Source organism: Streptomyces sp. NPDC037013 (genome assembly GCF_055607265.1).
On record NZ_JBVJRV010000001.1, the window covers coordinates 675,741 to 730,700 of the forward strand.

55 protein-coding genes and 3 pseudogenes (2 of these 58 running past the window's edge) are annotated in these 54,960 nt (G+C 71.6%); 38 read left to right on the plus strand and 20 right to left on the minus strand.

The genetic code is table 11. The features are described 5' to 3' along the window. Positions 1-21 carry the start of a hypothetical protein gene (locus ACZ7DY_RS02725; RefSeq protein WP_471129085.1) on the minus strand. Its footprint begins 192 nt before the window's first position, so only the first 21 of its 213 coding nucleotides appear in the window; the start codon lies at positions 19-21; the stop codon falls past the left edge of the window. Between the two features lie 249 nt (positions 22-270). Between ACZ7DY_RS02725 and ACZ7DY_RS02730 the strand changes: the two genes are divergently transcribed. The 4 genes and pseudogenes from ACZ7DY_RS02730 to ACZ7DY_RS02745 all read left to right on the plus strand — a co-directional run. Next, a complete protein-coding gene (locus ACZ7DY_RS02730; protein ID WP_471129088.1) occupies positions 271-1,266 on the plus strand; it encodes an acyl-CoA dehydrogenase family protein in 996 nt (331 codons plus the stop codon). Then, complete coding sequence (locus ACZ7DY_RS02735; protein ID WP_471129090.1) at positions 1,263-2,042, plus strand: PIG-L deacetylase family protein; 780 nt, start codon at positions 1,263-1,265, stop codon at positions 2,040-2,042. The genes ACZ7DY_RS02730 and ACZ7DY_RS02735 overlap by 4 nt, the downstream gene beginning before the upstream one ends. Continuing rightward, positions 2,039-2,653, plus strand: coding sequence for an SAM-dependent methyltransferase (locus tag ACZ7DY_RS02740; protein WP_471129092.1), 615 nt, complete (start codon positions 2,039-2,041; stop codon positions 2,651-2,653). The genes ACZ7DY_RS02735 and ACZ7DY_RS02740 overlap by 4 nt, the downstream gene beginning before the upstream one ends. Then, positions 2,650-3,258, plus strand: a pseudogene (locus tag ACZ7DY_RS02745) (glycosyltransferase family 2 protein); the annotation flags it as partial. The gene ACZ7DY_RS02740 and the pseudogene ACZ7DY_RS02745, both read left to right, overlap by 4 nt. Before the next feature lie 170 nt (positions 3,259-3,428). On the opposite strand, the gene ACZ7DY_RS02750 reads toward ACZ7DY_RS02745, so the two are convergent. The 4 genes from ACZ7DY_RS02750 to ACZ7DY_RS02765 all read right to left on the minus strand — a co-directional run bounded on the left by ACZ7DY_RS02750 (position 3,429) and on the right by ACZ7DY_RS02765 (position 6,899). Next, on the minus strand, positions 3,429-4,343 hold the full coding sequence (locus ACZ7DY_RS02750; protein WP_471129094.1) for a DUF6891 domain-containing protein: 915 nt from the start codon (positions 4,341-4,343) through the stop codon (positions 3,429-3,431). A gap of 114 nt (positions 4,344-4,457) precedes the next feature. Next, a complete protein-coding gene (locus ACZ7DY_RS02755) occupies positions 4,458-4,685 on the minus strand; it encodes a DUF5133 domain-containing protein (protein ID WP_471129097.1) in 228 nt (75 codons plus the stop codon). Positions 4,686-4,782: 97 nt separating this feature from the next. Further along, positions 4,783-5,691 carry a hypothetical protein gene (locus tag ACZ7DY_RS02760; RefSeq protein WP_471129099.1) on the minus strand — a complete coding sequence of 303 codons (909 nt, stop codon included), beginning with the start codon at positions 5,689-5,691 and terminating at the stop codon, positions 4,783-4,785. A 158-nt stretch (positions 5,692-5,849) separates the two neighbouring features. Continuing rightward, complete coding sequence (locus ACZ7DY_RS02765) at positions 5,850-6,899, minus strand: S1 family peptidase (protein ID WP_471129101.1); 1,050 nt, start codon at positions 6,897-6,899, stop codon at positions 5,850-5,852. A gap of 448 nt (positions 6,900-7,347) precedes the next feature. Here ACZ7DY_RS02765 and ACZ7DY_RS02770 point away from each other — a divergent pair, with 448 nt between their 5' ends. After that, a complete protein-coding gene (locus ACZ7DY_RS02770) occupies positions 7,348-8,130 on the plus strand; it encodes a phosphotransferase (RefSeq protein ID WP_471129103.1) in 783 nt (260 codons plus the stop codon). 27 nt (positions 8,131-8,157) lie between these two features. Here ACZ7DY_RS02770 and ACZ7DY_RS02775 read toward each other — a convergent pair whose 3' ends face one another. Then, positions 8,158-8,511, minus strand: coding sequence for a PRC-barrel domain-containing protein (locus ACZ7DY_RS02775; RefSeq protein ID WP_471129105.1), 354 nt, complete (start codon positions 8,509-8,511; stop codon positions 8,158-8,160). Between the two features lie 214 nt (positions 8,512-8,725). On the opposite strand from ACZ7DY_RS02775, the gene ACZ7DY_RS02780 reads away from it, so the two are divergent. The 6 genes from ACZ7DY_RS02780 (at position 8,726) to ACZ7DY_RS02805 (ending at position 13,002) form a co-directional block, all read left to right on the plus strand. Next, positions 8,726-8,944: a hypothetical protein gene (locus ACZ7DY_RS02780; RefSeq protein ID WP_471129106.1), complete on the plus strand. Its 219-nt coding sequence runs from the start codon at positions 8,726-8,728 to the stop codon at positions 8,942-8,944. 219 nt (positions 8,945-9,163) lie between these two features. Continuing rightward, entirely contained in the window at positions 9,164-9,667 is a 504-nt protein-coding gene (locus ACZ7DY_RS02785; protein WP_471129107.1) for a nucleoside deaminase, read from the plus strand. Next, positions 9,664-10,302 (plus strand): hypothetical protein, encoded by a 639-nt coding sequence (locus ACZ7DY_RS02790; RefSeq protein WP_471129109.1) that lies wholly within the window; start codon positions 9,664-9,666, stop codon positions 10,300-10,302. The genes ACZ7DY_RS02785 and ACZ7DY_RS02790 overlap by 4 nt, the downstream gene beginning before the upstream one ends. An 86-nt stretch (positions 10,303-10,388) precedes the next feature. Further along, on the plus strand, positions 10,389-11,330 hold the full coding sequence (locus ACZ7DY_RS02795; RefSeq protein ID WP_471129111.1) for a helix-turn-helix domain-containing protein: 942 nt from the start codon (positions 10,389-10,391) through the stop codon (positions 11,328-11,330). A gap of 180 nt (positions 11,331-11,510) precedes the next feature. Continuing rightward, on the plus strand, positions 11,511-12,029 hold the full coding sequence (locus ACZ7DY_RS02800) for an SRPBCC family protein (RefSeq protein ID WP_471129114.1): 519 nt from the start codon (positions 11,511-11,513) through the stop codon (positions 12,027-12,029). A gap of 115 nt (positions 12,030-12,144) precedes the next feature. Then, positions 12,145-13,002 (plus strand): ATP nucleotide 3'-pyrophosphokinase, encoded by an 858-nt coding sequence (locus ACZ7DY_RS02805; RefSeq protein ID WP_471129116.1) that lies wholly within the window; start codon positions 12,145-12,147, stop codon positions 13,000-13,002. A gap of 8 nt (positions 13,003-13,010) precedes the next feature. Here the strand turns inward: ACZ7DY_RS02805 and ACZ7DY_RS02810 are convergent, their stop codons facing one another. Next, positions 13,011-13,370, minus strand: coding sequence for a winged helix-turn-helix transcriptional regulator (locus ACZ7DY_RS02810; RefSeq protein WP_471129117.1), 360 nt, complete (start codon positions 13,368-13,370; stop codon positions 13,011-13,013). Positions 13,371-13,436: 66 nt separating this feature from the next. Here ACZ7DY_RS02810 and ACZ7DY_RS02815 point away from each other — a divergent pair, with 66 nt between their 5' ends. From ACZ7DY_RS02815 to ACZ7DY_RS02825, 3 genes are all read left to right on the plus strand, one after another. Then, complete coding sequence (locus tag ACZ7DY_RS02815) at positions 13,437-13,997, plus strand: carboxymuconolactone decarboxylase family protein (protein ID WP_471129120.1); 561 nt, start codon at positions 13,437-13,439, stop codon at positions 13,995-13,997. A gap of 107 nt (positions 13,998-14,104) precedes the next feature. Beyond that, entirely contained in the window at positions 14,105-14,842 is a 738-nt protein-coding gene (locus tag ACZ7DY_RS02820) for a DUF998 domain-containing protein (protein WP_471129123.1), read from the plus strand. A gap of 161 nt (positions 14,843-15,003) precedes the next feature. Then, on the plus strand, positions 15,004-15,888 hold the full coding sequence (locus ACZ7DY_RS02825) for a DMT family transporter (protein WP_471129125.1): 885 nt from the start codon (positions 15,004-15,006) through the stop codon (positions 15,886-15,888). Positions 15,889-16,071: 183 nt separating this feature from the next. Here the strand turns inward: ACZ7DY_RS02825 and ACZ7DY_RS02830 are convergent, their stop codons facing one another. Continuing rightward, positions 16,072-17,427 (minus strand): NAD(P)-binding domain-containing protein, encoded by a 1,356-nt coding sequence (locus ACZ7DY_RS02830; protein ID WP_471129128.1) that lies wholly within the window; start codon positions 17,425-17,427, stop codon positions 16,072-16,074. A gap of 153 nt (positions 17,428-17,580) precedes the next feature. Here ACZ7DY_RS02830 and ACZ7DY_RS02835 point away from each other — a divergent pair, with 153 nt between their 5' ends. After that, a complete protein-coding gene (locus ACZ7DY_RS02835) occupies positions 17,581-17,985 on the plus strand; it encodes an ArsR/SmtB family transcription factor (RefSeq protein ID WP_471129131.1) in 405 nt (134 codons plus the stop codon). Positions 17,986-18,002: 17 nt separating this feature from the next. Here the strand turns inward: ACZ7DY_RS02835 and arsB are convergent, their stop codons facing one another. Together arsB and ACZ7DY_RS02845 are read right to left on the minus strand one after the other, a co-directional pair. Then, on the minus strand, positions 18,003-19,097 hold the full coding sequence (arsB, locus tag ACZ7DY_RS02840) for an ACR3 family arsenite efflux transporter (RefSeq protein WP_471129134.1): 1,095 nt from the start codon (positions 19,095-19,097) through the stop codon (positions 18,003-18,005). Further along, positions 19,097-19,408 (minus strand): ArsR/SmtB family transcription factor, encoded by a 312-nt coding sequence (locus tag ACZ7DY_RS02845; protein WP_471129137.1) that lies wholly within the window; start codon positions 19,406-19,408, stop codon positions 19,097-19,099. The genes arsB and ACZ7DY_RS02845 overlap by 1 nt, the downstream gene beginning before the upstream one ends. A gap of 117 nt (positions 19,409-19,525) precedes the next feature. On the opposite strand from ACZ7DY_RS02845, the gene ACZ7DY_RS02850 reads away from it, so the two are divergent. The 7 genes and pseudogenes from ACZ7DY_RS02850 to ACZ7DY_RS02880 all read left to right on the plus strand — a co-directional run bounded on the left by ACZ7DY_RS02850 (position 19,526) and on the right by ACZ7DY_RS02880 (position 26,981). Next, entirely contained in the window at positions 19,526-19,933 is a 408-nt protein-coding gene (locus ACZ7DY_RS02850) for an arsenate reductase ArsC (protein WP_471129139.1), read from the plus strand. Positions 19,934-20,068: 135 nt separating this feature from the next. After that, complete coding sequence (locus tag ACZ7DY_RS02855; RefSeq protein ID WP_471129142.1) at positions 20,069-21,082, plus strand: NADPH:quinone reductase; 1,014 nt, start codon at positions 20,069-20,071, stop codon at positions 21,080-21,082. Between the two features lie 189 nt (positions 21,083-21,271). Continuing rightward, a complete protein-coding gene (locus tag ACZ7DY_RS02860; protein ID WP_471129143.1) occupies positions 21,272-21,700 on the plus strand; it encodes an effector-associated constant component EACC1 in 429 nt (142 codons plus the stop codon). Beyond that, positions 21,697-22,368: a caspase, EACC1-associated type gene (locus tag ACZ7DY_RS02865; protein ID WP_471129146.1), complete on the plus strand. Its 672-nt coding sequence runs from the start codon at positions 21,697-21,699 to the stop codon at positions 22,366-22,368. The genes ACZ7DY_RS02860 and ACZ7DY_RS02865 overlap by 4 nt, the downstream gene beginning before the upstream one ends. A gap of 114 nt (positions 22,369-22,482) precedes the next feature. Further along, a pseudogene (locus ACZ7DY_RS02870) lies at positions 22,483-24,545 on the plus strand (nSTAND1 domain-containing NTPase); the annotation flags it as partial. A gap of 201 nt (positions 24,546-24,746) precedes the next feature. Then, on the plus strand, positions 24,747-26,159 hold the full coding sequence (locus ACZ7DY_RS02875; RefSeq protein ID WP_471130202.1) for a WD40 repeat domain-containing protein: 1,413 nt from the start codon (positions 24,747-24,749) through the stop codon (positions 26,157-26,159). A 93-nt stretch (positions 26,160-26,252) separates the two neighbouring features. Then, a complete protein-coding gene (locus ACZ7DY_RS02880) occupies positions 26,253-26,981 on the plus strand; it encodes a DUF2625 domain-containing protein (protein WP_471129149.1) in 729 nt (242 codons plus the stop codon). 41 nt (positions 26,982-27,022) lie between these two features. On the opposite strand, the pseudogene ACZ7DY_RS02885 reads toward ACZ7DY_RS02880, so the two are convergent. Next, positions 27,023-27,369, minus strand: a pseudogene (locus ACZ7DY_RS02885) (transposase family protein); the annotation flags it as partial. Between the two features lie 253 nt (positions 27,370-27,622). Between ACZ7DY_RS02885 and panD the strand changes: the two are divergent. The 5 genes from panD (at position 27,623) to ACZ7DY_RS02910 (ending at position 32,060) form a co-directional block, all read left to right on the plus strand. Beyond that, positions 27,623-28,051 carry an aspartate 1-decarboxylase gene (panD, locus tag ACZ7DY_RS02890; protein ID WP_471129152.1) on the plus strand — a complete coding sequence of 143 codons (429 nt, stop codon included), beginning with the start codon at positions 27,623-27,625 and terminating at the stop codon, positions 28,049-28,051. A gap of 44 nt (positions 28,052-28,095) precedes the next feature. Beyond that, positions 28,096-28,440: a GNAT family N-acetyltransferase gene (locus tag ACZ7DY_RS02895; RefSeq protein ID WP_471129154.1), complete on the plus strand. Its 345-nt coding sequence runs from the start codon at positions 28,096-28,098 to the stop codon at positions 28,438-28,440. Beyond that, the gene (locus ACZ7DY_RS02900) at positions 28,434-29,087 is read left to right on the plus strand and encodes an aspartate/glutamate racemase family protein (protein ID WP_471129157.1); all 654 of its coding nucleotides are present in this window, start codon (positions 28,434-28,436) and stop codon (positions 29,085-29,087) included. Before ACZ7DY_RS02895 ends, ACZ7DY_RS02900 begins: the two co-directional genes overlap by 7 nt. 539 nt (positions 29,088-29,626) lie before the next feature. Beyond that, positions 29,627-30,607 carry an acetylxylan esterase gene (locus ACZ7DY_RS02905; protein WP_471129159.1) on the plus strand — a complete coding sequence of 327 codons (981 nt, stop codon included), beginning with the start codon at positions 29,627-29,629 and terminating at the stop codon, positions 30,605-30,607. A gap of 121 nt (positions 30,608-30,728) precedes the next feature. Next, on the plus strand, positions 30,729-32,060 hold the full coding sequence (locus ACZ7DY_RS02910) for a transglycosylase family protein (RefSeq protein WP_471129161.1): 1,332 nt from the start codon (positions 30,729-30,731) through the stop codon (positions 32,058-32,060). A gap of 402 nt (positions 32,061-32,462) precedes the next feature. On the opposite strand, the gene ACZ7DY_RS02915 is transcribed toward ACZ7DY_RS02910, so the two are convergent. The 4 genes from ACZ7DY_RS02915 to ACZ7DY_RS02930 all read right to left on the minus strand — a co-directional run bounded on the left by ACZ7DY_RS02915 (position 32,463) and on the right by ACZ7DY_RS02930 (position 37,489). Beyond that, positions 32,463-33,644, minus strand: a complete 1,182-nt coding sequence (locus ACZ7DY_RS02915; protein ID WP_471129163.1) for a DMT family transporter — start codon at positions 33,642-33,644, stop codon at positions 32,463-32,465. Positions 33,645-33,829: 185 nt separating this feature from the next. Beyond that, positions 33,830-33,958: a hypothetical protein gene (locus tag ACZ7DY_RS02920; protein ID WP_471129166.1), complete on the minus strand. Its 129-nt coding sequence runs from the start codon at positions 33,956-33,958 to the stop codon at positions 33,830-33,832. Between the two features lie 41 nt (positions 33,959-33,999). Then, complete coding sequence (locus ACZ7DY_RS02925; protein WP_471129169.1) at positions 34,000-35,838, minus strand: carbamoyltransferase family protein; 1,839 nt, start codon at positions 35,836-35,838, stop codon at positions 34,000-34,002. After that, complete coding sequence (locus ACZ7DY_RS02930; protein WP_471129172.1) at positions 35,831-37,489, minus strand: iron-containing redox enzyme family protein; 1,659 nt, start codon at positions 37,487-37,489, stop codon at positions 35,831-35,833. The genes ACZ7DY_RS02925 and ACZ7DY_RS02930 overlap by 8 nt, the downstream gene beginning before the upstream one ends. Positions 37,490-38,286: 797 nt before the next feature. Here ACZ7DY_RS02930 and ACZ7DY_RS02935 point away from each other — a divergent pair. From ACZ7DY_RS02935 to glgC, 10 genes are all read left to right on the plus strand, one after another. Continuing rightward, a complete protein-coding gene (locus ACZ7DY_RS02935) occupies positions 38,287-39,177 on the plus strand; it encodes a dTMP kinase (RefSeq protein WP_471129173.1) in 891 nt (296 codons plus the stop codon). A 101-nt stretch (positions 39,178-39,278) separates the two neighbouring features. Then, positions 39,279-39,734, plus strand: coding sequence for a hypothetical protein (locus ACZ7DY_RS02940; RefSeq protein WP_471129174.1), 456 nt, complete (start codon positions 39,279-39,281; stop codon positions 39,732-39,734). Positions 39,735-39,745: 11 nt separating this feature from the next. Next, a complete protein-coding gene (locus ACZ7DY_RS02945) occupies positions 39,746-40,783 on the plus strand; it encodes a diiron oxygenase (protein WP_471129176.1) in 1,038 nt (345 codons plus the stop codon). Beyond that, positions 40,780-42,036: an MFS transporter gene (locus ACZ7DY_RS02950; protein WP_471129179.1), complete on the plus strand. Its 1,257-nt coding sequence runs from the start codon at positions 40,780-40,782 to the stop codon at positions 42,034-42,036. Before ACZ7DY_RS02945 ends, ACZ7DY_RS02950 begins: the two co-directional genes overlap by 4 nt. Then, positions 42,029-42,307, plus strand: a complete 279-nt coding sequence (locus ACZ7DY_RS02955; protein ID WP_471129181.1) for a PqqD family protein — start codon at positions 42,029-42,031, stop codon at positions 42,305-42,307. The genes ACZ7DY_RS02950 and ACZ7DY_RS02955 overlap by 8 nt, the downstream gene beginning before the upstream one ends. 40 nt (positions 42,308-42,347) lie before the next feature. After that, on the plus strand, positions 42,348-43,136 hold the full coding sequence (locus tag ACZ7DY_RS02960; RefSeq protein WP_471129184.1) for a nucleotidyltransferase domain-containing protein: 789 nt from the start codon (positions 42,348-42,350) through the stop codon (positions 43,134-43,136). Between the two features lie 105 nt (positions 43,137-43,241). Next, complete coding sequence (locus tag ACZ7DY_RS02965; RefSeq protein ID WP_471129186.1) at positions 43,242-44,156, plus strand: ArsR/SmtB family transcription factor; 915 nt, start codon at positions 43,242-43,244, stop codon at positions 44,154-44,156. A gap of 78 nt (positions 44,157-44,234) precedes the next feature. Next, positions 44,235-44,975 (plus strand): (2Fe-2S)-binding protein, encoded by a 741-nt coding sequence (locus tag ACZ7DY_RS02970; protein ID WP_471129188.1) that lies wholly within the window; start codon positions 44,235-44,237, stop codon positions 44,973-44,975. Positions 44,976-45,021: 46 nt separating this feature from the next. Beyond that, entirely contained in the window at positions 45,022-46,188 is a 1,167-nt protein-coding gene (glgA, locus tag ACZ7DY_RS02975) for a glycogen synthase (protein ID WP_471129190.1), read from the plus strand. 20 nt (positions 46,189-46,208) lie between these two features. Next, the gene (glgC, locus tag ACZ7DY_RS02980) at positions 46,209-47,429 is read left to right on the plus strand and encodes a glucose-1-phosphate adenylyltransferase (RefSeq protein ID WP_471129192.1); all 1,221 of its coding nucleotides are present in this window, start codon (positions 46,209-46,211) and stop codon (positions 47,427-47,429) included. 25 nt (positions 47,430-47,454) lie between these two features. On the opposite strand, the gene ACZ7DY_RS02985 is transcribed toward glgC, so the two are convergent. The 5 genes from ACZ7DY_RS02985 to ACZ7DY_RS03005 all read right to left on the minus strand — a co-directional run bounded on the left by ACZ7DY_RS02985 (position 47,455) and on the right by ACZ7DY_RS03005 (position 53,286). After that, a complete protein-coding gene (locus tag ACZ7DY_RS02985) occupies positions 47,455-48,486 on the minus strand; it encodes an ABC transporter permease (RefSeq protein ID WP_471129194.1) in 1,032 nt (343 codons plus the stop codon). Then, positions 48,483-49,484 carry an ABC transporter permease gene (locus ACZ7DY_RS02990; RefSeq protein ID WP_471129197.1) on the minus strand — a complete coding sequence of 334 codons (1,002 nt, stop codon included), beginning with the start codon at positions 49,482-49,484 and terminating at the stop codon, positions 48,483-48,485. The genes ACZ7DY_RS02985 and ACZ7DY_RS02990 overlap by 4 nt, the downstream gene beginning before the upstream one ends. Then, positions 49,477-51,003 (minus strand): sugar ABC transporter ATP-binding protein, encoded by a 1,527-nt coding sequence (locus tag ACZ7DY_RS02995; protein WP_471129200.1) that lies wholly within the window; start codon positions 51,001-51,003, stop codon positions 49,477-49,479. The genes ACZ7DY_RS02990 and ACZ7DY_RS02995 overlap by 8 nt, the downstream gene beginning before the upstream one ends. Position 51,004: 1 nt before the next feature. Next, on the minus strand, positions 51,005-52,105 hold the full coding sequence (locus tag ACZ7DY_RS03000) for an ABC transporter substrate-binding protein (RefSeq protein WP_471129202.1): 1,101 nt from the start codon (positions 52,103-52,105) through the stop codon (positions 51,005-51,007). A 167-nt stretch (positions 52,106-52,272) separates the two neighbouring features. Beyond that, entirely contained in the window at positions 52,273-53,286 is a 1,014-nt protein-coding gene (locus ACZ7DY_RS03005; RefSeq protein ID WP_471129205.1) for a LacI family DNA-binding transcriptional regulator, read from the minus strand. Between the two features lie 172 nt (positions 53,287-53,458). Between ACZ7DY_RS03005 and ACZ7DY_RS03010 the strand changes: the two genes are divergently transcribed. Then, positions 53,459-54,960: the 5' portion of a PA14 domain-containing protein gene (locus tag ACZ7DY_RS03010; protein ID WP_471129207.1), read on the plus strand. Its footprint extends 1,129 nt past the window's final position; the window shows 1,502 of its 2,631 coding nt (coding positions 1-1,502); the start codon lies at positions 53,459-53,461; the stop codon falls past the right edge of the window.

Consider the following 54,960-nt stretch of genomic DNA (forward strand, 5'->3'; position numbering starts at 1 on the left):
GACTATCGGGGCCGGTGCCATGTCTCCAGGGTGCGACGCGCGGGGGCGGGGCGCAGCACGGGCTCATCCTGGGGCGCGCGCGGTCCGAAGTGGCGGCCGCCCGCGTGCTGCCCGATGCTGTGACTGCACCCGGGCACGTCCACGCTCTGTCCCCCTCACCTGCCTGTCTGATGTCTGCCGGCCCGCGCGCGGTGGTTTTGGGTGCAAGTCTCCGGTTAACAGACGCATGTCGATGGTGTCGGTGTTGTTGCGGATGCACAGGAGGTCCTTGTGATCACCACGCCCCCCGAGCTGTTCGCGCGCTTCGTCGAGCAGGAGGCCGCCGCCGTACCGCTGCCGGGCCGGTCGACGGCCCGCCGATTCGCGGCGCTCACGGCTCTGGCGCGGCGTGACCTGTCCCTGGCCAGGCTCGCGGAGGGGCACCTGGACGCGGTGGCCATCCTGCACGAGCTGGAGGGCTCCGCACCCGGCCAGGGGGAGCGGTGGGGGGTCTGGGCGGCGCGCCCGCCGGGCCCCGGCGTACGGGCGACACGGACCGGTCAGGGATGGACGCTCAGCGGCGTCAAGCCGTACTGCTCCGGCGCCCACGCCTGTACATACGCGCTGGTGAGCGCGGACGCGGACGACGGCTACCGGCTCTTCGCGGTGGAACTGGCCCATCCCGGCGTGACGCCGGTGCCCGGCACCTGGCCCGCCGTCGGGATGGCCGGCAGCGACAGCCCGGACGTCTCCTTCACCGACGTACCCGCACGTGCTGTCGGCGGGGTTGACGCCTATCTGGACCGGCCGGGCTTCCTGCACGGCGGCGTCGGTGTCGCGGCCTGCTGGCTCGGCGGAGCCCACGCCGTCGCCGCGCCGCTGTACGAGCGGGCGGCCGCCGGCCGGCTGAACGACCACGCGGCGGCCCACCTCGGCGCCGTCGACGTACTCCTGCACACCGCGGACACCCTGCTGCGGCAGGCCGGCGACGACATCGACGCCGATCCGCTCGACGAACGCGCGGAAGCACGGGTGCGCGGACTGCGGGTGCGGGCCCTGGTCGAGAAGGTCTGTACGGAGGTGCTAGACCGGGTCGGGCGTGCCACGGGAGCCGGCCCGCTCTGCCACGACGAGCGGCACGCCCGCGCGGTGGCGGATCTGACGGTCTACATACGCCAGCACCACGCCGAGGCGGACCTGGCCCAGCTCGGTCGTCTCGCCACCCCTGACGCCCCCGGGGCGAGCGCGGATCTCGGAGCCGTCGGGGCGGTCGGGGCGGCGCGATGAGCGCCCCGAGGACCGACCACGGGACGCGTACGCGGCGGGCGGCGGCCGCGGCGATCGACGCACCCGGCACCGACGAGACCCGGTGGCAGGACGCGGGGCTCCTCGAGAGCCTCCCGCGCGTGGACCTGCCGACGGGACCGGTCGTCGTCGTGGCGGCGCACCCGGACGACGAGGTCCTGGGGTTCGGGGGCACCATCACCACCCTGCTCGCCGCGGGCACCCCGGTGCACACCGTCTGCCTCACCGACGGCGAGGCGTCCCACGGCCCCGCGCCCGCCTCCGCCCAGGCCGCCCTCGCCGCCCGGCGCCGCACAGAACTGGCCGCCGCACTGGGCGAGCTGGGTGTCCGGCACCGACCGGTGTACGCCGGACTGCCCGACACCGCACTCGACGAACACGAGGACGCCGCCGCCACCCTGATCGGCGACGTTCTCGACAGGGTCGGCGCGGCCGTCTGCGTGGCGCCGTGGGACGGCGATCTGCACAGCGATCACGAGGCGGCGGGCCGGGCGGCCCGGCGGGCGTGCCGGCGCACCGCGCGTCCTCTGTGGTCGTACCCGGTGTGGATGTGGCACTGGGCCCGCCCCCACGACCCGCGCATCCCCTGGCACCGGCTCGGCACCCTGCCGCTCTCCCCGGCGGCGGTCGGCCGCAAGAAGGCGGCTCTGGCCCGCTTCGCCAGCCAGCTGGAGCCGCGCGGAGCACAGGGCCCGCCCGTGCTGCCGCCCGAGGAGATCGCCCACCACACCCGCGCCTTCGAGACGGTACTGCGATGAACACCCCCGCCACCTACTTCGACGACCAGTACGCCCACTCCGTCGACCCCTGGCACCTCGGCGAACGGTGGTACGACCGCCGCAAGTACCGGCTGACCGTGGCGGCGCTGCCCCGACCGCACTACACGCGGGCCTTCGAACCCGGCTGTTCGGTGGGTGTGCTGACCGAACTCCTGGCCTCCCGCTGCGACCACCTGCTCGCCACCGACCGCGTCGCCTCCGCCGTCGACACGGCCGCGCGGCGCACCGCAGGAGCGGATCAGGTGAGCGTGCGGCGGATGACCGTGCCCGAGGAGTGGCCCGAGGGCTCCTTCGACCTCGTCGTCCTCTCGGAACTCCTCTACTACTTCGACGCCGACACCCGCACACGTCTCCTCCGGCGGAGCGTGGAGAGCCTCAGCGCGGGCGGCCACCTGGTCGCGGTGCACTGGAACCACCCCGTCGCCGAACACACCTGCACGGGCCGGGACATCGCCGACCACCTCGACACCCTGCCCGGCCTCGGCCGACTGGCCCGCTACGACGACCCCGACTTCACCCTCACCGTCCACGAGCACGGTCCGGACGGCGGCCCCGCGCTCTCACCGGCCCGCGCGGAAGGACTCGCGTGACCCCCGCGGCCCTCGCCGTGGTGGTCCCCGCGCACGACGAGGAGCACCGTGTCGCGGCCTGTCTGCGCAGCGTGCACCGGGCCGCGGCGCGAGTGGCGCCGCTGCCCGTCCTCATCGTGGTGGCGGCGGACGCCTGTACGGATGCCACGGCGGCCGTCGCCGCCGACTGCGGGGCCCGCGTCGTCACGGTCGACGGACACAACGTCGGGGCCGCCCGGGCGGCCGGCGCCGACCTCGCGATGGAACTGCTCTCGGGCGCCGGGCCTGATGTGTGGCTGGCGATGACCGACGCCGACACCACGGTGCCGGAGGGCTGGCTCGCCCATCAGGTCACCTGGGCGCGACGCGGTTACGACGCCGTACTGGGCACCATCCGGCTCGCCCCCGGACCCGCCGGCCGTCTCCTGGTGGCCCGCCATGACGCCGCGTACTTCCGCACCCGGCGGCTCGCCGGGACGGATACGAGGTGGCACAGGTGGGAGCACCCGCATGTCCACGGCGCGAACATGGGCGTGTCGGCGTCGGCCTACCGGCGGGTGGGCGGCTTCGCCGCGCTGCGCACCGGCGAGGACCGGGACCTCGTGCGCCGGCTCACCGCGACCGGTCACCGCGTGGCCCGTACGGACCGCCACCCGGTCCACACCGCGGCCCGCCTGCACGGACGGGCCCCCGGCGGCCTCGCCGACCTCCTCGCGACCCTGCGTACGACAGGCCCCACGGGCCCCATGAGCCCCACAGGATGGCCCAGGACCGACACGGCCCGCGGGCGGGAGGGTCACCCCACGAGCCGCTTGCGCCAGTCCAGCTCCGCTATCTCTATGGTTTCGTCCGGCGAGCCGTTCCACCCCGGGGAGAGCCCGGCCAGGGCCAGCGCCTCGGACACCTCCCTGCCGATCCGCGCCGTGCGCTCGGCGGAGCCGTCGAACCCGCCGTAGTAGAGCGAGAGCCCACCGCCCTCGGCCGCGCCCTCGGTGCCCTGCGCGTGGAAGAACACGAAGCCGCGCGCGTCCCGCGCGCCGCTCGCACCGATCTCCGCGAGGCCGCAGTCGCGGCAGCAGGTGAAGTTCTCCCGGGCCGTGATGCCCGTCGACTCCAGCGCATCGAAGGCCTCCTGGAGCCGGTCCGGATCGGTGGGGCCGGTCCACTGCCGCTGCTCGGCGACCCGCTCCAGCCAGAGCCGGTCCGCCAACTGCCGTGCCTGAGCCCGGGACACCGGCCGGTCCTCGCCGTCCACCAGCCACTCCTCGGCGGCTTCGGCGAGCGTGCGCCGGTCGACGTACCCACCGCGCAAAAGTGTCCGCACCCGCTTCTCGACCTGCTCCCGCACCCGCGGATCGAGCTCGGGCACGGCTTCGCGCGGCGGGTCGTCGAGGCGTCGCCAGTCGATGCCCGTGTCCCAGCCGTCCGCTTCCCGCGCCCAGCGGATCATCGTGTCCGCGACGGCGTCCGGGTCCGCGACTTCGGTGGTGAACAGGTGGCGGGCCCCCGCACCGGTGCGGTGCTGGAGGTCGAAGGACCCGCCGAGGTCGCGGGCGACCTGGATGACCACATCCGGCAGGTCCGGGACGCGCTGCACGACGAGGAAGTGGTCGCCGTCACCGCCGATGCGACGCACCAGCTCGCGCAGGCGCTCGGCGGAGATCCGCGTGTGCGTCCGCCCGTTCTCCGTCTCGACCTTGATCTCCAGCATGGTCCCGAGCCTGCCACGCACCACTGACAGCGGCGCCGACGGAGTGGACCGTCGGCGCCGCTGTCATTGGTGCATCAGATAATGGGAGTAATAGGAATTAAATGGGGGGCGCGGTCAGCCGGTCAGGAGGGAGTCGTCCTCCACGCGGGCACCGGGCAGCTGATTGCGGGCGGCGATGAGAGCGGCGTCGATGTCGCTGGTGCCCGTCGACACGCAGAGCGTGTAGGCGATGTCATCCATGCGCTGACGTGCCTGCGGGCTGCCTTCCTCGGCGTGCAGGACGCGCAGCGTCTCGTACTCCGCGATCAGGTCGTTCAGTACTGCGGGGTGCGCCATCAGCATCGGAGTCTCCCTTTCACCAGCATTCACTTGCTCACCGGTACTCACTTCGGTGACACATCCATCCGTCTGCCCCGACTCCTCACCTCCATGCAGGCGTTTACTCCGGCCATTTCCATTCGATGCCGTAGACGCCCGGCGAGCAGTGCGCCGGCAGCAGGTGGGTCGTGTGGAAGGCGTCGAGGGTCGAGCGGTGGCGGTGCCGGGGCTCGGCGCCGATCTGCTTGCGGTAATAGCTCCAGCAGCTGACGGGGACCGCCCGGGGATGGAAGCGCACATGCAGCAGATACGTGCGCAGCGGCGTGGTGACGCGGCGCTCGTGCTGGTGGGAGACGTCCGACGCGGAGCGGAGCGTGTAGGCGACCACGGCCGTCTCGGTGCGGGCCAGTCGGCGGCCGAGGGGGATGTCGGCCGCCACGCACCCCAGCTCCGGGAGGAAGCGGATGCGCGGCGGCGGACCGCCGGGAACGGTGAGGTCGACCGTCCCCGCCTTCGGGGAGTCGAGGAAGTGGACGACGGTCAGATGCTGCACGCCGTCCCGCACGGCCTGCACCACGGTGACGATCGACGTCTCGTGGATGGATCGGTGCTCGTCCAGGCTCACCGTCTCGTGGATGGTCAGGGGACGCAGCCCCTCGTTGAAGCGCGGGAACGCGTCACCGAGGGCCTGTTCCACGTCGGAGTTCTCGCCGAGGACCTTGCGGGCGGCGGCCGGATCGTGGGGCGGTGGCCCGCCGCGCGGCCGGTGCGGGCCGAGCAGGGAACGCAGGGTGCCCGCGGGCAGGTTGAGCAGCGGCTCCAGCGCGTCGACGGCGAGCAGGGACTGGGCCCGTTCCGGCTGGCTGCGTCCGCGCTGCCAGTGGCTGAGGGTGGCGAGGCTGACGGTGATCTGCTGGGCCCGCAGGTGGTCGCGTATGCGTTCCAGCGGCAGGCCGCGCCGTCGCAGGGCCTCGCGGAACACGGTCGCGAAGGTCGTCTCGGGCCCGGCGGCGTGGGGGTTGTTCGGCATGGCGTCTTTCAGCGGGCGGGAAGGCACCATCGGCTCTTGGGTCGGTGGTCCCTCGCTCCGATGAAGGCACGGCTCAACGGCGGTTTCAGGCCACACAGGCGACCAGGGGCCGCCCACCTTAGCCGGTGGTCGGCCCCTGGTCTTCCCTCGAAGGCCGGTCAGTTGGTGTTGAGCGTCAGCCCGTAGTACGAGAGGGCGTCATCGAGTGGCTGAAAATAGGAGGAACCGCGCGAGTTGACGCCGCCGGTGCACTCTTGGTGGAGCGGGCCGCCCGAGGTCATGCCCTGGGCCTGGTTGCCCGAGATGTACGCGCCGCCGCTGTCGCCGCCCTCGGTGCAGACGCTGGAGGTGGCGAGACCCGTGACGACCGTGTCGGGGCCGCCGTTCTGGTCGACGTAGGTGACGGAGACGTTGTACGAGCCGATCGCGCCGCACGTCCACCCGGTGGTCGCGCCGGACTTGCAGATCGCGGCGCCGGACGCGGCACGGCGGCTGCCGCTGACGGCCACGTCGGAGGCCTGGCCCCAGGTGCCGACCCTGGTCGTGATCGAGTGGCCGGAGTAGAGGGAGGCCACGCCCATGTCGACGCTGCGGGTACCGACCGCGAAGCGGGTGTCGGCGCCCTTGGCGAACGCGACGCCGCCGAAGCGCAGGGTGGGCAGGTCGGCCACGCAGTGCCCGGCGGTGACGAGGTACTGCCTGCCGGACCGGTCGCGGGCGCCGTAGCCGACGGAACACCACCCGGAGGTGTCGTTGATCGTCATCTTGCTGCCGGGGGCGATCGCGGCCTGCGGCGCGGCCTTCTCCCGGCCACGCACGATCCGTACGGCGGAGCCGTACTTCGCGGCCTTGGCCAGGAACGCCTTGGCGGGGGCCCCGCGGTCGCTGTTGACCTTGACGGTCACCTTGTCCGCGGCCAGATCCACGGACCAGTCGACGATCCCGGCGGGGACGCGCCGGGCGGCGGCGGCATCCAGCCCCGCCTTGATCTCGTCCAGCTTCTCCTGGCCGCGGGCGGGTACCCGGGCGTCGAGGCCGGCTTTCTCGATGGCGGCGACATCGGCGCGGTCGTCGGCGTTCACGGTGAGATTGCCGGAAGCGTCGAAGAAGGCACCGTCCTCGGATATCCCGTTCTTCTTCAGCTCGGCGAGCTTGTCCTGCTGAATGTCCTGCCGGTCGAGCCGGTGGATCGCGGCTTTCTCGCTCACCCCGAGAGACGCGGCGAGAGCCCGCACCATCTCCGGCTGATAGCGCGCGGTCGGAGCGCTGTCCGGTGCCTGTGCTTGTACCTGTGCCTCTGCCGTGACCTGGGTTCCCAGGACGACTGATGCCGAGAGTAGAGCGGCCACGGCGGTGAATCTGTATCTACGGGATGCGGGCACACCGATTCCTTCCGGATGGCAGGCAGGAACTCTCGGGAAATACCGGAAGACAGTGGGGGTGTATTTCACCGATGGGCGAGTTCCTGCCCGGCGACGGGCGTGGGGCCCGCCGCGGCATGAACTCTCGCGCCGGCACCCGCGGGTCTGCAAGGTCCGGGACAGCAGGAGCTTTTAACAGAACATCAAGGAAACTGTTAAAAAAGCCCACTTCGGCGGCCGATTCCGATGGGCGGTTCCTTTGCGGAGGGCGGCAGCGGAGCGGTAGAACGAAGACATGGACGAGCAACGACTGCCGGGCGGCAGGACCGTGGGCGCCGTCCGCATCGGCGACGCGATCCACCGGCCCGTACAACCATGGACGCCCGCCGTGCACGCGGTCCTGCGCCATCTCCAGGACAGGCAATTCGACGGAGCACCAAGGGTGTTGGGGACGGACCAGCAGGGACGTGAGGTCCTCACTCTGCTCGCCGGCGAGACCGTCGGCGAGGATCTGCCCTGGCCTGCGTGGGTGTACGCGGACGCCACACTGGCCGACGTCGGCGCCTGGGCCCGGAGGCTGCACGACGCGACGGCGACGTTCGTGCCGCCCCCGGACGCACGCTGGCTCGCCGGTCAGAGCTGGCGGCCGGGGCTCGTCATCGGCCACCACGACGCCGCTCCATGGAACGCCGTGTGGCGCGAGGGAAAGCTCGTCGGCTTCTTCGACTGGGACACCGCGGGGCCCTCGTCACGCGCGTTCGACCTGGCGTTCATGGCCTTGACCTGGGTGCCGTTGCACGCCCGGCGGCTGGTCGCGCGGACCGGCTTCACCGCATTCGACGACCGGCGCCGTCGCCTGCACCTGCTGCTCGACGCCTACGGATACGAGGGGGACCGCGCGGCCTTCGGGGGCGTGGTGGCCACCCGGGCCCGGACCAATGCCGCCGTCATCGACCGCATGGCCGCCGGCGGGGACCCGGTCTACGCCGCGCTGGCGTCGACGGCAGCCGACCTGCGACAGGCCGCCGACGAGGTGGAGGCGCTGCCCGCCGTCTTCTGGTCCCCGGCGGGCAGCTGAGAGGGCGGCCGGGTCCGCCGCCGTCGGTCAGCCTCCGGGCTCGTCGAGATAGTGCTCGTTGATCTGTGCCCGGTAGCCGGGATCGGTGACGCGGAGGTCCCTGTCGAAGCGGGGGGCGTCCTTGACGCGCTCCTTCGTGCAGGGCACGTACACGGTGCGATGCGCTTCGTCGACGTGCGAGATGACCCAGAGGGGCAGTAGAACCTTCTTGCTCAGCAGCGCCCCGCCGGTGTCGATGACGAGGTGGTCGGGCGCCACTTCCTCGGAGGTGGGGTCGACCTGACCGACCGAACCGTCGCTCGCCTCCACCGCGCAGCCGATGAGGCCGGCGGCGGAAAGGTGCCTGTTCGGATCTCCGGAGGCCTGGAAGTCGTCGGACATGCGCTCTGATCCTCTCCCGCGTCGATGGCGTGTGGACCTGATGTCCGCGCCGACGCGGACGAAACACGGGAGAGCGGGGACCGCGTGGAGGTGCGGCGTTGCGGGACCTTCACATCTTTCGGTCCGTGAAGGCGTTCGGGCGGGGCAGGCGAGTGGGGACGCCGCGGGGAGGTCGCCGCCGATGCTAGTTGTCGCTCTCTTGCTGTTGCCGGTCATGGGACTGCTGCTGATCGGTATGGACCGGTTCGAGGACCGGTTGAACGGACGTGCCGCGTCAGCGGCCGGCCGCCATCGAGGCCACCTGCGCCTCATTCACGGGCAGAAACGTTCCGGACACCGCGATGCGGCGGCGCAGAAGCGCCGCAAGAAGCAGGCCGGGAGCCGGGCGGCGGGCCGCTCCGAGGAGCACCCCGCGAAACGCCGCGCCGCTTAGGAGTGGTGGGTGGGCCGGAGGGGCGGGCCGGACGCCGCTCCTCGACGACGGCCCGCGCGCACTCCTTCCATAGGTGGCATCTATGGCGGACATGGTGAGCGCGTCTTGGACGCTATGTGCCCAGGTCACGCAGACTGAGTGTGCCGGTCGGCACACGGCGCCGGACACGGCCGCGGACCGACGGGCACCACCCGCCGAAGACCCCACCGGAGGCACGACGTGGACTACGTACGACGCACCATCGACCTGGCCCGCCAGAACGTCCGGGACGGTGGCCGCCCCTTCGCCACGGTCATCGTGAAGGACGGCGAGATCGTCGCCGAACGCGCCAACCAGGTGGCCCAGACCCACGACCCGACGGCCCACGCCGAGGTCCTGGCCATCCGCGACGCCTGCACCCGGCTCGGCACCGAGCACCTGACGGGCACCACGATCTACGTACTGGCACAGCCCTGCCCGATGTGCCTGGGAGCCCTCTACTACTGCTCTCCGGACGAGGTCGTCTACGTCACCACCAGGGACGCCTACGAGGCGCACTACACCGACGACCGCAAGTATTTCGAACTGAGCACGTTCTACGACGAGTTCGCCAAACCGTGGCAGGAGCGCCGCCTCCCCATGCGCCACGAACCGCGGGACGGCGCCGTGGACGTCTACCGCCTGTGGCAGGACAACAACGGCGGCGACCGACGGGTGCCGGGAGCGCCCACCGCCGCCCGATGACATCGGCGAGACCGAAGAGCACGACGCGCCGCATGCGCTTCGACGGCTGGATCGCGGGGCTGGGCACGACGGCGGGCGTACGCCTCGTCGTCGGGTACTGGCCGCGCTCCCCGCTGGGCGCGTTCGCCGACGTCATGGTGGAGCGGGCCGACGGGCACCGGGTGCTGCTGGCGCCGTCGGAGGACGTGGCGGAGTTCGTCGCCGCCACGTACCGGTTCGACGAGGTCGTCATCTGCCCTGTCACCGTCGGCCCCGCGCCCGACCGCTGGGACGTGACGGCCGGCCCGCTGCGGCTCACCTTCACGCCCGGCCGGTCCACCGCGCTGGGGCGTCTGCTGCGGCTGGTCCCCGGCCGCCTCGCGGGCAGCCCCGGCTGGGCCGCGCTGTGCGACGCGCCGGCCCGCGTCCTGATGCGCGGCGTGCGGACACGCGGCAGCGCGGGCGCGGGGCGCAGAGAGTGGTACGCCGCCAGGGACCTGCGCGCGATCACCGCGGCGGACGCGACCTGGGACGGACAGCCCCTGGGCGCACTGAGCGACGTGCACCCCCCGGTCCGCTTCGGCTTCGGCTCCGTACCCCGGCGCCCGTCGCTGACTCGCGTCGTCACGACCGTGGAGGTCTCCGACGGGGGCTGAAGTCCTGGCCGCGACGGGAGGGGTGCGGTCGGTCGCTTGGCCGGCGGATGCCTCGGGGTGGAGGCGGCCGCCGTAACCTCGATGCCATGGTGTTCGACTCCACTCGTTTCGATCTCCAGCCGTACGCCGGTTTCGACATGGCCCGTTACGTCCGGCGGACGTACTGCAGCTGGGAGATGGCAGGCTGGCACTACCTGCTCGTCCAGCGGTTCGAACACGTCCCGGTCGCCGAGGACATGGAACTGCCGGGCGCGGCGGACCTGCACCTGGTGCTGCCCGTGGCGGGGCGGGCGGTGATGGAGACGAGGCGTGACGACCGGACGATGCGCCACACGTGGGCGCCGGGACGGCTGGAAATGGCCGTCCCGGGCCAACCGGTCCTCCGCCGCTACCGCGCCACGGAAGCGATGCGGAGCGTGCAGATCCACATCCCGCGCGACACGGTCGACACGGTCGCGGCACAGCTGGGCGGCCGCCCGGTGGACTACGAGGCGGTGGCCGCGTCCCTGGAGGCGGGGGACCCGCTGATCGAGGAGACCGTCCGCACGCTCGGCTCGCTCGACGAGGTGGCCGGTGACCTGTACGCGGAATCGGCGGCGGCCTTCCTGACCGTGCACCTGCTCACACGCCATGCCCGGAACACCGGTCGGGGCAACCCGGCGGCCATGGGCCCAGGCCCGGGTGCGGATGCGCGTCTACGGGAGGACGCGCGCGTCGGCGCCGCCGTCGCGATGATGCGCGACCGGCTCGCCGAGCCGTTGACCCTGGCCGAGATCGCGGGCGAAGTGCACCTGAGCGTCTACCACTTCGTCCGGGTCTTCAAGGCGGCCACCGGCGTGACGCCGTACCGATACCTCACCCGGCTGCGCGTGGAGGAGGCGAAACGCCTGCTGCGCGGAACCGACCTGCCGATCGCCGGGATCGCGTCACGGTGCGGCTTCGCGGGACCCGGCGCGCTGTCGGCGGCCTTCCTCCGGCAGGCCGGAGCGCGCCCCTCGGAGTACCGCGCCGGCCACCGCAATTCCTGACCGCCGCATCGCAATCTCACGCATGGGCCGGGCGGCACGAGGTGCCTAGGCTCCCCTCATGATCAACCTTCCTCGGCGCTGCAACCACGCCTCCACCAGCCGCGGTTGCGGCTGCGATGGCCCGACCGCTCCCGACCGTCCGCCCCGGGCCGACGCCTGGACCTCGTGAGGAGCGTCGACATGCAGTCATACGACGTCACGGCCGAATCGTCGGCACCGCCGGAAGTGATCTGGGTACTGCTGCGCGACCCGCGGAGCTGGCCGGAATGGTCACGCATCGACGCGCTGGACACCGGCCGTTCGAGCGGCCTCTCACCCGACGGCCAGGACGGAGTCGGGGCCACCCGCGCCTACCGTACGGGGAAGGTCGTCACCCGGGAGCGCATCACGGACCTCTCGCTCGACCCCGAACACCGCTTCTCGTACGAGGGCGTGGACACCCCGCAGATGGCCGACTATCGGGCCACGATCGAACTGCACGAACTGCCCGGCGGCGGCACACGGATCCACTGGCACGGTACGTACGTGGCGCGCGGCAGGATGCGCCTGTTCTTCGCGTGGTACCTCCGCCGCTTCATGCAGGCGATGGCGAAGGGCCTGGCGGAACACGCCGCAGGGGTGAAGGTCCCACCGGCGTCGGACCCCACCGGACCACGCACGGCGCAGGCCCCCGGCCAGGACCCCGACCAGGTCCCTTGAACGGACGCACCGACCGATACCTCCTCGCCCGACTCGCGTTGTCCCGGGAACATCACCCGCCCTGCTCCAGGGCCTACCTGGGTGGTGACCCACCGAGAAGGGACATCGCGAGCGCATGAACACGCAGCACAGTTGGGGTCGAGGCGCCGCCGTACTGGCCGCCGCCGTCGGCCTGGCCATGGCCCCCGCGTCGACCGGGATCGCGGCGTCCGCCGCGGACAAGCACGGCGATCACCTCAACTCCGTCGCCGCTTCCCCGCCTCCCGAGGCCCCCGAAGGGGCGGCGTCGGGGGTGGGCAGCCGGCAGGACGACCCGAAGGGCTGGAAGGGCGACGGGCTGCGCCTGAACGCCGAGGACAACGGCAAGGTCGACGCCTACCTCGCGCACGCCCGCCGGGCCGAGCGGTCGATCAGCCGCCACGTACAGGCCGCGGCCCGGCTGAGCCACGCCGATCTTGTGGGCTTCGACCACCGTCTGAAGTCCCCGGACTCACTCAAGCGGAAGGTCGCCACCGACCTCAAGGAGCACCCCGACCGGAACGTCGACGACGCGCTCGCACGGCTCAGCGACGCGGTGCGCTACACCCTGCAGTGGCCGGACGGCCGCTACGTCGCCGGGGTGACTCGCGCGGCCGACGTGCTGTCGGCCCGCGCGAACGAGGTGACGAAGTGGTCCAATAGCTGGGGCCGCGGCCACGGCTACAAGGGCCTCAACACCGGGTGGCGCGCGCCCCGTTCGGGGCAGCGGTTCGAGGTGCAGTTCCACACCCCGGCGAGCAAGGCCGCCCAGGAGGAGACGCACAAGCTCTACGAGGAGCTGCGCCTGCCCTCGACCAGCGCGCAGCGCAAGCAGGAACTCCAGGACCAGCAGGAGGAGATCTTCGCCGCGGTACCGGTGCCGGACGGCGCCCCCGCGCTCGCCCCGCCTGCCCAGCTCCCGCGATCAGCCCCGCGCCCGATGCGTGCGGCCTGAGCGCGACGTCAGTTCTCGGCGTCTCCTGCCGTGTCGGTGCTCGTCTCCTCCGCCCACCGTCGGCTCCAGTCGTTCAGCGGGCCGAGCGCCTCGACGAGATCCTCGCCCAGCCGGGTGAGCCGGTAGGTGTCACCGTGCGGAGTGAGCACGCGAGCGCCGGTCAGCTCGCCCAGCCGGGCGCTGAGCACGCTCGAGGACATGCGTTCACATCGGCGCTGCAACTCCCGGAATCCTGCCGGGGCTTGGCTCAGTTCCCACAGGATGCGCAGCGTCCAGCGCCGCCCGAGCAGATCGAGCGCGGCCATGACCGGACGCCCTGAGTCGGATCCGCGTACCGGTGAGCCCGGCCGAGGCGTGCCGGCTTCCATGTCCACTCCTTGCGCTTCGGTTTTCGAAGCATCATACTGCTTCGAAAACCGAAGCAGGAGCTGTCCATGCCACGCATCGAACCGCTCACTCCGCCGTACCCCGCACCCATCGACCAGGCACTCCGCCGATGGATGCCTCCCGGCGCGCCCCACGAACCCCTGACACTCTTCCGGGTGCTGCACCGCAACCCGGAACTGGCCTCACGCATGTTCGTCCTGGGCGCCGGCCTGCTGGGCAAGGGCCTTCTCCCGGCCATCGACCGCGAGATCGTCATCGCCCGCGTGACCGCGCGGACCGGTTGCGCCTACGAATGGGGCGTGCACGCCGCGACCCTCGCCCAGCAGGCCGGACTGACCCAGGAACAGCTCCAGGCCACCACGGACATCAACACCGCAGCCCACGCCGGGTGGCCGCCTCGCCATGCGGCACTGCTCAACGCCGTCGACGAACTGCACGACACGGCGCACCTCTCACAGCCCGCCTGGGATGCCCTGAGCGTCCACTACGAAGACGCCCAGCTCCTGGAATTCCTCGTGCTGGCCGGCTGGTACCGCACCATCAGTTACGTGGCCAACGGCCTTCTCCTGGAGGAGGAACCCTGGGGCACGCCATTCCCGACACGCTGAACCAGCCCACGGTGTCCTCGGCTCTGTTCAGCCGGTGGCGGCCTCACACGAGTGACTCGGTGGGCGTACTGCACCACAACGCACCGAAATGCCGCTATCAAGGCCCAATGATCAACACAACGACGCCCGGTCGCCGGGCGGGCGGAGGGCCGCTGGGGGCTCCCCGGGCGGTGACCGTGCTCCTGGCGGCGGCCGCGCTCCTGTACAACGCCTGGCTGCTGGAGAACGTCCTCCCCACGGGCCTCGACGCCCGGCACTCCTACGTCAGCGAGCTGTATGCGGAGGGCAGTCCGTACCGTTGGCTGTTCGGCGGTCTGGAGCTGGTCTGTGCCGCCCTCATCCTGACGGCTGCCGTGCTGAGCGCCGTGACGAGCGGTGTCGTGGCCGCGGGCGACCGGGTGGCACGAGCAGGCTGGTGGGCGCTGGCAGGACTTGGCGCATGCTCGGTGGCCGACGTGCTGATGCCGATGACGTGCGCGCCCTCGGTGCGGCCAGACTGCCGCGTCACCCACCCCGCGCACACCCTCACCAGCGCGCTGGTGCACTTCTTCCTCTTCGCCTCCATGGCCGCGGTCATCTGGTCCGCGCGCCGCCGTGGCACGCCGCCGCTCATCGCCCGCTGGGGGCCGCTGCTCGGCGGGGCGGCCCTGGTCTCCTCGCTGTGCACGGTGGGACCTCTGATCGGTTTCGGCGGATGGCACGGCGTGGCGCAGCGCTGCCACCTGCTGCTGGTGGGCGTCTGGCTGGCCCTGCTTGCCCACAGCGCGTGGACGGCGCGGTCGGCGTCGGGGGCGGCCACCGGCGCACACGTGGTGACGCCGACCCGCGGACCCGACCTCGCGTGACGGGTCGAACGTGACGAGTCGAGAGGGCGGGGCGGAAGGGCACTGGGCCCCTCCTCCCGCACCGTCTTCCTCCGCCGCACCGTCTCATTCCGCCTCGTCTTCATCCACGTCGTCGAGTACGTCGTCGCCTCCCGTCCCCGCAGCGTGAGGAGCCTGTTGCCTTGGACGCGCCCACGTTGTCCGCCCTGTTCGCGGTTCTGACCGCCCTGGCCAACGCCACTGGCACCGTCCTCCAGCGGGTGGCCGCCCGCACCGTACCGACCGGCGACGCCTTCAGTCCGCGTCTCGTCCGGCACCTGGTGAGCAACCGGGTGTGGCTGTCCAGCATCGCGGTCATCATCGCGGCGGCGGTACTTCAGGCCCTGGCCCTCAGCCGGGGCTCCCTCTCGCTGGTCCAGCCCATCCTGGTCCTCGAACTGCCTCTCGCTCTCGTCATCGCCCACCTCTTCGCCCGGACACCGATGCCCGCGGGCGGCTGGACGGCCTCGCTCATGACCACTGCGGGGCTCGCCCTCTCGCTCGGCGCGGCGACTCCCGTGGAGGGCGGGCGCGACGTCTCCGGCGCCCGTTGGGCCGTCGCCCTTGTGGTGGTGGGCCTCGGCGTGGGCGTGTGCGTCGCCGTCGCGCTGGCCCGCGCGAGCGGCAAGGTGCGCGCCGCGTCGTTCGGTACGGCGTCCGCGCTCGCCTACGCCCTCACGGCCGCACTGATGAACGCCGCCATCGGCACGCTCGGCGACGCGGGCATCCGAGGCTTCGTGACCACGTGGCAGACGTATGGCTGTGTGGCGGCGGGCGCGTGCGCGCTGTTCCTGCTCACCAACGCGATGGAGTCCGGTCCGCTGATCGCCTCCCAGCCCGCCCTCACCCTCGGCGAGGCCGCCGCCAGCCTCGGCCTCGGCATGGCCCTCAACGGCGACCGGCTGCGCACCGGTTGGTGGATCCTGCCCCAGCTCACGGGCGCGGCCCTGGTGGTCTGGGGCGTCGTCCTGCTCTCCGGTCTGCGTACGTCCGAGGAGGTGGAGGCTCGGGGGGCGGGGGAGGGGTAGGTGGGGGAGGTGGGTAGGTGGGATGTGGGTGGCGGTTGATGTCCGTCCAGGGACCGGCGCCCGGGGCCCGGCGTCCGGTTGCACGAAATTCTCCGGATTCCCCGGCCTACGGTGAGACTTTCCGGCGAACGCAGCGCCCCTCGCGACGCCGCCCGGCAGCGGGACGACGACGGGGACGATGGCTCACGGCGTTGCGGAGGCGGGAGCGCCGCAGCATCCAGCGGCCTGCTCGGCATCGGCCTCGGGCCCCGTCTGGGACGCGGCCCCGGCCTCGTCGAAGAGGCCCGCGCCGCCGCACACGCCCGTCTCGGGGAGGGTGAGTTCGACGCGCTCCGCGGCTGCCTGGTCGCCGGCGAGCGCGGCGGTGACGGAGCGGACCTGCTCGTAACCGGTCATGGCGAGGAACGTGGGGGCGCGGCCGTAGGACTTCATGCCGACCAGGTAGACGTCCTTCTCGGGGTGGGAGAGCTCGCGGACGCCGTGGGGGTAGACGGTGCCGCAGGAGTGGACGTTGGGGTCGATGAGCGGGGCCAGCCCGGCGGGGGCCTGGAGGCGCTCGTCCAGGCCGAGGCGGAGTTCGGCCAGGAAGGCGAGGTCGGGGCGGAAGCCGGTCAGGACGATGAGCTCGTCGACCGCGTCGAGCCTGCGCCCGTCCTCGCCGACCAGCACCAGACGGCCGTCCTCGGTGCGTTCCACGGCGGTTGCGCGGAAGCCGGTGACGGCGTCGGCGTGGCCGCCTTCGACGGCTGCCTTGGCGGCGAGCCCCAGGGCGCCGCGGGCGGGCAGTTGGTCGGCGGCGCCGCCGCCGAAGGTGGCACCGGAGATACCGCGCCGCAGGACCCAGGTGGTGTGCGTGCCGGGCTCTTCCCCGGCCAGGTCGGCGAGGTGGGCGAGGGCGGTGAAGGCGGAGGCGCCGGAGCCGACGACGGCGGTGCGCCGGCCCGCGTACCTGGCCCGTACGGCGGGGTCCCGGAGGTCGGGGACGCGGTACGAGATGCGGTCGGCCGCCGCTCTCTCGCCGAGGGCGGGCAGTCCGTCGCCGCCCAGGGGGCCGGGGGTGGACCAGGTGCCGGACGCGTCGATGACGGCACGGGCGAAGAGGCGTTCCTCGCGTCCGTCGGCGTACCGGACGTGGACGGTGAAGGGCTGCTGGTCGCGGTCGGCGTCCACGACGCGGTCGCGTCCGGCGCGCGAGACGCCGGTGACCGTCGCGCCGAAGCGGACCGCCGCGCCCAGCACGGCGGCGAGCGGCCGCAGATATCGCTCGGCCCAGTCGCCGCCGGTGGGGTAGGTGGTGCCGTCGGGCTTGACCCAGCCGGTGGGGGCCAGGAGCTTCTCGGCGGCCGGGTCGACGACCTCCGTCCATGTGGAGAAGAGCCGGACGTGCGCCCACTCCCGTACCGCGCTGCCCGCGGACGGCCCGGCCTCCAGGACCAGCGGTTCGAGTCCGCGCCCGACGAGGTGGGCGGCGGCGGCCAGGCCGACGGGTCCGGCGCCGATGACCACGATCGGCAGGGCGGTGGCTGTGCTCTCGCTCATCACGTTCTCCAAAGAGGCGTAGGGAAGGAGGGAGGGGGGACGAGGGTCGGCTGAGGGTGGAAATCGTCCGGAGCCCGACCGTGATTCGACATTCGTCGATATAGCCTGACCCCGACCTTGCCATGCGGCATCGACAGACGTCAATATTGGCGTATGTCGAATCCGAAACTGGTGGAGCTGCCCGTCCTGGATCAGCCGGGCGCGGACCGTGCGGGCGCGGACCGGCCGCGCGATGCGGTAGAGCCGTGCTGCCCGCCGCTGACCGAGCGCCCGCTGGACGCGGAAGAGGCGGAGCGGGCCGCGAAGATGTTCAAGGCGTTGGGGGACCCGGTGCGGCTGCGGTTGTTCTCCGCCGTCGCCTCGCACGAGGGCGGCGAGGCCTGCGTGTGCGACATCTCCGACGTCGGCGTCTCGCAGCCGACCGTCTCCCACCACCTGAAGAAGCTCAAGGACGCCGGTCTGCTCGCGTCCGAGCGGCGCGGCACCTGGGTGTACTACCGGGTCGAGGCCGGCGTCCTGGCAGCGATGGGCCGGTTGCTGACCGCGGCGGCCCGCTGACCGCAGCGCCTCTCAGGTCAGCGGACGGCGAACCTCCGCCGCCACGCCAGCGACACGTATACGAGCGCGACCAGCACCGGGACCTCGATGAGCGGTCCGACCACGCCGGAGAGCGCCTGGCCCGAGGTGACGCCGAAGGTGGCGATGGCGACGGCGATGGCCAGCTCGAAGTTGTTGCCGGCCGCCGTGAACGCGAGCGTCGCCGTGCGGTCGTACGCGAGGCCGATCGCCTTGCCGAGCGCGAACGTGCCGAACCACATCAGCGCGAAGTACACCAGCAGCGGCAGCGCGATGCGGGCGACGTCCAGCGGCCGCGAGGTGATCGTGCCGCCCTGCAGGGCGAAGAGGATCACGATCGTGAACAGCAGGCCGTAGAGCCCCCAAGGGCCGATCCTCGGCAGGAAACCGGTCTCGTACCCCTCGCGGCCCAGCTTCTTCTCGCCGATGCGGCGGGTCAGGAATCCGGCCAGCAGCGGGACGCCGAGGAAGATGACGACGTTCAGGGCGATCTTCCCCATGGAGATGTCGAGCCGTTCGCCGTCGCCCAGGCCGAGCCAGCCGGGCAGCAGGTCCAGGTAGAACCAGCCGAGGAGGCCGAACGCCAGGACCTGGAAGACCGAGTTCAGCGCCACCAGTACGGCGGCGGCCTCGCGGTCGCCGCATGCGAGGTCGTTCCAGATGATGACCATGGCGATGCAGCGGGCGAGCCCGACGATGATCAGGCCGGTGCGGTACTCGGGCAGGTCCGCCAGGAAGATCCAGGCCAGCGCGAACATCACGGCGGGGCCGACGACCCAGTTGATGACCAGCGAGGACGCCATCAGTCTGCGGTCGCCGGTCACGGCGTCGAGCCTGTCGTAACGGACCTTGGCCAGGACCGGATACATCATGATCAGCAGGCCGGCGGCGATCGGCAGTGAGACGCCGCCGATCTCGACCGCGGCGAGCGCGTCGTCGAGCCCCGGAATCGCGCGGCCGAGCCCGAGCCCGAGTGCCATGGCGAGGAGGATCCATACGGCGAGGAAGCGGTCGAGGGTGGACAGCCTCGCGACGACGCCCGCTGCCTCCTCGGTGACCGGGTCTTCCGTGGTGGCGGGTTCGGTGGAGGTCATCAGCAGGCCCGCTTCCGGCCGGTCTCCGCGGTCTCGCGAGCGGTGGCGGCCAGTTCACCCAGCGACCCGGCCAGTGTCTCGATGACCTCGGGCTTCAGCCGGTAATAGGTGAACCGGCCGCACGGCTCGGTCTCCACCACGCCCGCTTCGCGCAGCACCTTCATGTGGTTGGAGAGGTTGGTCTGCTTCGCGCCGGTCTCTTCGACCAGGTGCGTGGTGCAGAGCGTCTCGCGGGCGAGCAGGGTCACGATCCGGAGCCTGAGCGGGTCGGCAAGCACCCGCATCAGTTCAGTATCGACTGATGTCAGCATGCGCTGATACTGTCACACATCACTCGACACTGATGCCAGTCCGTACTGGTCTACGCCCTTCTGATCCGTCCCGTACATCCGGCCCCTACCGCCCGCCCCAGCCTTGAAGGACCCGCCATGAACCCCGCGCCGCTCGCCTCCGTGCTGTTCGTCTGCGTCCACAACGCCGGGCGCTCCCAGATGGCCGCCGGATTCCTCCGCCACCTGGCGGGTGACCGCGTCGAGGTCCGCTCGGCCGGCTCGCAGCCCGCCGAGGGGATCAATCCGGTTGCCGTCGAGGCGATGAGGGAGGTGGGTGTCGACATCGCCGGCCAGGTGCCGAAGGTGCTGACCCCGGAGGCCGTCCGGGCGTCCGACTACATCATCACCATGGGCTGCGGCGACGCCTGTCCGGTCTTCCCCGGCCGGGAGTATCTCGACTGGCGGCTCGAAGACCCCGCCGGTCAGGGCATCGATGCCGTCCGCCCGATCCGCGACGCGATCCGCGCGCGGGTCGATGCGCTGATCGCGGAGATCGACGCGTAGCGGACAGTGGGAAGAATGGCTCGCCGGGAATCTCGGAATACCCCGCTCCGTAAGGGGGTTCAGAGGATGTTCCCGGGCGGTGGCGTTCTCGTCGGACGCCGGGTTTCCCGTGGGTGAGCCAAGGATGGGTGAGAGATGAAGTCCGTCATTCGGACTGCTGCCGGGGGGCCCGAGGTCCTCCAGCTGGTCGAGCGGCCGGTTCCCGAGCCCGGACCCGGCGAGGTACGGGTCCGTGTGCACGTCTCGGGCGTCAATCCGACCGACTGGCGCAGCCGTCAACGCCCCCTGCCGTCAGGCATGGACGAGCAGGTGCCCCACCAGGACGGTGCCGGGGTGATCGACGCCGTGGGTCCGCAGGTCGACCCGGGACGCGTCGGGCAGCGGGTGTGGATCTGGGAGGCGGCGTGGGAGCGGCCTTGGGGAACTGCCCAGCAGTACACGCTCGTTCCCGACCGGCATGCCGTCGCCCTGCCCGACCACGCTCCGTTCGAACTCGGCGCCGCCCTGGGCATTCCGGCCCTGACCGCCCATCGCGCGCTGACCGTTCACGAGGGCGGGCCGGGTCGTATCGCGCCCGGCACCCTGCGGGGCGTGAACGTGCTGGTGGCCGGCGGCGCCGGCGCGGTCGGCAACGCGGCCATCCAGCTCGCCCGGTGGGCGGGAGCGCGTGTGATCACCACGGTCAGCAGCCCCGCCAAGGCCGCGCTCGCGCGCGCGGCCGGCGCCCACTCGGTGGTCGACTACCGCACGCAGGACGCGACCGCGGAGATCCTCGCCTTCGCACATGAGGGCGTCGACATCGTTGTGGAGGTCGCACCGGGCGCCAACGCCGCTCTCGATGTCGCGGTGGCCGCCCCGGGTGCCGTGGTGGCGTACTACTCGGGCAGCGCGGACGAGCGGCTCTCCGTCCCGGTGCTCTCCACGCTTGCGGCGAACCTGCGCTGGCAGAGCGTGTACGTCTACACCGTGCCGCCTGCCGCGAAACAGTGGGCGGTGACCGACGTCGCGGCGGCCGTGGACGCGGGCGCCCTGCGCGTGGGCGACGAGGCCGGACTGCCGCTGCACCGCTTCGCGCTGGAGCGCGCCTCTGACGCCCACGCGGCACTGGAGCGGGGTGTGGTCGGGAAGGTCCTGCTGGACATCCCGTGACCGGGGTGGCGGCATCCCACATCTCGCCGCTCAGCGTGCCACCAGTGACGCGGCGATCCCCAGTACGGTCAACGCGCCGCGCGAGCACTTCGGCGCCTGCCGTCGGGAGAGCAGCAGGGTCGATCGGCCCCCGTCCGAGCTAGGATGCGGGCCCCGTACGTACGCGCATATCAGGCCCACGGGGAGCCCATGCGTATCGCGTTGACGATCAGTCCCGACGAGGAGAGCGGCGGCGCCGGAGACGGCCTCCACGAGGATCTGCGCCGCTGGCTGGCCGGGCAGCCCGGCTTGCGCGGCAGAGTCCGCCGGGACACCGGCTCCGCGCCGCGGCCCGGCACGATGGGGGCGGGCACCGAGGTGATTCTCGCGCTGTTGGAGCCCGGCGGTGTGGCCACCGTGCTGGCCGGAGCGGTCATCGCCTGGCTGCAGGCCCGCAAGGGAAGTCAGACGGTCACGGTCTCCCGCCCGGACGGCACGCAGATCACGTTCAGCTCCGCACAGGTGAAACCGCTCGACGGGCAGCAGGCGGGGGAGTTCGTACGGCAGCTCGCCGCAGCTCTGGAAACGGACGCGACCACACCCGGGACGGGCGCCGACGACGACCACCCTGGCTCGTGACGGACGCCACCGGACTGGCCGCCCCGGGCGGCCGCGCGCTCCTGGTCGGCACCGGAAGCCACGCCCCGGGGTCCGCCCTGCCCGCGCTGCCGGGCGTGGACACCACGCTCGACGACCTGGCCCACGTGCTGCGGGAGATCTGCGGCATGGAACAGGTGCGCCGCGTGCCGGCCCGGGCCGTCGCGGCGGACGTAGTGGCCGCCGTGGAGGAGGCCGTCGACGAAGCCACCGGTCCGGTGCTTTTCTGCTACGTGGGCCACGGCATCCTCGGCCCGCGCGACGAGCTCTACCTCGCCACGTACGCCAGCCCGGCCGCCGATCGGGTCTCCGCCGCCGTCCCCTACCGGACCGTCCGCGACCTGCTCGGGGACGCGGTGGGTGGCAGCGTCACCGTGCTCGACTGCTGTTTCTCCGGCCGCGCGACCGCTCCGGACGGCCGCGCCGCCGACCCGTTCGCCTCCGCCAGGCCCGACGGCAGCTTCCTGTTGACGTCCGCCTCGCAGTTCGAGGCCTCCTTCGCGCCCGAAGGCGCCCGGCACACGTTGTTCGGCGGGCACCTGCTGCGACTGCTGCAGGACGGCGACCCGGGCGGGCCTCCCCGGCTGACGCTGGACCACCTGTACGCCGCTGTGGAACGGGAGTTGAGGGACGGCCCGGCACGCCCGTAGGCGCGCAGCGACGGGACGCTGGGCGGCCTGGTCGTGGCTCCGAACCGCGCCTACCGCCCGGGCCCGGCGCCGCGGGCCGAGCCGCCGGCGGATGTGCCGTGCCCCTACCCCGGGATGCGTTCGTTCGGCCCCGGCGACCGCGAGTGGTTCCACGGCCGCGAGGAGCTCACCGAGCGGCTTCTGGACGCCGTCCGCGACGCGGCCTCGGACCATCCGGTCGTCCTGGTGGGCGCGTCCGGCGCGGGCAAGTCGTCGCTGCTCGGCGCGGGCTGATGGCCGGACTCGAGGCCCTGCACGGCGCGGGCGGCGACGATGTCCCCTGGCCGGGGCTGCTGTTGCCGAGCCCCGGCGAGGACCCGCTGGGCGCGCTCGCCGGGCTGTGGTCCCGGGCGTGCGGCGGCCGGGAGGACGAGGTGCGCCGGGCACTCGCCGCCGGGCGGTTCCCGTCGCCGGCGCCGGGCCGGCGGGCCTGCCTTCTGCTGGCGGTCGACCAGTTCGAGGAGGTGTTCACCCACTGCGCGGACGCCGAGGAACGCGCCCGGTTCATACGGCTGCTGTGCGCGGGTACGGGCGAACGGCCGCAGGTCGTCCTCGCCCTGCGCGCCGACCACTACGCCGACTGCCTTGCCCATCCGGAGCTGGTCAGCGCCCTGGACGCAGGGCAGTTCACCGTTCCGCCCATGAACCTGGGCGCCTTACGGGCCGTCATCGAGCGGCCCGCCGAGCGTGCCGGTCTGGTGCTGGAGGACGGCCTGACCGACCGGCTCCTCCACGACCTGCGCCGGGGCGGGGCGGACGACGAGCCGGTACCGGACGCCGCCGCGCCTTTCCTCGCCCACGCCCTCGCCGAGACCTGGGTCAACCGCTCCGGCGCCGTACTGACCCTGGCGGGCTACCAACGGACGGGCGGCATCTGGCAGTCGGTGACGACCAGCGCCGAGCGGCTCCACCAGTCGCTGGAACCACCCGGTCGCCGGGCCCTGCGCGCCCTGCTCCTGAACCTCGTCCACCTCACCCCCGACGGCGAGGCGGTCGGATGCCGGGTCTCACCCGACGCGCTGCTCGACGGGCCCGCCGACGGGGGTCCGGCCCTGATACGGGTGGTCTGGGACGCTCTGCTGGACTCCCGGCTGATCACCGCCGACCGCGACGCGGCGCGCATATCGCACGACGCGCTGCTCCAGACCTGGCCACGGCTGCGCGGCTGGATCCGTGACGCCCGCGCCGACCTGCTGGAACACCAGCGGCTCGCCGAGGCCGCCGCCGACTGGGACGGCCACGATCGGGACCCCGGTTACCTCTACACCGGGACCCGACTGGCGCAGGTGCGGCCGTGGCTGCACCGGGAGGGAGCAGGGCAGGCCCTCACCTCCGCCGAGCGCGACTTCCTGGTGGCCGGTGCCCGGGCCGAGAGCCGGCGCAGACTGCGGAGACATGTCCTGTCGGGCATCGCGGTGTGCGCGGCGCTGCTGCTGATCGGCGTCGGGGCCGTGGCGTTCGTCCAGCGCGGCCACGCACAGGAACGGGCCGCGCTGCTGGCCTCGCGACGGATCGCCGCCCAGGCCGGGGCGCTGCGGGACGAGGACCCGGCGACGGCCCTTGACCTGAGCCTGGAGGCCTACCGGGTGTCGCCCACCGTCGAGGCACGGTCCGCCCTGCTGGAGGCGGCACTGACCCCGGCCCCGCCGGTGGTGCTCGGCGGCCACACCGGCGCCGTCGTGAACATCGCCTACCGGGCGGGCGGGAAAGTGCTGACCAGTTCCGCCCAGGACGGCACGGTCCGGCTCTGGGACACCGCCGACCCGTACCGGCCGGCGCCCGGCCCCGTCCTCAGGCCGGGCCAGACACCGGTCATCGCCTGGCGCCCGGACGGCCGTTACCTGGCCGCCGGGACCAACGACGCGCTCTACGTCTGGGACACCCGCGACGCCCTCCACCCGCACCTGGTGACGCGGCTGCGGACGGGCACCGGCAAAGCGTTCGCCGCCGCGTTCAGCCCCGACGGGCGCACCCTCGCGGTGGCCGCCGACCACGACCGGGTGTCGCTGTGGGACCTGACGGACCCTCGCCACCCGCGCCGCACCGCCATGCGCGGCGCCAAGAGCGTCCGCGTGGGCGCGGTGGCCTTCTCCCCGGACGGTCGTACGCTCGCGGAGGCCGTCGGGGACGGCACCGTAGAACTGTGGGACACGACCGACCCGCACGCCCCGAAGCGGCGGAAGGTGATCCGCGAGGCATGGGTGGAATCGCTGGCGTTCAGCCCCGACAGGCACCTGCTGTCGGGCGGTGGCGCGTCGGGCGAGATCCGCGACTGGACGGTCACGGACCCGGAGCACCCCCGGGTATCCACGGGCGGCCCGCCGACCGGCAGGAAGACGATGTCCGGGGTGGCCTTCAGCCCGGACGGGCAGTACATGGTGGCCTCTTCGTGGGACCGGCGCCTCCACACCTACACCGTGGACACCGACGCGGGCTTGTCCGCCCCGCTCAAGGAGGGCTCTTCGCCGCAGCGCCCGGGCGGCGGGAACGACCTGTCGGTCGCCTACCGCCCCGACGGCCGGGGCGTCGCGCTGGGTGGTTCGGACGGCCGGGTACGGCTGTGGAACCCACCCGCGAACTCCGTGCCGGGGGCCTCGGACGACGCCGGGACCGTCAAAGGCTCCGGGTTCGACCAGCAGGGCCGGCGGCTGACCACCGGCACCGCGGACGGCCGCACCCACCTATGGCGGCTCGGCGCGCCGGACGTCCTGCCGAGTGAGGAGGCCGTACTTCCGGAACCGTGGCGCAAGGCCCGCTTCCTGTCCGGGGAAAAGACGGTCCTGATCAGCCAGGACACGACGGCCAAGCGGTTGCGGCTGTGGGGTTACGACGCCGGGCGGCTCCGGCCCGGCAAGGAGTTCCGTACGGCGGACAGGGCCTCGGGCGAAGTGCTCGGCTTCGACGCGACCGACGACGGCACCGTACTGGCACTGGACGACAGGTCGGCCGGCACCGTGACGTTCTGGAACATCCAAGACCTCGCCCACCCGCGGCGGTTGGGCCACCTGACATACGCCGCGCAGGGGGCCACGAACGTCTTCTCAGGCGGTCGGGATGTCTTCGTCGTCATGGCGCCCAAGTGGACCGACGTGTGGGACATCTCCGACCCCCGGAACCCTCGCCGCAGGACACGTATCGACGGAAGCCCGGCCGGCGTCACCTCCAGCAAGGAACGGCGGCTACTGCTGACCGACGCGGGCAACGGCGGGGTGCGGAAGGCGAAGGTCTGGCAGCTGTCCGGACACGGCACCGCCCGCCCGCTCGGCACCGTGGAGAGCGACCCGCTGAAACTCCGGCTGATCTCCGACCACCTGCTCGCCGGCCTGTCCACGACAGGACGTCCGCCCCTGTGGGACCTCGACCGGCTCGGCACGCCGATCCCACTCACGGGCCCACTGCCATCCATGAACGACCTGTCGTCCAACGGAGACCTCCTGGCGGCATGGGGCTCGGGCCTGGGCCTCTGGCGACTCACGACGGACGGCTCCTCGCCCGCCGGCAGCGACCTGCTCGCCCTGACCGGACCGACACCCGAGGTGACCGTCCAGGAGTTCACGCCCCAAGGGGACGCGATGGTGGTGCAACCTGACATCATCACCGCCCTGCCCGCACTCGGCACGGGAACCCTCCTCCTGGACACCGATCCGGCACGGCTGAGCCGGACCTTGTGCGTGACGCGGGACGCACCGACGACGAAGCAGAGATGGCACCAGCTTTTTCCGGACCTGACGTATGCGGATCCGTGCCGTTGATCGGGGAGGCAGGTTCGCGCCGGTGGGGCGCCAGTTGAGGGTTTCACCGATGATGCCGGTCAAGCCGCGAGGTGTGGGTGCGACGATGCGGGCATGCGTGAATTGAGTCAGCTGATCGATGTCGAGGAACCGGCCTGGCCGGAGCTCATAGAGACTCTTCGCAGCGGGCCGGTGTCTGTCGAGGTGCTTCCGCCCGACACAGCTCTGGCCAGATCCTCGCTTCTTCAGATGCAGGTGACGACCGGGTCGTATCTCGGTGCGGTAGTGATGCACTGTGGCGGTCTGCTGGTGGACCACGGATGGGTACGGGTATTCGGCAGCCCCTTGGACCGGGCAGCTCGTAGGGTGCCGAGCCTGGCCCAGGTCAATCGGTTCCCGGAAGCGTTCGAATCCGGGTGGCGACCGGATAGAGGTCTGGTGGTGGCGCATGACGTGCTGGGCGGCGTCTTCGCTCTCAACGGCAGAGCTCCCGTCAGCATGGGCCGCCCCGGGGGACCCGGTGAGATCGTCTACTTCGCCCCGGACTCACTTCGCTGGGAGGCTTTGGGAGTCGGGCACTCGACGTGGCTGGCCTGGCTGGCGTCCGGGGCGCTCGATGAGTTCTATGCGGATTTGCGCTGGTCCGGCTGGCAGGATGAGGTCCGGGTGTTGAGCAGCGATCAGGGCCTGTCTGTGTTTCCGCCGTTGTGGGCCGCCGAGGCGCGTCGAGACCTACCCGCGACCAGTCGCCGTGCCGTACCCATGGCCGAGTTGCTCGGTGTCGCCCGCGACTCATGCCGACGGTTCGATGGGGTTGGCCCGGGATTTCTCGGCGGCGTGTGAGCTGATCGCCAGGTCCAGGCGGCGGTCGGCCACGTCTCGGTCCAGCGGTGCCGACCCAGCCGCTGAGAGGACTGAACACCCCGGCGGGCGATGCGCTGGGTGATGGTCTGCGATCGGAGCCATCGGCGCAGGTGGTGGTCGTAGTCGTATCCGTTGTCGGCGTGGAGCAGGCGGACTGACGGTGACGTGGCCCGCGCCGGGAGCGGACCGGCGGGATCCCACGCCCCGCACCAGAGGTTCCAACCGGTCAAACCCCTTTGCGCGAGTTCGTTCAGGACCAGGCGATGGAGGTTGCCCAGACTCGTGCCGGGCTCCACTCGGTGAAGCGGCGATGTGCGGTCGGTCCGGACGGGCCGAAGCCCGGCGGCAGCTGGTGCCACGTGCAACCTGGCAGCTGACCCGTGGCGCTGTTCGCGTGACGGTCATCACGGACGTCTACCGGGGGTGCTGCGTAGGCTTGGGGCGTCGCCATAGTGGGGGCCCGCGAGAGTGAGCCAGGCGTCGAGGTAGCCGGCGAGCGGTCAGCGCGGGACCTGAGACATTTGGGTGCCGCCACCCGGTCGTGCGACCGTTGTAGGGTGTGAGAACAGCCCTTGACCTGCAAAAACGCGGGCAGGGAGCCTATGTCCAGGAGTGCCTCAATGCTGCGCACCATGTTCAAGTCCAAGATCCATCGCGCCATCGTGACCCAGGCCGACCTGCACTACGTCGGGTCCGTCACCATCGACGCGGACCTTCTCGACGCCGCCGATCTGCTGCCCGGCGAGCTCGTCCACATCGTCGACGTCACCAACGGCGCCCGTCTGGAGACGTACACGATCGAGGGCGAGCGCGGCAGCGGTGTCATCGGCATCAATGGTGCGGCCGCACACCTCGTCCACCCCGGCGATAAGGTGATCATCATCAGTTACGCCCAGGTCGAGGACGCCGAGGCGCGGGCGCTGCGGCCGCGCGTCGTCCATGTCGACGAGGGCAATCGTGTGGTCGCCCTCGGGGGCGATCCGGCGGAGCCCGTACCGGGGGATCCGGACATGGTGCGGAACCCGTCGAGCCGCCGGGTCTCCGTCTGACCCGCGTTCCCGGGCCCGGCCCGCGCCATGTGCGAGGGAGAACGATGAGCGGTATCGACATCCGTGACGACCGGACCCGGGGCATGCTCGAAGCCCTCGAGGGCGGTGAAGTCGTCGGGCACATCGTGTACTTCACGCTGGACGCCCCCGAAGCCGCGCTCGTGCCGGTGCACACCGAAGTGGCGTCCGCGCACGAGGGCAAGGGCATCGCCGGAGCACTCGCCGGGGAGCTGTACGCCATCGCGGCGCGCGAGGGTGTCGCCGTCGCGCCCTTGTGCCCGTACGTCGTGAAGTGGGCCGAGCGCCATCCCGAGCAGGCCCCGCCGGCCTCCGAGGAACTCATGCGGGCCGCGCGGGACAAGGCGCGGACGGATCCGTCGGCATGGTGACCCTGGGGCTCGTCCACACGTCCGCCGTCCACGTGCCCGTCTTCGACGGCCTACGGGAGGCGGAGCACCCGGGCATCGGGCTGCGCCACCACGTCGACGAGGAACTCCTGGCCCGGGCGCGCCGCGAGGGGCCGGACGCCGTCGCCCCCGCAGTCCGGGAGGCACTGGAACGGGTGGTGGCGAGTGGAGCCGGTGCCGTGCTGTGCACCTGTTCGACCATCGGGGGCGTCGCCGAGTCGGTCGGGGCGGAGCTGGGCGTCCCCGTGGTCCGGGTCGACCGGCCCATGGCGGCGGCGGCCGTCGCCGCGGGCTCCCGCGTCGTCGTGCTCGCCACGGTCTCGTCCACGCTGGCACCCACCTCGGCGCTGGTCGAGGAGGAGGCCCGGCGGGCCGGACGGGACGTGACGGTGCGGGCCGAACTGGTCCACGGAGCGTGGGAGCTCTTCGAGGCGGGGGACTCCGCGGGGTACGCGCAGGAGGTGGCCAGAGCGGTGCGAGCCGTACGGGACGCCGACGCCATCGTGCTGGCGCAGGCCTCCATGGCCGCCGCGGAAGGGCTGGTCCCAGAGGTTCGGGTGCCGGTGCTCTCCAGCCCCCGGCCCGGCCTCGCGGCAGCCGCCGCGCTGCTCGCCGGGGCCGACTCCTAAGGCCGGGCGCGCGCCACGGGCGGAGCGCGGGGAACCGTGGAAGGCTTGGACGCGGGGGCGTCGGGTACGCGGGGAGGAGCCGCTGGCGTACCACTGGCTGGAGGAGCACAATGACCCATCCGTACCCTGATCCCGCGCCGACCCCGGGGCCCGTCAGGCCCTTCCCGGACCCCGACCCGGCGCCGCCGGAGCCGGGCAGGCCCTTCCCGGGCCCGGACCCCGTGCCGAATCCGGAGCCGCGGCCGAGCCCGGACCCGCCCGCCCCGATCCCGCAGCCGGGCCCCGACCCGACGCCTGAGCCACAGCCCGACCCCATGCGCTGAGGCCGTCGACATACGGCGGGCGCGGTCCCACGGGACCGCGCCCGCCGTCGCCCGTCCGGCCTCCGGAAGCCGCTCGCCGTCTGCCGCCGGCCGTCTCTTTCGGTCGCCGGACGCCCGGCTCTGCGGCCCATCCACGGCCGGAATCGCTCCCTGTCGGCCGCGGCCGCGGCCCGCTTAGCTTGATGACCACCTTCCGTTCCGAACGAGGAGCCGTCCGTGCCCCAATTCGATCTGCCCCTCGACGACTTGCGCCGCTACCGGCCCGACCTCCCCGAACCCGAGGACTTCGATGCCTTCTGGGAGAAGACGCTGCAGGAGGCCCGCGAACACGAACTCGAAGCTCGGTTCGAGCCGGTGGACCTGCCGCTCACCGGCGTACGCGTCTTCGACGTCACCTACGCCGGATTCGGCGGTCACCCCGTCAAGGGCTGGTTGATTCTGCCTGCCGGCGCGGACGGCGGAGAGCCGCTGCCCGCCGTCGTCGAGTACATCGGTTACGGCGGCGGGCGCGGGCTGCCCCACATGCACCTGCTGTGGGCCGCGGCCGGATACGCGCACTTCGTGATGGACACGCGGGGGCAGGGGAGCGGTGGGTGGGCGCAGGGCGACACCCCGGACCCGGTGGGGAGCGGTCCCTCGTACCCGGGCTTCGTGACCCGCGGCATCGAGAACCCCCACGACTACTACTACCGACGCCTGTACGTCGACGCGGTACGGGCCGTCGAGGCCGTCCGCAGCCACCCGTGCGTGAACGCCTCGCGCGTCGCGGCCCTCGGGAACAGCCAGGGCGGTGGCCTCACCCTCGCCGTCGGCGGGCTCGTGCCGGACCTGGCCGCCATCGCGCCCGACGTGCCGTTCCTCTGCGACTTCCCGCGGGCGGCGACGTTGACGGGAATGCCTCCCTACAGCGAGATCGGGCTCTACCTGAAGGCCCGCAGGGACGGCGAGGAGCGGGTCTTCCAGACCCTGTCGTACTTCGACGGCGTGCACTTCGCGGCCCGCGGGCGGGCCCCCGCCCTCTTCTCCGCGGCGCTGCAGGACCAGATCTGCCCGCCGTCGACGGTGTTCGCCGCCTTCAACGCGTATGGCGGAAGCGAGCGTTCGATGGAGGTGTACGCCTTCAACGAGCACGAGGGAGGCGGCCCCTACCAGCAGGGAGTCCAACTGCGTTGGCTGAAGGATCACTTGAGGGGCTGACGCGCCCAACTCCCCTTCCTCTCCGGACTCTTGTCACGGATTGCTCGGACCGGCTAGCTTGCGGGCTTGTCGTGTGTCCGCTGTGTGCAATCCGTGATGACGTGTGTCCGAGGGAGCTCCCATGGCCGTACGGGGCCGGCACCGCCGGTATCAGCCGAACCGCATCAACCGCGCGTCGCTGACCGTCACGGCGGGCGGCGCGGGCATGGCGCTCCCGCTCACCGTCGCGGGCACGGCGGGCGCGGCGGACGTCGACACCTGGAACAAGGTCGCCGCCTGCGAATCCGGCAACAACTGGAGCATCAACACCGGCAACGGCTTCTTTGGTGGGTTGCAGTTCAAGCAGTCCACCTGGGAGGCGTACGGCGGCACCGCCTACGCCCCGCGCCCCGACCGCGCCACCAAGGCCCAGCAGATCGCCGTCGGGGAGAAGGTCCTGCACGCGCAGGGGCCGGGCGCCTGGCCGGTCTGCTCGTCCAAGGCGGGACTCACCCGGGGCGGCGGCTCGCCCGGCGTCACCCCGGCCCGCGCCCCGAGCAAGCCGGAACGGCCTCGCCGTGACGTGAAGGACGTCAAGCCCGAGGTGACCCCGCAGTCCACCGCCGGCACCGCCGAGATGTACACGGTCGTGCGGGGGGACACCCTCTCCGGCATCGCCGACGAGCGCCGGGTCCGGGGCGGCTGGCAGCGCCTGTACGACGCCAACCGACGCGTCATCGGCGACGACCCCGACCTGATCACACCCGGCCAGCGGCTCTCGGTCCACGGCCAGGGCAGCACCAAGAGCGGCGCTGTGGCGGATCGCGGAAGGGCGCGGACCGGGACGGACGCGGACGACCGTGCCGAGGCACGGGCCCGCCAGAAGGCGGCGGAGAAGAAGGCCTCGGAGCGGAAAGCCGCAGAGAAGCGGGCGGCGGAGCGGAGAGCCGAGAAGGCGGCGACCGAGAGGAAGCACGAGAAACAGCGGGAGCGGGAGAAGGAGCACGAGAGGGAGCACCAGAGGGGGCGGTCCTCACACGGCTCCGCACCGCGTGCGCAGACGGCCTCGCCGGGCGCCGTCGCACCCGTCGCCGCCTCGCCGAGCACTCCGTACCGCGCGGCGGGCGGCTCCTGGTCGAAGGGTTACCACACGGGCGTCGACTTCCCCGTGCGCACGGGGACGTCGGTGAAGGCCGTCGCCGCGGGCCGCGTCGTCTCCGCCGGCTGGGGCGGCAGCTACGGCTACGAGGTGGTCATTCGCCACGCCGACGGAAAGTACAGCCAGTACGGCCATCTGTCGGCGCTCTCCGTGAAGGCGGGCCAGCAGGTCCGCGCCGGCCAGCGCATCGCCCGGTCCGGCTCCACGGGGAACAGCACGGGCCCGCATCTGCACTTCGAGGTGCGGACGGGGCCCGGTTTCGGTTCTGACGTCGACCCGCTCGCCTACCTGCGGGCACACGGCGTACGAATCTGAGAGCGGTTGGCTGATCTGAGAGCGGTGGGCTGGTTCGAAGGCGCTGCTCTGGGGTGTGGGCGGGTGACGGGTTCGGGAGCAGTGTGCTCGGGGGAGAGCGGCGTGCGGGGTCGAGAGCACTGCACCGGATTGAGGGCGGCCTGCGGGTTCATGTGCGGCGCGCTCGCGGCGGAGCGGCGCACGGATTCGAGAGCACTGCTCCGGACTTAGGGCGGCCGTAGGGTTCGAGAGCCGCACTCGTTCCAGAGCGGCGCGCAATCCCGAGAGCATCGCACCAGCTCGAAAGCGTTGGATCGGATCGAGAGCACTGCTCCGGTTCGGGATCAGGGTGCCAGTTCCAGAGCGCCCCACCGGCCCGAGAGCGATGGACACGTCTGGTGGCCCTCTGTGGGGCTTATCCCCTCAGGACCCGATGCGCTCCCGGCGCCTCGCTTGGCGAGGCCTGCCCCGGTGATGCGTGGCCGGTGGCTGCTGGCTCGGGACCGCTGGCAGCGCGTCGGCCACGGGTCGCGGTTCGACCCCGTCCACCGTCGCCGACGTCTCCGAACCGGCCTCCGCGCCAGTAGCCCCGGTAGCCCGGGTCGTACCGCCAGCCCCGGATCCGGACCTCGCTCCCGCGACCGCCTCCCGCACGGACGGGCCACCCTGCTCCGTCTCCACCGCCGACGCCTCGACCACCGCCGTCTCGCCTGCCGCCGGCGCGGCCTCCGACACCACCTCGCCCGCCATCCCCGTCTCCGCCGTCGAAGTCTCCCGTGCGATGCGTTCCGTCGTCAGCAGGATCAGGCCGCCCGCAGCTGCCGCGCCGCAGACCAGTGCGAGGACCGTGCCCGCGGTGCCGTGGCGGAAGGATTCTCCGAAGAGGGTCAGGCCGACGGCCGCCGCGACCACGGGGTTCACCACGGTCACCGTGGAGAGCGGTGCCGCGAGGCCCGCGCCCCGGTAGGAGGCCTGCGAGAGCAGGACGCCGGCCGCCGCCAGCACCGCGATCGCCCCGAGGGTGGGGAGCTGCTGCAGGAGCGCGACGTTCTGGTCCCAGTCCACCGCCACCGTCTTCGTGAAGACCGAGGCGATGCCGAAGGCGGCGCCGGCCGCGCAGGCCAGGAGGACGCTGCGTACCACCGGGTGCCGGTGTGCCGCGTGTGCCGCCACCATCAGCGCGAGCACGCCGCCGCCGGTGGCCACGGCGAGCATCAGGCGCTCCGCGTCGGCCAGGGACTGCGAGTCGGACGACGAGGTGAGCGAGAGGAGGCCGGCGAGCCCGACCGTCGCCATGAGCGCGCCCCGCCAGGCGGCTGCCCCGGCCCGGCGGCGTACGAACACGGCGGCCATCGGCAGGGCGAACACGATGGTCAGCGCGCCGAGCGGCTGGACCAGGCTGAGCGGGCCGTAGGCGAGGGCCACCACGTGCAGCACGGCGCCGAGGCCGTTCAGCGCGATCGCCGTCCACCAGGCGCCCCGGCGCAGCGGTGCGTAGCCCTGCCCCGGTGTCGTCGCCGCCACGCGCTCCTGCAGGATCGCCCCGCCGGCGTACGCCACGGCTGAGACGAGGGAGAGCAGCACGGACAGTGCCAAAGCACTCATGACGTGCTCCGCGGGGTGCGGTGCGTCCGGCTATCCCGGTCTGGCGAACGGTCTGCTTCCATACTGACAACGATGACGCCGAATTTCCTCCGGGTCGTCGTACCTGAGCAGTCAATCGTTCCTACTGCCGATGGAGTATGACCACCGCCGTGTCCTCCCCAAGAGGGGTTTTCCGGGAGTGGTCGTCAACGAACCGTTGCATCGCGCCAGTACGTCGTCGCCCGCCTCCTGCGGCGCCGCGTCAGCGGGTCGTGGAGGAGGCGGACGGCCAGGCCGACGGGGGTGACCACCAGGAAATAGCTGATGAAGAGCATGACGTCACGACCTCCGCGGTGAGTGTGGTCGGCGGGACGGGTCAGTCGAGGGGGATCTCCGCACGCCAGTCGCCCTCCTCGGACCACGCGGGCTGCTCGTTCTTGTGCAACAGGAAGCCGCCCATCGCCAGCATGTCGATGTCCGTGCGCATGAAGCAGGTGTACGCGTCGTGCGGTGAGTTGACGATCGGTTCTCCGCGGACGTTGAACGAGGTGTTGACCAGGACCGGGCAGCCGGTGCGTGCCTTGAAGGCGGTGAGCAGTTCGTGAAAGGCGGGGTTGCCGTCCTCGGTGACCGTCTGCACGCGCGCGGAGCAGTCGACGTGGGTGACGGCGGGGATCGTCGAACGCCGCACGTGCAGCAGATCGATGCCGGTCGCGTCGGTCTCGGTCACCGGCAACTGCCGAGCCGCCGCCACTTGCGCCACCACCAGCATGTACGGGCTCGGCTGGCCCAGGTCGAAGTAATCCTTGGCGTCGGCCGCCAGCACTGCGGGCGCGAACGGGCGGAAGGATTCCCGGAATTTGATCTTCAGGTTCATCGAGGACTGCATCGCGGGATCGCGCGGATCGCCCAGAATGGACCGGGCGCCCAGCGCCCGGGGCCCGAATTCCATGCGGCCCTGGAACCAGCCCACGGTCTTGCCCTCGGCCAGCGCCGCCGCGACGTCTTCGGCCGGACTGCCGGAGGCCGACCGGTGGTAGGGGATCTCGTGGCTCTCCAGGTACGCGGCGATCTGTTCGTCGGTGAACGCGGGGCCGAGCAGCGACCCCGACATGGCGTCCTGCCCGCTGCCGACGTGGTCGCGCGCCGCCCCTCGCTCCATCGCCACGGCCATCGCCGCCCCCAGCGCTCCGCCGGCGTCCCCGGCGGCGGGCTGGATCCAGACCTCGTCGAAGAGCCCGCTCTTGACGATCTCTCCGTTGGCGACGCAGTTCAGTGCCACGCCACCGGCGAGACAGAGGGTCGACTCCCCGGTGCGCTCCCGCGCCGTGCGGGCCAGGCGGAGCATCACCTCCTCCGTGACGCTCTGGACGGAGGCGGCCAGGTCGAACTCCCGCTGCGTCAGCGGCCCTTCGGGGAGACGCCGGGGGCCGCCGAAGAGCCTCTCGAAGGCGCGGCCGGTCATCACCTGCCCCCGCAGATACTCGAAGTACCGCATGTTCATGTGGAACGATCCGTCCGGCTTGATGTCGATCAGCCGTTCCTTCATCAACTCGGCGTAGCGGGGCCGGCCGTAGGGCGCAAGGCCCATGAGCTTGTACTCGCCGGAGTCGACCTTGAAGCCGCAGAAGTAGGTCAGGGCTGAGTACAGCAGTCCCAGCGAGTGGGGGAAGCGGATCTCGGCCAGCGGTCGCAACTCGGTGCCCCGGCCGTGCCAGAGCGTCGTGGTGGCCCATTCGCCCACCCCGTCCACGCACAGCACGGCGGCCGACCGGTACGGGCTGGGGTAGAACGCGGAGGCCGCGTGCGACTCGTGATGGCGGCGCGCCACGATGTCCGGTACGCGCCCCAGGCCGAGTGACTCGAGTTCGCGCCGTACGACCTGGAGCGTGCGCAGCTTGCCGTCCGGGCGCAGCCAACTCGGCAGCGTACGACGGAAGGAGTCGACACCGGCGGGCGCGGCGCCCACCAACGTGGCAAGTACGCGGCGGAACTTGAGCCGGGGGTCTTCGTAGTACGCGACCGCGGAGATGTCCTCCAAGGTGACGCCCAGCTCGTCGAGGCAGTGGCGGACCGCCTTGGCGGGGAACGACGCATCGTGCCGTTTCCTGCTGAACCGCTCCTCCTGCGCCGCCGCGACGGGGACTCCGTCGCGTACGAGCGCGGCCGCGCTGTCGTGGTAGTAGGACGAGATCCCGAGAACCAAGTCAGACACTGGTGTGCTCCTCCGCCCCTGCCGTCACCGCTTGAGTGCCGCGCCACCGGCTTCCCGTCGACCGTCCGCGGCGGGCGGCCCTGCGGGCCAGGAAGCCGGCCGGCGGGTTGAGCGAGCGGTAGCCGACCCGCACCCGTTCCCAGGCCTCCGCCCGGCCGCCCGGTCCGGGCGATCCCGGCAGACTGGCCATGAGGGTGTCCACGGCGTCCACCGCCCACGCGGAGTGCCCGGTGGCGACGTTGTCGATGGTGTTGTGGATGTCCACGAAGCGCGTGCTGAAGCCGTACTTGCGCAGGGCCAGGCCGGCCCGGCGGTAGGTGCCGCCCACGCCCGAGAGCTCCATGGCCACGTTGAGGCCGAGCACCTCGGGCAGGAACGTGCGGGGGAAGCGTCCGACGCACAGCCAGTAGACGGGCAGTTCGAACGACGCGTCGCGGAAGCCCGGCCAGTTCGCGAACTCCGGCGAGGCCGTCGGCGGCAGGACGATGTCCATCTCTTCCAGGAACTGGCGGTAGATCAGGGGGTGGTTGAGGTCGGGCTCGCCGTTGCCGAGTTCGTCCCAGTAGGTCGCGAAGAGCGAGTGGCCGATCTCGGACGACGCCAGTTCGTAGTCGGTGAATCCTTGCAGCCAGCTGCCGTCGATCAGGGTGAGCGGTGCCGTCTGTACGGCGTCGTCGACCACGGCCTCCCGTGACGGCAGCGGAGCCTCCGCGCTCTCCTCGAACTGCTCGCCGTGACGGTCGTGTTGTCCCTGGAGCCAGGGGCGCAGGCCCTCGGGCGTCCACCGCTCGGGGAGCGGTACGGAGCCGGGGTTCATGCGGTGCCGGGTGCGTGCCAGCCATCCCCGTACGTACCGCAGACTCCAGGCGTCGAGCTCCGGTCCCGCGGTGCGCGTCATGAGCGTGTGATAGGCCTCGCGCAGCTCGCGCGGGGCGGCTCCGGACGGTGCCTTCGACTCCAACAGGGCTGGCAGGGCCTCCAGTCGGCGGGGTGCCGACGCTTGCACGGTGGTGGGTTCCGGGAGCGTGGCTACGGAGGTCTCGCCGGGGTGGTCTTCGGTGAGGGCGTCGATCCAGCGGCGGATGACGGTGAGGTCGTCCGGTGAGAAGACCCGGAACATCGGGCCGCGCTCGCCGACCAACTCCCTCACCAGAGGACTGGCATCGGCACGTCCGGGCCTGATGAGCCTGCTGCGCGCCAGGACGGCGAGGAACAGCTTCGGGTCGTCCCGGCACTCCTTGAGCCACGCCGACAGCGACCGGCCTTCGAGCAGGACCTGGTGGTGGTAGACCGCACCTTCCCTGGAGCGCAGTCGCATCAGCTCGGCCATGGCGAACCCGGGGTCGAGTGAGGCCCGCAACTCCTCGTGCAGGGCGGACATGTGGCCTCGGACCGCGGCCAGTGCCCAGCCGAAACCCGCGTACACGCGCGCCGCCGCCTCGGGACCGGCCTGCACCAGGGTGTCCGCGATGTCACGGCAGTGCGTGGTCGGCGAGAGGGTGCCGTCCCCGGCCTGCGAGTAATCGAGCGCCGTCCGGCCGCTGTTGAGCTCCGGGCCGGCCAGGGCCAGGGGTGGGGGCAGACCCACGGCGCGCAGGCACAGATCCGCGCCGATCAGTTCCTCGCGGAAGTCCTCGGGGCGCCGGCTCATCAGCAGAAGCAGGGTGGGGAGGTGAAATGCCGCGTCCGCGATGCGTGCGTCACCGGCCAGCCGCGCCAGGGGTACGGCGTTCTCCGAGACCCGCAGCTGCTGCCGGCGGCGAGCCGCCGGGCAAGTGACCTGCGAGGGCGCCGAGATGCCCCGCTTCGTTGAACGAGGAGCTAATCACTGTGCCCGGAGTGCGTCAACGCCCCGCCATCGGATTGGGCGCCCTGTGTGCCGGTTTTCTGGATTGTGGGCCTTGGGTTTCGAGCAGGTGGGCCAATGGGCCGCTCACCATCCGGGACGGCGCTACGACGCGTGACGCAACGTCATGCTGTATGGTCCGTCCGGGTGTTGCCGGGGAAGCACTGCTGGCACGGTGACGGACAGACCCGGCTCGTGTGCGAGAACCGGGCGAGCCGCCCCCAACACCCCACCAACGGACATCGGGGGGTGTACGGCTTGTCTGGTCCTGTATTGCGCCGGAACCGGCGCGCAGGCGACTCGACCGGCGGTCCGAGAACTCCCGCCGCGTCCTCACCGGCCCTCGCACCGACCGATTTACCCGGTGCCCGCCTGAAATCCGCGCCAAAAGGGTGGAAACGCCTGCGCTTTTCCCTGCGATGCGCCGGTCGGGCCACCCTTGCTGTGCGCCCGGTGGCCAGCTGGCTTATCCGGGTCTGCGTCCCCACCGGGATGAGCGAATGCTTTTCGAGCCTCATGTGATACGGGGCGAAATGGTGCGGCCAGGTAAAGCTTAGGACATGAAAGAGCGGACGGATGTTGACCGACATGAAATCATTCGCATGGCTATGACGAATGCGGCGGCCGGGACGAGTCGGGGCATGTACATCGGCGTCCTGGGGCTGGACGGAGCCGGCAAGACCACGGTCGCCCGCGGCCTCACGGCGCGCCTGGCGGACCAGGGGCTCAAGTCCGAGTTCGTGCGGTGGCGGGACATTGCCGCGCAGGTCGACCGGATCGACTTCCCGCACCTCACCCTGCGCCAACTCCTCGTCGAGACCTGGCGGTCCCGCTACGGCGGCGCGACGGACGAATCCTCGCTCCGCGTGCAGAACGGACCGCCACTCTACGAGGACTTCACGCACGCCGAGCTCGAAAAGAACGGCACCATCCACCCGACCGACGTGCACCGCTCCGGCATGGCGGCGTCCGCGATGCTCGAATTCGTCGCCGACATGCTGATCCAGGCCGAGTTCATCAACGAGAGCGTGTCCGGCGGCAAAATAGTCGTCACCGAGAGCTTCGGCTACAAGAACGTGATGAAGGTGCTGCGAGTCGCCCAAGAGGTCCCGCACGAGGACCTCTCCGGGGAGGTCATCGCGAAAATGCGGGACTTCATCACCGACGCGTATTCGACCTCGTTCATGCAGCCCGACATCGGCATCTTTCTGAGGGTCACGCCCGAGGAGTGCTACCGGCGCGTCACGGCACACCGCGGCGGCGTCGGGCCGGTCGAGGACATGGGGTTCGCGGGCCGGGATGGCCGTGAGTCGTTCCTGGAGCTGCAGAGCTCGCTGCTGGCGCAGTACGAGGAGATGGCCGCCCGGTGGGGCTGGCACGTCATCGATGTCGACGGTTCCTCCGCCGATGAAGTCCTCGAGACCGTCAACGAACTCGTGGTCGCCGATGTCCTGTCGGCGCAGCGGGCGGACGGGCCCCGCGAGGGCAGCTGACCCGGCCGTCCGGACGGCGGGCCCGACCCGGCGATGAAGAAGACGCGATCACTGGCGATGTGTACCTATGGGTGCACCTGTGGCGGAGGGCGAATACAGCGATGACCGACTCCGGCATACGTGCCCGTACGGCGCGTACATCCCGTACGGCCCGTGCGGCCCTTGCGGAGGGAGCGCTGGAGAGGACCCCGCTGCTCGTGCGCGATGAGCTGAGGCTGCGGCGGGCACGTCCGCTCACCGGCGGCGGCACGCCGGCGCAGGTGTATCTGTGCCAGGACGGCGACGAACAGGCGGTCGTGGTCAAGGTCCTGCACGCCGGCGCCGGGTCGGTGGACGGCCACGACCTGCACTCCTTCCTCCGCAAGCCCGAGCAGATCGCCCGCATCCACGAGGAGCTGCCGGACCTCTCGCCCTTCTATGTGCCGCTCATCGGGCACTGGCAGGGTCCGGGGTGGGGGGCGTACGCGATGCCCTGGATCGACGGCGTCGCCCCCATCGTGCCGCTGGAGGAGTTGGCCGCCCTCCTGGACCAGCGACTCATCGCGTTCGTCGCCTGAGGGGAGCGCGCATGTATGTCCAGCGGTTCGGGGAACAGCTGATACGCGGGGAAGCCGCCGGGCGGCCGCGCGGCCCGGAGTACGTGAGCCGGTTCGAGCGCTGGGACGACCTGGCGAGCGTACGCCGACGCCCGCGCCGCCGCTTCGACGCCGGAGAGCTGGACCTCTACTTCCCGCCCGAGCTGTATCCCGTGGTGCTGCATCCCCTGGTCGCCGCCAGGGGGGCCGCCGTGGTGAAGGGCCTGCTCCTGCAACGCCTCTACGACTACCTGGAGTTCACGACTGAGCTGGAGAACCTCGCGGTCATCCCCGTGGCCACGAAGATCAGCCGCGGCCGTTCGGGTCTCGCCCTGCCGGGGCGGATGAGGTCCGACGCGTACAAGATCGTCACGGATGAGGCGTGGCACGCGCAGTTCTCGCACGACTTCGCGTGCGAGATCGAGGCGGAGACCCGGGTGCCGTGGCTGCGCGGGGACGACCGCACACCCCCCGCGTTCCTGGCGCGGCTCGACGAGGTGCGCGAAAGGCTGCCGCACCGGCTGCGGGGCGTCGAGGGGCTCCTGTTCGCCATCGTGAGCGAGACGCTCATCTCCGGGATGCTCTCGCACATCCCGCGCGACAGCAGACTGCCGCAGTCCGTACGGAACATCATCCGCGACCACGCGGAGGACGAAGGCCGTCACCACGTCTACTTCAGGTCCGTACTGGGACACCTCTGGCCGGCCCTGACGCCCGGTGAACGGCAGGCCGTCGGCCCGCTGCTGCCCGCGGTCATCTACGCCTTCCTCGAACCCGACTACGCGCAGACGGCACGCCACCTGCGGGCCGTCGGCCTGACCACCGAACAGATCGACCAGGTCGTCACGGAGAGCTGGCCCGCCCACCAGGTGCAGAGCGGCGTCGCCGCGGCGGCGTCCCAGCTGACCCGCTACCTCACCGAGGCCGGCGCGCTGCGGGACCCCCACACCCTCGCGGCGTTCGAGGAGGCCGGCCTTTCGGCACCGGACCACCGGGAACGCGGCGTCGTCGAGAAGGAACTCGCCGGATGACGACGAGCCCCGCCCCTGTTCGTACCCCGTCGGATTCCAGGACGTTCTGGCGCTTCTGGTTCGCCTCCACCGTGAGCCGCGCCGGATCCAACATGACGGCGGTGGCGCTGCCCCTCGTGGCGCTCACCACCCTGGACGCCACCACCTTCCAGGTCACCCTGCTGGCCGCCGCGAGCCAGGCCGCCTGGCTCTTCCTCGGGCTCCCGGCCGGCGTCATCGTGCAGAAGTTCCCCCTGCGCGACATGCAGGTGGCGATGGACCTCATCCGCATGGTGGCGATGGGGTCCGTGCCGGTGGCCTGGTGGCTCGACCGGCTCACGTACCCGCACCTGCTGCTGACGGCCCTGGTCACGGGCCTGGCGACCGTACTCTTCGACATCGGCAACTCCACCTTCCTGCCCGCGCTGGTCTCCAAGGACGAACTCACCGCGCGCAACAGCCTGGTCTCGGGCACCGAAGCGGTCAGCCAGACGGGGGCACCCTCCCTCGGCGGCCTGCTCATCAAGGTCGCCGGCGCCGTCAACGTCCTCCTGATCGACAGCATCAGCTACCTGGTGTCGGCCGTGACGCTGTGGACACTCCCCGAGCGCAGACCGGAGCCCCAGCCGCAGGTCCCGGCCTGGCGGCTCATCCGCGAGGGATGCGCCTTCGTGGTCCGGCACCCCGTGATGAGGCCGTGCGCGATCTGGGCCGCGGTGAGCAACTTCTTCACCGCCGCGCTGATGGCGCTGACCCCCCTCTACCTGGTGCGGGAGGCGGGAGCCTCCTCCACCGTGGTCGGACTGGTGATCGCCGCGGACGGGGTCGGCTCCCTGATCGGATCGCTGGTCACGGTCCGGCTCGCGGCGCGGACCGGCACCGCGCGGGCCATGATCCTGGCCGGGCTGGCCGGCGGCGCCCTCGCGCTGATCATTCCGCTGACGACCTCGCGGGACAACCTCTACTTCTTCGTCATCGGCAACGCCGCCGTGGCGATGGCCGTGGTGATCGGCAGCATCGTCACCCGCACGCACCGGCAAGTGGAGTCGCCGCCGGAACTGCTCTCCCGGGTGATGGCCACGGTACGTTTCCTGTCCTGGGGAGTCCTTCCGCTCGGGGCCCTCTTCGCCGGTGTACTCGCCGACGCGTTCGGTCTGCGCGCCGCGCTGTGGGTCGTGTGCGCGGGCTTCCTGCTCGCACCGGTCGTCCTCATCATGAGTCCCGTGCGCAACAGGCGTGATCTGAGTGAGGCGAGAGGAAAGAGCGATGACTGAAGCACTCGCGAAGAGCGATGCCGTGCCGCGCCGCGTGCTCGGCATCAGGATCCGCCGCGTGAAGGACGACTTCCTGATCGGGGACGAGGACAGGGCACTGCTCCTGGAGGACATCGCCGCCTTCATCTTCGCCTCGCTCGACGGCCGCAGGACCACCGCCGACGTGGCGCGACTGGTGGCCGACGAGTACGGGGCCGACGAGCAGGAAGCCCTCACGGACGTCGTCGAATTCCTCGGCGGGCTGGCTGACAAGGGCATCGTCGAGTGGTGAGAGGCCCGGCCGGGCCCCACCCAGCAGAAGGGCGCATGGCATGGAGAAGATGACCAAGGACGACTGGCTGGCCCCGCTGCGCGAGCGGGACCTCATACCCGAGGACGCGCTCGCCGCGTTCGTCGTCGGCTCCGCCGCGCGTGGCTGGCACAACCCGCGCAGTGACTACGACATCTACGTCGTCTCGCGCTCGATGCGCGAGGCCGAGACGAGCGAGGCCCTGCCCGTCTCGCTCGATCCGCCGTCCGTGGGCGTCGAGGTCTTCTACGCGCGGGACAAGCGGTGGGAGGTGAAGTACTGGGTCGACGCCCAGATGGACCAGATGTTCGACAAGGTCTCCTGGGAGGCGTACGAACGGGGCACCATCGCCGGCAACGTCCTCGCGCCCGTCGAGGAACTCACCCTCGCCCGCATCGGCAACTGCCTTCCGCTGACCGGCGAGGAGTGGGTCGAGGACCGCCGCCGCCGGCTCGCCGGGACCGCCTTCCGCTCCTTCGTCATCGCCCGCTCCCTGGGCGAGGCCGACATGTTCGTCGAGGACGCGCTGGGGCAGATGGAGGCGGGAGACCTGGCGAGCGCGACGCTCTCGTCCCGACTGGCCTTCGGACACGCCGTCGACGCCCTGCTGGAGGGCGAGGGCGAGTTCGGCAGCCACCAGCCCAAGTGGCGAGCCAACAGGTTCAAGGCGGCATCGCCGATGTTCCTCTCGTTCGACGAGTACTGGGCCGTGGAGACGATGCGGACGTACGACCCCGCCGACCCCCGCCCCTGGATCAAGGACGTGCTCGCCCTCTGCCAGGACATCGCCATGCGGGTGGACGTCTCCTGACCCTTTCTGGCTATCGTCGGCCCAGCCGAGTGCATCTTCGATTCGCCATCGACGGACGGGGGACAGTGGAGTGGCGCAGCGACCTCACAGACGGTGTTCCGCGTCGTGATCAGGATCGACGTCGACGAGGAGACCCTCCACACCGTGCGGCTGGCCTTCAGCCCCCTCTGGGAGACCTTCGGAAGCCTCGGCCTGCTGGCCCGCTACCGGGGCGAGGTCCCGGCCCCGTACACGGACTGGGCGCGAGCGGTACGGCTGCGCATGCCGTCCGGACTCGCGCGGGACCTGGTGGGGATGGCGGGCGACGCCGGACTCCCGCACTTCCTGCGGGGGTTCATGCCCCTGCCCGACCCCTCCTTGGACACGTTCGCCGCCGAACTGGCCCACCTGCGCCGGACCAGGGGTGACATCCCGGGCATGGAGGGGCTGTACTCCGCGCTCTTCCGATACTGGGAGTGCGCGGTCGCCCCGTACTGGGACCGCATCCGGGCCTCGCTGGAGGAGGAGATCCAGCTCCGTGGCCGCACGCTCGCCGTGGAAGGCGCCGAGGCCATGCTCGGCGAGCTCGGCGGCCGGGTGCTCTGGAACAGGCCCCGGCTGACCGTGCCCTACCACCAGGATCTCGATCTGCGGATCGCGAGGTCACGGCTGCTCCTGGTGCCCACCGTGTTCTCCGGCGGCCTGCGGCTGCTCGTCGAGGACCACGACGGGGTGGCCCTGACCTACCAGGCGCGGGCCACGGGCCGGCTGCGGGTCCTGACGGCGGGCACCGAAGCCCACACCACGCAGGACCGGCTCGCGCTGCTGCTCGGCAAGGGGCGGGCCCAAGTGGTGCGCGCCCTCGAACTGCCGATGACGACCACAGCGGTCGCCGAGGCCGTGGGACTGGCCAAGAGCACCGTCTCCCAGCACCTCGCGGTGCTGACCGGGAGCGGCATCGTGTGGAAGCAGCGCGTCGGCGGCAGCGTCTTCTACCAGCTCGAACAGAGCGGCCTCACGCTCCTGAAACAGCTGGGCTGACCCGAAGGTCGGGCGGAGATCGACCCCACCGGGCACCCCGCGGCCGCGCCGCGCCGCGGACCTTGCTGTACTGCTGTCGTGACCACCCTCATCGACCTGGCAGAACTCACCTCCGTCGGCGGATTCTTCGCCCTGCGGGACGCCCCGGCCAGCGCCGCCGGCGCCCGGCCGCTGGCGGAGGCGTACGCCCGCCCGGCCCCCGCGGGCGCCGCCGACCCGCTCTCCTTCCGCGTCGGCAAGGTCGCCCGCCGGCTCGGCGCGCCCGAGGACCGCGTCGCGGCCTCCGTGGCGCAGCTGGGGCTCGCCGCCCGGCTCTGGTCCGTGGCGCTCGGCTCCGCCGCGCTGTACGGCCGGGTGCCCGACCTCGACCCCGCGCTGCTCTCCTGGGACGCCGACGGCACCTCACCCGACGACCTGTGGCTGGCCGGCGTACGCCCGCTGCCGGGCGATGCCGCGACCGTGCTGAGCGTGGTCCGGGACGGTCATCTGGTGCCGCTCTCCGCCGCGTTGCGCGCCCGGTACCGGATCTCGCCCGCGCTGCTGTGGGGCAACGCCGGTTCCGCGCTCGCGGGTGCCGCGCGCGAACTGCACGGCTGGGCGGCGCGCACGGGACGCGCGGACGTCGGGGAGCGGGCCCGGGAACTCGCCGCCGAACTCTTCGACCACCCCGACCTGCGCGGCACCGGCACCCTGCGGGGCACCGCCTTCCGGCGCCGCAGCTGCTGCCTCTACTACCGCTGCCCCGGCGGCGGCCTGTGCGGCGACTGCTGCTTCGACCGCCCGCCGCAGCGGTCTTCCCCCGAGGCCCCGTCTGGGTGACCATGAGGTGCGCGGCCGGCATCGGACGGACGACGGAGGGCGTTACGTGAAGGTGGGCCTGCTCACCCGGGAGTATCCACCGGACGTCTACGGCGGTGCCGGCGTCCATGTCGAGTTCCTCGCAAGGGAGTTACGCTCCCTCGTCGACCTCGACGTGCACTGCTGGGGAGAGGGCGCGGGCGACGGCCTCGTGCGCCACCGCGCCTGGCCCGCGCTCGACGGCGCCAACGACGCGCTGCGCACCTTCTCCGTCGACCTCTCCATGGCGGCGGCCCTCGCGGGCCGCGACCTGATCCACTCCCACACCTGGTACGCCGCCCTCGCCGGCCACGTCGGCAAGCTGCTGCACGGCATCCCGCACGTGATGACCTCGCACTCACTGGAGCCGCTGCGCCCCTGGAAGGCCGAACAGCTGGGCGGCGGCTACGCCCTCTCCGGATGGGCCGAGGGCACCGCCGTCGAATCCGCCGACGCGGTCATCGCGGTGTCCGGCGCGATGCGCCAGGACATCCTCACCTGCTACCCGGCGGTCGACCCGGCCAGGGTCCACGTGGTGCACAACGGCATCGACACCGAGCTGTACCGTCCCGATCCCCGCACCGACGTCATCGAGCGGATCGGCATCGACCCGGCGCGGCCGTACGTCCTCTTCGTCGGACGCATCACGCGACAGAAGGGAGTGCCCCATCTGCTGCGCGCCGCCCGGCACTTGGACCCTGACGTCCAGCTGGTCCTGTGCGCGGGCGCGCCGGACACCCCCGAGATCGACGCCGAGTTCCGCACGCTCTTCGAGGAGCTGGGCCGCACCCGGGCCGGGGTGACATGGATCCCCGAGATGCTGCCGCGTCACGAGGTCGTCCAACTCCTCACCCGCGCCGCCGTGTTCGTCTGCCCCTCCGTGTACGAGCCGCTGGGCATCGTCAACCTGGAGGCGATGGCCTGCGGCACGGCCGTCGTCGCCTCACGGGTGGGCGGCATCCCGGAAGTCGTGCAGGACGGCGAGACGGGGGTACTCGTCCCCTACGAGGAGAACGACCCGAAAGCCTTCGAGCACGACCTCGGGCTGCACCTGAACGGGCTGGCCACCGACCCCGGCCGGGCCGGCGCGATGGGCGCGGCCGGACGCCGCCGAGCCCTCGGCGAGTTCGGCTGGGACGCGGTCGCCCGGCGCACGGTCGAGGTGTACGAGGAGATCCTGCAGGCCGACAGATAGCCGACAAGTAGGGGGCTGGGATGCGCGGTGGACCTTCGGTGCTCGGTATCGTGCTCGCGGGCGGAGAGGGGAAGCGGCTGATGCCGCTCACCGCCGACCGCGCCAAACCGGCCGTCACGTTCGGCGGCACCTACCGCCTCGTCGACTTCGTCCTCTCCAACCTCGTCAACGGCGACATCCTGCGCATCTGCGTCCTGACGCAGTACAAGTCGCACTCCCTGGACCGCCACGTGTCGACGACCTGGCGCATGTCGTCCCTCCTCGGCAACTACGTCACCCCCGTCCCCGCCCAGCAGCGCCTGGGCCCGCGCTGGTACCTCGGCAGCGCCGACGCCATCCTGCAGTCGCTCAACCTCGTCCACGACGAACAGCCCGACTACATAGCGGTGTTCGGCGCCGACCACGTCTACCGCATGGATCCGCGGCAGATGCTCCAGCAGCACATCGAGAACGGCGCAGCGGTGACCGTCGCCGGGATCAGGGTGCCGCGCACACAGGCGCCGTCGTTCGGCGTCATCACGCCCGCACGCGACGGGGTGAAGGTCGACCGCTTCCTGGAGAAGCCGACCGACCCGCCCGGCCTGCCCGGCGCCCCGCACCAGGTCTACGCCTCGATGGGCAACTACCTCTTCACCACCAAGACCCTGGTCGACGCCCTCCAGCAGGACGCGGAGGACGAGGAGTCCGCCCACGACATGGGCGGCTCCATTCTGCCCCTGCTCACCGAGCGCGGCATGGCCCAGGTGTACGACTTCGACAGCAACCACGTCCCCGGCGAGACCCCGCGCGACCACGGCTACTGGCGAGACGTCGGCACCCTCGACACGTACTACGAAGCCCACATGGACCTGATCTCCGACCATCCCGTCTTCAACCTGGACAACCGGCGCTGGCCCATCTACACCCACTCGGGGGGCCTGCCGCCCGCCAAGTTCTGCGCGGGCGGCATCGCGGGCGAGTCGATCGTCAGCCCCGGCTGCGTCATCCGCGGCCAGGTCACCCGGTCCGTCCTCTCGCCCGGCGTGACCATCGAGGAGGGCGCCGTGGTCCAGGGTTCCGTGCTCCACGACAACGTACGGGTGGGGCGGGGCGCGGTGGTGCGGGGCGCCGTCCTCGACAAGAACGTCGATGTACCGCCGGGCGCCACGATCGGCGTCAACCCGGAGCGGGACGAGGAGCTGTACACCGTCTCGAAGGGCGGGGTGATCGCACTGGGCAAGGGGCAGGTCGTGCCGGTCTGAGGGCCGGTACCACCGGGGCGCGCGGTCACAGGACCCGGCGCCGGCGCCCCAGCCACGTCTGCGCGACCACCACCACCGCGAGGAACGCCCCGCTCACCACCTGCTGGTAGGCCGAGTCGAGTGAACCGATCTGGTTGATGACGTTCTGTATGACCTTCAGGAGCAGGACGCCCACCAGCGACCCGCTGATGAAGCCCGACCCGCCGGAGAGCAGCGTGCCGCCGATGACCACCGCGGAGATCGCCTCCAGCTCCATGCCGGAGCCGAGGATCGTCACCCCCGAGACCAGCCAGGCCGCGTTGAGCGCCCCGGCGAGCCCCGCGCACAGCCCCGACACCGTATAGACGGCGATCTTCGTACGGGCCACCGGCGCGCCCATCAGCGCCGCCGCGTCCTCGTTGCCGCCCACCGCGTACACGTACTGCCCGAACCGGGTACGGCGCAGCACCACGGCACCCGCGACGAACAGGCCCACCGTGATCCACACCGGCGCGCCCACGCCGAGCACCTTGCCCTGCCCGAGCGTCGCGAAGAACGTGTCCTTGTCGACCAGGTAGGTCGTCGACCCCTCGTCCGTGACCGAGAGGAGGATGCCGCGCGCCCCCAGCATCGCCGCGAGCGTCACGATGAACGGCGCGAGCCGGGAGCGGGCGATCAGCAGGCCGTTGACCAGGCCGATCAGTCCGCACACGGCGAGCGGCAGGAGCAGAGCCACCGCCGTGCCGTACCGGGAGCCCCAGGCGGCGAGCACCCCGCCGAGGGCGAACAGCGAGCCGACCGACAGGTCGATGCCGCCGGTCACGATGACGAACGTCATCCCGAGCGCGACCACCGCGAGGAACGCGGAGGACACCGCCATGTTCTCCAGGTTGTCGCCCGTCAGGAAGGTGTCGAAGCCGGCGGACGCGGCGACCACCGCGACGACCAGGGTGACCAGCGCGCCGTGCTGCTGCGCCAGCGCGCTCAGCCGGTCGGAACGGGACGGGCCGACGGAGTGCCGCTCCTCATGGGCGGCCTGCTTCACGGGGTCCGCGGGGTTCTTCGTTTCGGTGGTCATCGTCTGCCCCTCTCACGTGCCGCGTAGACGGCGAGGACGATCACCACGGCCTGGGCGATCTGTGTCCACGACGGCGGCAGGTCGTGCTTGATGAGGGTGGCCGTGAGCAGCTGGATCAGGACGGCGCCCGCCACGGTGCCGCCGATCCGGACGCGGCCCCCGCTCAGCGGAGTGCCGCCGACCACCACGGCGGTGATCGCGGAGAGCTCCATGAGATTGCCGAGCGACGTCGGGTCGCTGGCGCTCAGGCGGGCCGTCGCGAGGACGCCGGCGAGGGCGGCGAGAGCACCCGAGACGACGTACACGAGGATCAGTACGCGGCGCACCGGCAGGCCCGCGAGGAGGGCGGCGGGGCGGCTGTCGCCGATGGCGAGGAGCCGCCGGCCGAACGTGGTGCGGCGCACGACGAAGGCGACGAGCAGGGCGAGCGCCGCCGCGATGAGGACCAGGTACGGGATGCCCGCCACGTCGCCGGAGCCGAGCGACGCCATGGTCGGGTCGCGCACCTCCTTGAGCTGGGGGAGCAGGACGAGGGCGAGGCCGCGGCCCGCGACCATCAGGGCGAGCGTCGCCACGATCGGCTGGACCCCGATGAAGGCGACGAGCGAGCCGTTCACCGCCCCGACCGCCATGCCGCCGAGCACCGCGACGACCAGGGCGACCCCCGTGCCGTAGCCGAGATAGAGCGAGACCAGCGAGGTGGAGAGGGCCATCACCGAGCCGACGGACAGGTCGACGCCCTCGGTGCCGATCGCCAGGGCCATGCCGAGTGCCACCACGATGACCGGGGCGACCTGGACGGCCTGGGTGCGGAAGTTCTCGCCGGAGAGGAAGTGCGGGGTGATGAGGACGTTGACGAGGAGGAGGACGGCGACGCCGACGTAGACGCCGTACTCCTGGAGGAAACGGAGGGCGCGTTCCCGGTCGTGCGGGACCGGGGTGTCCTTCGGGTCCGGCCCCGCGGGAACGGCGAGCGCGGTGGGGGAGGGGTCACTCACCACGGCCTCCCGCAGGGGCGGTGCGGGGGGCGGCTATGGCGCGGAGCAGCCGGTCCTCGGTGACCTGGGCGCCGGCGAGTTCCTCCACCACGGCGCCGTCCTTGAGGACGACGACCCGGTCCGAGCCTTCGATCAGCTCCTCCATGTCCGAGGAGATCAGCAGCACACCGAGCCCTTCCGCCGCCAACTCATCGACCAGACCCTGTACTTCGGCCTTGGCGCCGACGTCGATGCCGCGTGTCGGCTCATCGAGCAGGAGGACCTTCGGGTGCATCGCGAGCCACCGGGCGAGCAGCACCTTCTGCTGGTTGCCGCCGGAGAGTTCGCCGACCTTCTGGTGCGGGCCGGACGCCTTGATGCGCAGCCGCTTCATGAACGTCTCCACGATCGCGTCGATGCGGTCCTCGCGCACCAGGCCGAAGCGGGACAGGCGGGGGAGCGCGGCCAGGGCGATGTTCTCGCGGACCGAGAGGCCGGGGAGGACGCCCTCCGCCTTGCGATCCTCCGGGAGGAGGCTGATGCCGGCGCGGATGGCCGCCGGGGTCGATCCTGTGCGGATCCGGGAGCCGGCGAGGAGTACGCGCCCGGAGTCGGGCGGCAGCGCGCCGGCGATGGCCTTCGCGGTCTCGCTGCGGCCCGAGCCGAGCAGCCCGCCGAGCCCCACCACCTCACCGGGGCGGATGGTGACGGAGACCGTGTCAAGCCGGTGACGCACCGTCAACTGCTGCGCTACGAGGACGGGTTCGGGCTGCGCCTCGTGGTCGCCCGAGAACCGGGTGAGCCCCTCCTGCCGTACCGTCTCGATCTCCCGGCCCAGCATCAGTGCCACCAGCCGAAGCCGGTCGAGGTCGGCCAGCGGCCCGCTGTGCACCACCTTGCCGTCGCGCAGCACCGTCACGGCGTCACACACCTCGTACAGCTCGTCCAGCCGGTGGCTGACGTAGATCACCGCGATGCCCCGCTCCCGGAGCATGCGGATGACGCCGAAGAGGGTGCGCACCTCGCGGGGTTCGAGGGACGACGTCGGCTCGTCCATCACGACGACGCGCGCGTCGACCGAGACCGCGCGGGCCAGGGCGACCATCTGCTGCGCGCCGACGCCGAGTTCGCGCAGCGGGCGGCGCACGTCGACGCGGACGCCGAGGCAACGCAGGGCCTCGTCCGCCTCGTGGTGCATCCGGCGGAAGTCGATCAGGCCGAGCCGGCCGCGCGGTTCGCGGCCGAGGAAGAGGTTGCGGGCCACGCTCATCAGCGGGACGAGGTTGACCTCCTGGTAGATGGTGGAGATCCCCGCCCGCTGTGCCTCGAGGGGCGTGTCGAACCGGGCAGGGCGGCCGTCGTACGTCAGCTCGCCCGCGTCCGGCCGGTGGACCCCGGTCAGGATCTTGATGAGCGTGGACTTGCCCGCGCCGTTCTCACCGATCAGCGCGTGCACCTCGCCCGCGCGGGCGGTGAAGTCGACCCCGTCCAGGGCGCGTACGCCCGGAAACGTCTTGGTCAGGCCGGTCACCGACAGCATGTCAGTAGGCCTTGCCGAGGTCGGCCCGGGCGTTCTTCTTGGTGTACGCGCTGTCCTTGATGACGATGTCCTGTGCCACCTTTCTGCCCTTGGTGAAGGTGTCCAGGGTCTGAAAGGCGAGCGGGCCGAAGCGCGGGTTGGACTCGATGACACCGTCGATCCAGCCGTCCACGATGCCCTCGACGGCGCCCTTCGTGCCGTCGATCGTCACGATCTTCACGTCACCGGCCTTCTTGCCGGCGCCCTTGAGGGCGTTGACGGCGCCCAGACCCATCTCGTCGTTCTCGGCGTAGATACCGGTGATGTCGGGCTTGGACTGGATGAGCTGCTCGGTGACCTGCTGGCCCTTCTCGCGGGCGAACTCACCGGTCTGCTTGAAGACGACCTTCAGGTCCGGGGCCTTTTCCCTGATGCGGTCCTCGAAGCCCTTGGTGCGCTCGGTGGTGACGTTGTTGCCCGCGGCGCCGAGCAGGATCGAGATCTTGCCCTTGCCGCCCGTCGTCTCGATCATACGGTCCGCGGCCCGCCGCCCCTGCTCGACGAAGTCGGAGCCGATGAAGCTCACGTAATCCTTGCAGGCCGTGGCGTTGATCTTGCGGTCGATGGTGACGATCGGGATGTGCCTGGCGCCCGCCGCGCGCAGCACCGGCTCCCAGCCGTCCGAGTTGAGGGGCGCTATGACGAGGACGTCGGCGCCCTTGGTGATCAAGTCCTGGACGTCGCTGATCTGCTTGGAGAACTGCGACTGGGCGTTGGCGGCGAGGAGCTTGATCCCGCGCTTCTCGGCCTCGGCGCGGATGGAGGCCGTCTCCGCGATGCGGAAGGGGTTGGCCTCCTTCTCGGACTGGGAGAACCCGACGGTCGCCTTCTCCAGGTTCAGCTTCTTGCCGCCGTAGGTGTCGATCCCGCAGGTCTTGCCGCCCCCCTTGCCCGAGGACGCGACCTCCTGTCCGGCGTCGCCCCGGTCCCGCGACGCGGCACCGCCGCCGGATCCGTCGTCCTCGGACTTCGCGCAGCCGGCGGCGAAGAGCAGGCCCGCGGCGCAGCCGGCGGCGACGAGGGTCCTGGCGGAAGTACGGCTGAGGAGTGTGGTCGGCTTCATGGAAGTCCCCAAACGGCACGGCCCCGGCACTGAGAGCGCTCACGGGAAAGACGGCACTTGCGGTCGACTCGGCGGTACGGGGAGCTTTTTACATCGTTGAAAGAGGGCTGTAAACCCTCCGCGCACTCTTCACCGGGCGGCGGCGGCCGAGCGGAAGCGCGCTCCGCTCAGCGCCGGCCCAGGGTGCTCTCCCGCTCCACCAGCCGGAAATCCGCGGTGAGTTCACGCCCGCCCGGCTCCCCCGGGTGAGCCAGACTGTGCAGCAGCGACTCCACCGCGAGCCGCGCGATGGCCTGCTTGTCCGGGGCGACCGTGGTCAGCGTGACGGCTCCGAACTGCCCCTCGGCGATGTCGTCGAAACCGACCACCGCCACGTCCCACGGCACGCGAAGACCCCGCTCGTGCAGGACCCGCATCGCGCCGATCGCCACCAGGTCGTTGTAGGCGAAGACCGCGTCGGGTCGCACTCCCGCGTCCAGCATCCGCGCCATGGCCTTGGCCCCGTCCCACCGGTCCCAGCCGCCGACCGGGCCCACCAGGCTCTCGGGCGCGGCGATCCCGGCCGCCGTCAACTCCTCGCGCCAGCCCGCGAGACGCAGGTGGGCGGGGCGGTTGGCGGAGTCGGTGCGGGCGCCGAGGAAGGCGATGGTGGTGCGGCCGCGGCCGATGAGGTGGCGCACCGCGGCACGGCTCGCGGCGACGTTGTCGATCGCGATGTGGTCGTAGGGCAGGTGGTACTCGCGCTCGCCGAGCAGCACCAGCGGCACGTCGTCCTCGCGCCCCCGCAGATCCTCCGCCTCGAGCTCGAGCGGGCTGAGGATCAGACCGTCGATGACCCGGGCCCGGAACCCCTGGCTGACCAGGACCTCCTGTTCGCGCTCCCCGCGCGTGTGGTCGAGGAGCACGGTGAACTCGTGCTCGGCCGCCGCGTCGATGACGGCGCCGGCCAGTTCGGCGAAGTAGGGGTTGCCGAGTTCGGGGACGGCGAGCGCGATGATGCCGGTGCGGCCCTTCCTGAGGTGCCGGGCCGTCAGGTTGGGCCGGTAGCCGAGCTCGTCGATGGCCTCCTGCACCCGGGCCCGCATCGCGGGGGTGACGTGCTGGTACTTGTTCACCACGTTCGAGACCGTCTTGATCGAGACGCCCGCGCGCTCCGCGACGTCCTTGAGGCTGACCCGCACTGCTTCTCCCTGCGTCGGTGGCCGCCCCGGTCCCTCGGGGCGTTTGTCATGGCCCTGGACAGCGCGCCTGAGCGCGTGCTGTCATGCCAACTGCCGTTCCTTCCAACGTTGTACAGATTCGTTGTACAGACTGCAGCGACGAGCCGCCACCCTTCCTCACCAAGGAGGATCCGTGCGCATCAGACGACATCCCGGACGTCCCCGAGGCCTCGGCCGACACCTCGCCCTGCTGGTCGCGGGGGCGCTCGGCATCGCGGGGCTGACCTCGGCCCCCGCCGCGACCGCCGTGGACGACCCGGTCGAGATCCACGGGCTCAAGGGCGAGTACTTCACCCAGTCCGCCCCCGGCGCCTTCGACTTCGACGAGCTCAAGGCCACCGGCCTCGACCCGAACATCGACTTCGGCAACCTGGAGCCCCGCCTCAGGGCCACCACCGGACGCTCCGACGACGTCAGCGTCCGCTGGACCGGCCGGATCGTACCCGAGAAGTCCGGCGCCACCACCTTCTCGATGATCGGCGACAACGGCTTCCGCCTCTGGGTCGGCGGCAGGCTCGCCATCGACCACTGGCAGGACGACTGGGACAAGGAACAGACCTCGGGGGCCATCGAGTTGGAGGCCGGCAAGGCCTACGACATCAAGGTCGAGTACTTCGAGCACTACGGCGGCTCCAACCTGCGCCTGAAGTGGACCCAGCCCGGCACGGAGAAGCGGGCCGTCCCGCGCTCCGCCCTGCGCATCCCCGCCGACTTCGACTACGACGGCGCCATCGACGCCACCGTGCTGCGGGACGGCCGCAGCCTCAAGCTGGACTTCGCCCAGCCGCTCGCGCCCCCGCCTGCCGCCCTCACCGACCACCTGGACGCGGTCATCGGTGGCGCCAAGTGGCCCCTGGGCACCGTCAAGGCCGACCCCTCCGACCCCCGCAGCCTGCTCGTCGGCCTGAAGGAACCCGTCGTCGGCAAGAAGAGCGGCGACGCCCCCGGCCTCGCCGACATCCGCTACGACGGCAAGGGTGGCCTCACCGGCAGGGACGGCAAGGCCGTCGGCCAGTTCTGGACCAGCGGCCCCAACCACTCCGAGTACGAGCTGCGCACCAGGTGGGCCGATGACGTCACGCCCGGCAACGCGCACCGCGAGTACCCCCGGCCGCAGCTGAAGCGGCCCGACTGGCGGAACCTCAACGGCTCCTGGCAGTTCGCCGCGGCGAAGGCGGGCGAGGAGCCCCCGGTCGGCAGGAAGCTCAAGGAGAAGATCCTCGTCCCCTACCCCGTGGAGTCCCAGCTCTCCGGGATCGAGCGGCACGAGGACCGCATGTGGTACCGGCGCACCTTCACCGTCCCCAAGGAGTGGCGGGTCGGCCACGGCAAGCGGCTGAGCCTGAACTTCGGCGCCGTCGACTGGCAGACCGAGGTGTACGTCAACGGCAGGAAGGTCACTGAACACAAGGGCGGCTACGACAAGTTCGGCGCCGATGTCACCGATGCGCTGAAGCCCGGCCGCACCCAGGAACTGATCGTCGGCGTGTACGACCCGACCGACGCCGACGAGGGCGCGAACCCGCCCGTCGGCAAACAGCGCCTGGACCCCAGCGGCATCTGGTACACGCCGTCGTCCGGCATCTGGCAGACCGTGTGGATGGAGCCGGTCGCCGCCGACCACGCGGAGTCGCT

What these genes read in the sequence shown, in the direction of transcription:
- ACZ7DY_RS02735 (WP_471129090.1), top strand. Translation starts at nt 1,263, where the DNA reads ATGAGCGCCCCGAGGACCGACCACGGGACGCGTACGCGGCGGGCGGCG.
- ACZ7DY_RS02740 (WP_471129092.1), top strand. Translation starts at nt 2,039, where the DNA reads ATGAACACCCCCGCCACCTACTTCGACGACCAGTACGCCCACTCCGTC.
- ACZ7DY_RS02750 (WP_471129094.1), bottom strand. Translation starts at nt 4,343, where the DNA reads ATGCTGGAGATCAAGGTCGAGACGGAGAACGGGCGGACGCACACGCGG.
- ACZ7DY_RS02755 (WP_471129097.1), bottom strand. Translation starts at nt 4,685, where the DNA reads ATGCTGATGGCGCACCCCGCAGTACTGAACGACCTGATCGCGGAGTAC.
- ACZ7DY_RS02760 (WP_471129099.1), bottom strand. Translation starts at nt 5,691, where the DNA reads ATGCCGAACAACCCCCACGCCGCCGGGCCCGAGACGACCTTCGCGACC.
- ACZ7DY_RS02770 (WP_471129103.1), top strand. Translation starts at nt 7,348, where the DNA reads ATGGACGAGCAACGACTGCCGGGCGGCAGGACCGTGGGCGCCGTCCGC.
- ACZ7DY_RS02775 (WP_471129105.1), bottom strand. Translation starts at nt 8,511, where the DNA reads ATGTCCGACGACTTCCAGGCCTCCGGAGATCCGAACAGGCACCTTTCC.
- ACZ7DY_RS02780 (WP_471129106.1), top strand. Translation starts at nt 8,726, where the DNA reads ATGGGACTGCTGCTGATCGGTATGGACCGGTTCGAGGACCGGTTGAAC.
- ACZ7DY_RS02790 (WP_471129109.1), top strand. Translation starts at nt 9,664, where the DNA reads ATGACATCGGCGAGACCGAAGAGCACGACGCGCCGCATGCGCTTCGAC.
- ACZ7DY_RS02795 (WP_471129111.1), top strand. Translation starts at nt 10,389, where the DNA reads ATGGTGTTCGACTCCACTCGTTTCGATCTCCAGCCGTACGCCGGTTTC.
- ACZ7DY_RS02800 (WP_471129114.1), top strand. Translation starts at nt 11,511, where the DNA reads ATGCAGTCATACGACGTCACGGCCGAATCGTCGGCACCGCCGGAAGTG.
- ACZ7DY_RS02805 (WP_471129116.1), top strand. Translation starts at nt 12,145, where the DNA reads ATGAACACGCAGCACAGTTGGGGTCGAGGCGCCGCCGTACTGGCCGCC.
- ACZ7DY_RS02810 (WP_471129117.1), bottom strand. Translation starts at nt 13,370, where the DNA reads ATGGAAGCCGGCACGCCTCGGCCGGGCTCACCGGTACGCGGATCCGAC.
- ACZ7DY_RS02815 (WP_471129120.1), top strand. Translation starts at nt 13,437, where the DNA reads ATGCCACGCATCGAACCGCTCACTCCGCCGTACCCCGCACCCATCGAC.
- ACZ7DY_RS02820 (WP_471129123.1), top strand. Translation starts at nt 14,105, where the DNA reads ATGATCAACACAACGACGCCCGGTCGCCGGGCGGGCGGAGGGCCGCTG.
- ACZ7DY_RS02830 (WP_471129128.1), bottom strand. Translation starts at nt 17,427, where the DNA reads ATGAGCGAGAGCACAGCCACCGCCCTGCCGATCGTGGTCATCGGCGCC.
- ACZ7DY_RS02835 (WP_471129131.1), top strand. Translation starts at nt 17,581, where the DNA reads ATGTCGAATCCGAAACTGGTGGAGCTGCCCGTCCTGGATCAGCCGGGC.
- arsB (WP_471129134.1), bottom strand. Translation starts at nt 19,097, where the DNA reads ATGACCTCCACCGAACCCGCCACCACGGAAGACCCGGTCACCGAGGAG.
- ACZ7DY_RS02845 (WP_471129137.1), bottom strand. Translation starts at nt 19,408, where the DNA reads ATGCTGACATCAGTCGATACTGAACTGATGCGGGTGCTTGCCGACCCG.
- ACZ7DY_RS02850 (WP_471129139.1), top strand. Translation starts at nt 19,526, where the DNA reads ATGAACCCCGCGCCGCTCGCCTCCGTGCTGTTCGTCTGCGTCCACAAC.
- ACZ7DY_RS02855 (WP_471129142.1), top strand. Translation starts at nt 20,069, where the DNA reads ATGAAGTCCGTCATTCGGACTGCTGCCGGGGGGCCCGAGGTCCTCCAG.
- ACZ7DY_RS02860 (WP_471129143.1), top strand. Translation starts at nt 21,272, where the DNA reads ATGCGTATCGCGTTGACGATCAGTCCCGACGAGGAGAGCGGCGGCGCC.
- ACZ7DY_RS02875 (WP_471130202.1), top strand. Translation starts at nt 24,747, where the DNA reads ATGTCCGGGGTGGCCTTCAGCCCGGACGGGCAGTACATGGTGGCCTCT.
- ACZ7DY_RS02880 (WP_471129149.1), top strand. Translation starts at nt 26,253, where the DNA reads ATGCGTGAATTGAGTCAGCTGATCGATGTCGAGGAACCGGCCTGGCCG.
- panD (WP_471129152.1), top strand. Translation starts at nt 27,623, where the DNA reads ATGCTGCGCACCATGTTCAAGTCCAAGATCCATCGCGCCATCGTGACC.
- ACZ7DY_RS02895 (WP_471129154.1), top strand. Translation starts at nt 28,096, where the DNA reads ATGAGCGGTATCGACATCCGTGACGACCGGACCCGGGGCATGCTCGAA.
- ACZ7DY_RS02900 (WP_471129157.1), top strand. Translation starts at nt 28,434, where the DNA reads ATGGTGACCCTGGGGCTCGTCCACACGTCCGCCGTCCACGTGCCCGTC.
- ACZ7DY_RS02910 (WP_471129161.1), top strand. Translation starts at nt 30,729, where the DNA reads ATGGCCGTACGGGGCCGGCACCGCCGGTATCAGCCGAACCGCATCAAC.
- ACZ7DY_RS02915 (WP_471129163.1), bottom strand. Translation starts at nt 33,644, where the DNA reads ATGAGTGCTTTGGCACTGTCCGTGCTGCTCTCCCTCGTCTCAGCCGTG.
- ACZ7DY_RS02920 (WP_471129166.1), bottom strand. Translation starts at nt 33,958, where the DNA reads ATGCTCTTCATCAGCTATTTCCTGGTGGTCACCCCCGTCGGCCTGGCC.
- ACZ7DY_RS02930 (WP_471129172.1), bottom strand. Translation starts at nt 37,489, where the DNA reads ATGAGCCGGCGCCCCGAGGACTTCCGCGAGGAACTGATCGGCGCGGAT.
- ACZ7DY_RS02935 (WP_471129173.1), top strand. Translation starts at nt 38,287, where the DNA reads ATGGCTATGACGAATGCGGCGGCCGGGACGAGTCGGGGCATGTACATC.
- ACZ7DY_RS02940 (WP_471129174.1), top strand. Translation starts at nt 39,279, where the DNA reads ATGACCGACTCCGGCATACGTGCCCGTACGGCGCGTACATCCCGTACG.
- ACZ7DY_RS02945 (WP_471129176.1), top strand. Translation starts at nt 39,746, where the DNA reads ATGTATGTCCAGCGGTTCGGGGAACAGCTGATACGCGGGGAAGCCGCC.
- ACZ7DY_RS02950 (WP_471129179.1), top strand. Translation starts at nt 40,780, where the DNA reads ATGACGACGAGCCCCGCCCCTGTTCGTACCCCGTCGGATTCCAGGACG.
- ACZ7DY_RS02955 (WP_471129181.1), top strand. Translation starts at nt 42,029, where the DNA reads ATGACTGAAGCACTCGCGAAGAGCGATGCCGTGCCGCGCCGCGTGCTC.
- ACZ7DY_RS02960 (WP_471129184.1), top strand. Translation starts at nt 42,348, where the DNA reads ATGGAGAAGATGACCAAGGACGACTGGCTGGCCCCGCTGCGCGAGCGG.
- glgC (WP_471129192.1), top strand. Translation starts at nt 46,209, where the DNA reads ATGCGCGGTGGACCTTCGGTGCTCGGTATCGTGCTCGCGGGCGGAGAG.
- ACZ7DY_RS02985 (WP_471129194.1), bottom strand. Translation starts at nt 48,486, where the DNA reads ATGACCACCGAAACGAAGAACCCCGCGGACCCCGTGAAGCAGGCCGCC.
- ACZ7DY_RS02995 (WP_471129200.1), bottom strand. Translation starts at nt 51,003, where the DNA reads ATGCTGTCGGTGACCGGCCTGACCAAGACGTTTCCGGGCGTACGCGCC.
- ACZ7DY_RS03000 (WP_471129202.1), bottom strand. Translation starts at nt 52,105, where the DNA reads ATGAAGCCGACCACACTCCTCAGCCGTACTTCCGCCAGGACCCTCGTC.